Source organism: Subsaximicrobium wynnwilliamsii, assembly GCF_007997225.1.
In the GTDB taxonomy this organism is placed as follows: Bacteria; Bacteroidota; Bacteroidia; order Flavobacteriales; family Flavobacteriaceae; genus Psychroserpens; species Psychroserpens wynnwilliamsii.
In genome coordinates, this window is record NZ_VORM01000031.1 from 1 (window position 1) to 50,773 (window position 50,773).

At 40.1% G+C, this 50,773-nt stretch carries 40 protein-coding genes and 3 pseudogenes; 24 read left to right on the forward strand and 19 right to left on the reverse strand.

Going from position 1 to position 50,773, the window contains the following annotated elements:
* Positions 1 to 270 precede the first annotated feature (270 nt).
* The 4 genes and pseudogenes from ESY88_RS18210 to ESY88_RS18225 all read left to right on the forward strand — a co-directional run bounded on the left by ESY88_RS18210 (position 271) and on the right by ESY88_RS18225 (position 2,552).
* Positions 271 to 594 carry a hypothetical protein gene (locus tag ESY88_RS18210; RefSeq protein ID WP_147088547.1) on the forward strand — a complete coding sequence of 108 codons (324 nt, stop codon included), beginning with the start codon at positions 271 to 273 and terminating at the stop codon, positions 592 to 594.
* A 31-nt stretch (positions 595 to 625) separates the two neighbouring features.
* Positions 626 to 1,087 (forward strand): hypothetical protein, encoded by a 462-nt coding sequence (locus tag ESY88_RS18215; RefSeq protein ID WP_147088548.1) that lies wholly within the window; start codon positions 626 to 628, stop codon positions 1,085 to 1,087.
* A gap of 12 nt (positions 1,088 to 1,099) precedes the next feature.
* A pseudogene (locus ESY88_RS18220) lies at positions 1,100 to 1,450 on the forward strand (GLPGLI family protein); the annotation flags it as partial.
* Positions 1,428 to 2,552 carry a TonB-dependent receptor gene (locus ESY88_RS18225; protein WP_147089886.1) on the forward strand — a complete coding sequence of 375 codons (1,125 nt, stop codon included), beginning with the start codon at positions 1,428 to 1,430 and terminating at the stop codon, positions 2,550 to 2,552. The pseudogene ESY88_RS18220 and the gene ESY88_RS18225, both read left to right, overlap by 23 nt.
* On the opposite strand, the pseudogene ESY88_RS18230 reads toward ESY88_RS18225, so the two are convergent.
* Positions 2,517 to 3,284 (reverse strand): annotated as a pseudogene (locus tag ESY88_RS18230) (IS1595 family transposase); the annotation flags it as partial. The gene ESY88_RS18225 and the pseudogene ESY88_RS18230 sit on opposite strands and share 36 nt — an antisense overlap.
* Before the next feature lie 181 nt (positions 3,285 to 3,465).
* Here ESY88_RS18230 and istA point away from each other — a divergent pair.
* A complete protein-coding gene (gene istA, locus ESY88_RS18235) occupies positions 3,466 to 5,019 on the forward strand; it encodes an IS21 family transposase (protein WP_147088172.1) in 1,554 nt (517 codons plus the stop codon).
* A gap of 24 nt (positions 5,020 to 5,043) precedes the next feature.
* Entirely contained in the window at positions 5,044 to 5,781 is a 738-nt protein-coding gene (gene istB / locus ESY88_RS18240) for an IS21-like element helper ATPase IstB (RefSeq protein WP_147088171.1), read from the forward strand.
* A gap of 78 nt (positions 5,782 to 5,859) precedes the next feature.
* Here istB and ESY88_RS18245 read toward each other — a convergent pair.
* A pseudogene (locus ESY88_RS18245) lies at positions 5,860 to 6,024 on the reverse strand (transposase); the annotation flags it as partial.
* A gap of 94 nt (positions 6,025 to 6,118) precedes the next feature.
* Here ESY88_RS18245 and ESY88_RS18250 point away from each other — a divergent pair.
* Entirely contained in the window at positions 6,119 to 7,741 is a 1,623-nt protein-coding gene (locus ESY88_RS18250; protein WP_147088170.1) for a TonB-dependent receptor, read from the forward strand.
* A gap of 8 nt (positions 7,742 to 7,749) precedes the next feature.
* Here the strand turns inward: ESY88_RS18250 and ESY88_RS18255 are convergent, their stop codons facing one another.
* The 3 genes from ESY88_RS18255 to ESY88_RS18265 form a co-directional block, all read right to left on the reverse strand.
* Positions 7,750 to 9,024, reverse strand: a complete 1,275-nt coding sequence (locus ESY88_RS18255; protein ID WP_147088169.1) for an MFS transporter — start codon at positions 9,022 to 9,024, stop codon at positions 7,750 to 7,752.
* A 241-nt stretch (positions 9,025 to 9,265) separates the two neighbouring features.
* Positions 9,266 to 10,951, reverse strand: coding sequence for a single-stranded-DNA-specific exonuclease RecJ (gene recJ / locus ESY88_RS18260; protein ID WP_147088176.1), 1,686 nt, complete (start codon positions 10,949 to 10,951; stop codon positions 9,266 to 9,268).
* A 96-nt stretch (positions 10,952 to 11,047) separates the two neighbouring features.
* Positions 11,048 to 11,470 carry an OsmC family protein gene (locus ESY88_RS18265; protein ID WP_147088168.1) on the reverse strand — a complete coding sequence of 141 codons (423 nt, stop codon included), beginning with the start codon at positions 11,468 to 11,470 and terminating at the stop codon, positions 11,048 to 11,050.
* 126 nt (positions 11,471 to 11,596) lie between these two features.
* Between ESY88_RS18265 and ESY88_RS18270 the strand changes: the two genes are divergently transcribed.
* Positions 11,597 to 12,187, forward strand: coding sequence for a carboxymuconolactone decarboxylase family protein (locus ESY88_RS18270; RefSeq protein ID WP_147088167.1), 591 nt, complete (start codon positions 11,597 to 11,599; stop codon positions 12,185 to 12,187).
* A gap of 179 nt (positions 12,188 to 12,366) precedes the next feature.
* Here the strand turns inward: ESY88_RS18270 and ESY88_RS18275 are convergent, their stop codons facing one another.
* The 4 genes from ESY88_RS18275 to ESY88_RS18290 all read right to left on the reverse strand — a co-directional run bounded on the left by ESY88_RS18275 (position 12,367) and on the right by ESY88_RS18290 (position 16,157).
* Positions 12,367 to 12,939, reverse strand: a complete 573-nt coding sequence (locus ESY88_RS18275; RefSeq protein ID WP_147088166.1) for a uracil-DNA glycosylase family protein — start codon at positions 12,937 to 12,939, stop codon at positions 12,367 to 12,369.
* A gap of 5 nt (positions 12,940 to 12,944) precedes the next feature.
* Positions 12,945 to 14,306, reverse strand: coding sequence for a dihydrolipoyl dehydrogenase family protein (locus ESY88_RS18280; protein WP_147088165.1), 1,362 nt, complete (start codon positions 14,304 to 14,306; stop codon positions 12,945 to 12,947).
* 78 nt (positions 14,307 to 14,384) lie between these two features.
* Positions 14,385 to 15,056, reverse strand: coding sequence for a 16S rRNA (cytidine(1402)-2'-O)-methyltransferase (gene rsmI / locus ESY88_RS18285; protein ID WP_147088164.1), 672 nt, complete (start codon positions 15,054 to 15,056; stop codon positions 14,385 to 14,387).
* Between the two features lie 360 nt (positions 15,057 to 15,416).
* Entirely contained in the window at positions 15,417 to 16,157 is a 741-nt protein-coding gene (locus ESY88_RS18290) for a hypothetical protein (protein WP_147088163.1), read from the reverse strand.
* Between the two features lie 212 nt (positions 16,158 to 16,369).
* Here ESY88_RS18290 and ESY88_RS18295 point away from each other — a divergent pair, with 212 nt between their 5' ends.
* From ESY88_RS18295 to ESY88_RS18320, 6 genes are all read left to right on the forward strand, one after another.
* A complete protein-coding gene (locus tag ESY88_RS18295) occupies positions 16,370 to 17,017 on the forward strand; it encodes a thymidine kinase (protein ID WP_147088162.1) in 648 nt (215 codons plus the stop codon).
* The gene (alr, locus tag ESY88_RS18300) at positions 17,010 to 18,116 is read left to right on the forward strand and encodes an alanine racemase (protein ID WP_147088161.1); all 1,107 of its coding nucleotides are present in this window, start codon (positions 17,010 to 17,012) and stop codon (positions 18,114 to 18,116) included. The genes ESY88_RS18295 and alr overlap by 8 nt, the downstream gene beginning before the upstream one ends.
* A 74-nt stretch (positions 18,117 to 18,190) precedes the next feature.
* The gene (gene mscL / locus ESY88_RS18305) at positions 18,191 to 18,595 is read left to right on the forward strand and encodes a large conductance mechanosensitive channel protein MscL (RefSeq protein WP_147088160.1); all 405 of its coding nucleotides are present in this window, start codon (positions 18,191 to 18,193) and stop codon (positions 18,593 to 18,595) included.
* A 137-nt stretch (positions 18,596 to 18,732) separates the two neighbouring features.
* A complete protein-coding gene (locus ESY88_RS18310) occupies positions 18,733 to 19,722 on the forward strand; it encodes an aspartate-semialdehyde dehydrogenase (protein ID WP_147088159.1) in 990 nt (329 codons plus the stop codon).
* Positions 19,723 to 19,808: 86 nt separating this feature from the next.
* The gene (locus ESY88_RS18315; RefSeq protein WP_147088158.1) at positions 19,809 to 20,045 is read left to right on the forward strand and encodes a hypothetical protein; all 237 of its coding nucleotides are present in this window, start codon (positions 19,809 to 19,811) and stop codon (positions 20,043 to 20,045) included.
* Between the two features lie 402 nt (positions 20,046 to 20,447).
* Positions 20,448 to 22,601 (forward strand): prolyl oligopeptidase family serine peptidase, encoded by a 2,154-nt coding sequence (locus ESY88_RS18320; protein WP_147088157.1) that lies wholly within the window; start codon positions 20,448 to 20,450, stop codon positions 22,599 to 22,601.
* 324 nt (positions 22,602 to 22,925) lie between these two features.
* Here the strand turns inward: ESY88_RS18320 and ESY88_RS18325 are convergent, their stop codons facing one another.
* From ESY88_RS18325 to ESY88_RS18350, 6 genes are all read right to left on the reverse strand, one after another.
* Positions 22,926 to 23,363, reverse strand: coding sequence for a hypothetical protein (locus tag ESY88_RS18325; protein WP_147088156.1), 438 nt, complete (start codon positions 23,361 to 23,363; stop codon positions 22,926 to 22,928).
* A gap of 208 nt (positions 23,364 to 23,571) precedes the next feature.
* Complete coding sequence (pbpC, locus tag ESY88_RS18330; RefSeq protein ID WP_147088155.1) at positions 23,572 to 25,920, reverse strand: penicillin-binding protein 1C; 2,349 nt, start codon at positions 25,918 to 25,920, stop codon at positions 23,572 to 23,574.
* A gap of 295 nt (positions 25,921 to 26,215) precedes the next feature.
* Entirely contained in the window at positions 26,216 to 26,575 is a 360-nt protein-coding gene (locus tag ESY88_RS18335) for an endonuclease domain-containing protein (RefSeq protein WP_147088154.1), read from the reverse strand.
* A 252-nt stretch (positions 26,576 to 26,827) separates the two neighbouring features.
* Positions 26,828 to 32,413, reverse strand: coding sequence for an alpha-2-macroglobulin family protein (locus ESY88_RS18340; RefSeq protein WP_147088153.1), 5,586 nt, complete (start codon positions 32,411 to 32,413; stop codon positions 26,828 to 26,830).
* A 151-nt stretch (positions 32,414 to 32,564) separates the two neighbouring features.
* On the reverse strand, positions 32,565 to 33,692 hold the full coding sequence (locus ESY88_RS18345) for an ATP-binding protein (protein WP_147088152.1): 1,128 nt from the start codon (positions 33,690 to 33,692) through the stop codon (positions 32,565 to 32,567).
* A gap of 119 nt (positions 33,693 to 33,811) precedes the next feature.
* Positions 33,812 to 34,888 carry an isoaspartyl peptidase/L-asparaginase family protein gene (locus ESY88_RS18350; RefSeq protein ID WP_147088151.1) on the reverse strand — a complete coding sequence of 359 codons (1,077 nt, stop codon included), beginning with the start codon at positions 34,886 to 34,888 and terminating at the stop codon, positions 33,812 to 33,814.
* Between the two features lie 120 nt (positions 34,889 to 35,008).
* Here ESY88_RS18350 and amaB point away from each other — a divergent pair, with 120 nt between their 5' ends.
* The 5 genes from amaB (at position 35,009) to ESY88_RS18375 (ending at position 40,914) form a co-directional block, all read left to right on the forward strand.
* Positions 35,009 to 36,562, forward strand: coding sequence for an L-piperidine-6-carboxylate dehydrogenase (gene amaB, locus ESY88_RS18355; protein ID WP_147088150.1), 1,554 nt, complete (start codon positions 35,009 to 35,011; stop codon positions 36,560 to 36,562).
* A gap of 307 nt (positions 36,563 to 36,869) precedes the next feature.
* Complete coding sequence (locus ESY88_RS18360) at positions 36,870 to 37,580, forward strand: hypothetical protein (RefSeq protein ID WP_147088149.1); 711 nt, start codon at positions 36,870 to 36,872, stop codon at positions 37,578 to 37,580.
* On the forward strand, positions 37,558 to 38,238 hold the full coding sequence (locus ESY88_RS18365; protein ID WP_147088148.1) for a hypothetical protein: 681 nt from the start codon (positions 37,558 to 37,560) through the stop codon (positions 38,236 to 38,238). Before ESY88_RS18360 ends, ESY88_RS18365 begins: the two co-directional genes overlap by 23 nt.
* 112 nt (positions 38,239 to 38,350) lie before the next feature.
* Positions 38,351 to 39,721, forward strand: coding sequence for a DUF1800 domain-containing protein (locus ESY88_RS18370; protein WP_147088147.1), 1,371 nt, complete (start codon positions 38,351 to 38,353; stop codon positions 39,719 to 39,721).
* 2 nt (positions 39,722 to 39,723) lie between these two features.
* A complete protein-coding gene (locus ESY88_RS18375) occupies positions 39,724 to 40,914 on the forward strand; it encodes a DUF1501 domain-containing protein (protein ID WP_147088146.1) in 1,191 nt (396 codons plus the stop codon).
* 377 nt (positions 40,915 to 41,291) lie between these two features.
* On the opposite strand, the gene ESY88_RS18380 is transcribed toward ESY88_RS18375, so the two are convergent.
* The 4 genes from ESY88_RS18380 to ESY88_RS18395 all read right to left on the reverse strand — a co-directional run bounded on the left by ESY88_RS18380 (position 41,292) and on the right by ESY88_RS18395 (position 45,034).
* On the reverse strand, positions 41,292 to 42,425 hold the full coding sequence (locus ESY88_RS18380; RefSeq protein WP_147088145.1) for an ATP-binding protein: 1,134 nt from the start codon (positions 42,423 to 42,425) through the stop codon (positions 41,292 to 41,294).
* Positions 42,426 to 42,598: 173 nt separating this feature from the next.
* Complete coding sequence (locus tag ESY88_RS18385) at positions 42,599 to 43,225, reverse strand: HD domain-containing protein (protein ID WP_223270886.1); 627 nt, start codon at positions 43,223 to 43,225, stop codon at positions 42,599 to 42,601.
* Complete coding sequence (locus ESY88_RS18390) at positions 43,225 to 43,974, reverse strand: SDR family NAD(P)-dependent oxidoreductase (protein WP_147088144.1); 750 nt, start codon at positions 43,972 to 43,974, stop codon at positions 43,225 to 43,227. Before ESY88_RS18390 ends, ESY88_RS18385 begins: the two co-directional genes overlap by 1 nt.
* 187 nt (positions 43,975 to 44,161) lie before the next feature.
* Positions 44,162 to 45,034, reverse strand: a complete 873-nt coding sequence (locus ESY88_RS18395; RefSeq protein ID WP_223270887.1) for an aldo/keto reductase — start codon at positions 45,032 to 45,034, stop codon at positions 44,162 to 44,164.
* Between the two features lie 98 nt (positions 45,035 to 45,132).
* Between ESY88_RS18395 and ESY88_RS18400 the strand changes: the two genes are divergently transcribed.
* The 5 genes from ESY88_RS18400 to ESY88_RS18420 all read left to right on the forward strand — a co-directional run bounded on the left by ESY88_RS18400 (position 45,133) and on the right by ESY88_RS18420 (position 50,644).
* The gene (locus tag ESY88_RS18400; RefSeq protein ID WP_189702650.1) at positions 45,133 to 45,696 is read left to right on the forward strand and encodes a DUF4382 domain-containing protein; all 564 of its coding nucleotides are present in this window, start codon (positions 45,133 to 45,135) and stop codon (positions 45,694 to 45,696) included.
* 255 nt (positions 45,697 to 45,951) lie between these two features.
* Positions 45,952 to 46,953 carry an AAA family ATPase gene (locus tag ESY88_RS18405; RefSeq protein ID WP_147088142.1) on the forward strand — a complete coding sequence of 334 codons (1,002 nt, stop codon included), beginning with the start codon at positions 45,952 to 45,954 and terminating at the stop codon, positions 46,951 to 46,953.
* Between the two features lie 140 nt (positions 46,954 to 47,093).
* Positions 47,094 to 47,960: a DUF58 domain-containing protein gene (locus tag ESY88_RS18410; RefSeq protein WP_147088141.1), complete on the forward strand. Its 867-nt coding sequence runs from the start codon at positions 47,094 to 47,096 to the stop codon at positions 47,958 to 47,960.
* Positions 47,961 to 48,023: 63 nt separating this feature from the next.
* Positions 48,024 to 49,640 (forward strand): hypothetical protein, encoded by a 1,617-nt coding sequence (locus tag ESY88_RS18415; protein ID WP_147088173.1) that lies wholly within the window; start codon positions 48,024 to 48,026, stop codon positions 49,638 to 49,640.
* Positions 49,640 to 50,644 carry a vWA domain-containing protein gene (locus ESY88_RS18420; RefSeq protein WP_147088140.1) on the forward strand — a complete coding sequence of 335 codons (1,005 nt, stop codon included), beginning with the start codon at positions 49,640 to 49,642 and terminating at the stop codon, positions 50,642 to 50,644. Before ESY88_RS18415 ends, ESY88_RS18420 begins: the two co-directional genes overlap by 1 nt.
* Positions 50,645 to 50,773 lie beyond the last annotated feature (129 nt).

Below are 50,773 nucleotides of genomic sequence, written 5' to 3' on the forward strand. Positions count from 1 at the left end.
CTCGTTCCTCTTTAAAATGTGTACGACAGCTCTTTTCGTCTGTGAAATGAACTCCAAAATCAAATATATTCATAATCAACTGTTTTAATATCAAGTGAATATACGATAATTATTTCATTTTAGGGCTGTTTGCGGATATACAATTTTTTTTCTATAAGTAATGATTTAATCTGAATAGTTATAGGTTTGTCACATTTGTAAACCAAGCTTTACAGTGTTAAAATTTTGCAAAATTTAATCAATAAATGTTTAACTTTAAAATTTAAAATTATGAAAAGAATTGTATTTTTATTTATGATGTCTTTGACATTTTCAGCTTTCTCAAGTAATTCTATTTCTGAAATTAAAGTAGATTGTAATTCTATTACAAATAAAATAGATTATAATTTCACTGAGATAGATAACAACAGTTATACTTTTAATGAAGATTTTGGGTGGGGAGTTACTTGTTATGTAATCATTCAGAATCAAGTTACAGGTGAAGAAAGAAAAGTTTCCGGTTCTGGAACTGGAGCTACACCTGGTTTAGCTCTCCAAGATTGCGGAAAAAACGCTAGAAAGAATGCTAAAGAATTGTATAATATAGTTCCGTAATAACAACTACTTGTTAGTAAACTTATAAATTATGGAAAAAATTATTTTATCCTTCATGTTCATTTTTTGTGTTTATTTTGGAAATTCACAAAATAAAGATGTGAACACCTATGAAATTAAATATTTAAAGACTTTTAATTTTGAATCTGGAGGAACCTTTTCTGCCGATCATACTTACACTAAATTTATTGAATTAAACAAATCTATATTTGATGTCACAACTAATTTAGAAAGTCAAAACACATTAGTTGAAGGTCAAAACAAATTGGTTGAAAGTGAAGACGATGATACCGTTTTTTATTTTTCACCTACAGGAAAAAATATTAGCCTAGTCTATAAAGATTATCTAAAGCAAGAATTATTCTCTAAGAACGAAGTATCATTTAAGTATTTTGTCGTGCAAGACTCTTTAAATATATTTAATTGGGAAACTTTTGAAAATCAAAAAAATATATTAGGATATAGTTGCCAATTAGCAAAAATGAATTTTTGAGGCAGACAGTACGAAGCTTGGTTTACTACAGAACTTCCTACGGGAGGCCCATGGAAATATGACGGGTTACCTGGGATGATCTTAGAGATTAAATCTATTGATAACTTTATAGCTTTTAAAGCCACAAGTATTAAGAATGGTAATTTTGTATTGGACCAACTCGAAAATCCGTTTTCAATAGAAAAAATACTGACTTGGCAAGAATTTATACAGTTATACAAGACTAAAGCCATTGAATTAATGAGTTATAGACCTACAGAATCTTCTCGTGGTGTTGAGACCTCAAGAGGAGGTATTGAAACTTATATAGCTGATGATGATATCGATTATAATAAGGCACTTGAAAAAATGCACAAGCAATAGCTCAACTGTTTTGGCAAAAAATCGATCTCTAAAGTTTCTTACAATTTTTAGTTTTTTTGTTCTTTACTTTAACTCGGGTTTCTCGCAAACAGTAGAAGGCACAGTATCAGATAATTTGGGAATGCTTTTGACTGCCAAAATAGTATTTATAGCGTCTAATAAAAAAAATGTAGTGAGTGAATATTGCTTAGCTTTAAATGGTAAATTTTCTTATAATTTAAAAAAAATGTATTCTGAAGGTCTTATTTTAAAGGCAACTGCAACAGGTTATTCTGCCTTTGAGACAACGATTACTTCTACAAATAAAAAAGATACTCTTGTTTATAAAATTACTTTAATAAAAGAAAAAATTGAATTACTCAAAGAAGTAATTGTTAAAGGCAAAAAAAAGCCATTCTTGGTTAAAAAAGATACTACTGTTTTTAGGGTAGATTCTTATAAAGACGGTACAGAGCGAAAAGTAGAAGATTTGCTAAAAAATATTCCTGGAATAGACGTGAATGAAACCAATGGTACAATAAAATATAGAGGAAAATTAATAGAAACAGTAACTATAGAAGGTGACAATCTTTTTGATTACAATTATACTATTGGCACTAAAAATATAAATATAGATTTAGTAGATGAAATTGAAGCAATTGAGAATTACTCTGAAAATAAGCTTCTAAAGGGAATAGAATATAGCGATAAGATCGCACTAAATCTAAAGCTTAAAAAAAACATAACAGACATTACTGGCAGCATCGATTTAGGAATAGGCGATAAACCTGACGCAAAGGAAACGCCCATCAATACTTCTGTTAATCTTTTGGCTATAAATACATCACTTAAATCTTTCGCTGTAAGTAGTTATAACAATGTAGGTGCCAATTTATCTCCTTTTGACTATTACGGAAATCAAATTAATTTAGAACAACTTAAAGAAGAAGATTTATACGCTCAAAAAGTAATTCCAGAACTATCTCTTCCTCAAGTCACAAACAAAAATTTGTCTAATATCAACCATCAATTTTTTAACAATTTTAATGGTATTTTCAATCTAAATAAAAAATTATTGTATATCCGTTTAGTGTCCATTAGCTGTAATGCTTGCTATTACTAGTCTATCAAAGATTCGCTCACCAAAATATCTTCGATTTAACTTGTAAACAAACTCGTTTAGATAAAGTTGCAGATATTTTTTCTTGATTTTATGGTACGTTCCTGTAAAATTCCGTTTAGCATTACTAATGGCAATATGTACCCATTTCAAAGTTTCTTTGGTGGTCTGCTCGTTTGATTTTTCAGTCACATGTATCTCCACATAATCAGCAATGTTGACATATGAAGTGCACTTGTCCGTGAAGACAATGGTTCGCTCACCATCAATGGCATCCACAAAGGTCTGGTCTGTTCCTTCTGCCTTGTGGTCATCAAGGACTTTTGCTTTGAAATAACGACATTGCCGCTCTACTTTTCCTGTGTCGATATCTTCAAGTACGGTACTTTCAGCCATGACCATAACGTTGGACTTGGTCTTGCTACCTCGCCCAGCTTTTTGAGTTTCATGTGCCTGCTGTGAAGCCTCTATTGTAAAGTAGCCTTCATCCATTTCTATCATGCCCTCCAATGTATATCTGTCATCTCGTTGCCCCATTGCTTTACGTAATTTATGAACCATTGCCCATACAGGCTCGTAGCGTTTTAACCCTAGTTGACGTTGTATTTCCTTTGACGAAAAACCTTTCTTGGTAGTGCTCAAAAGAAAAATTGTCTTGTACCAGACCAAGAATGATAGTTTAGAGCCCTGCATTATAGTGCCGCTGCGCAAAGATTGCCTTGAACTACAGGATTGGATAATTCGGTTCGATTTGTGCCAGTGATTTCGGTTCAAACCGTGCCAATATGATCGGTTCGTTTTGTGCCAGTTTTTTTTGTGTAGGCACTAAAACGGTTCGTTTTGTGCCACCCTTGGTATTAGTTTACTAGCCACTTTGAGAGATTAAGCAATTACCTTATCGCACTAAAACAGCGATATGGCAAACACACTTGATCCAATGGACTTAAAACAGATTATCACCTTACATTTAGACGGTTACAGCAACCGTAAAATAGGAACTTCCCTGAGTATCTCCCGCAACACGGTAAACACGTACATACGTTTGTTTAAAGGAAGCGATTATACCTTTAAAGAGTTATTATCCCTTGATACTGCTGGCCTAGAAACACTTTTTTCTTCTCATACCACCATTACAAATGAGCGGTATGATGCACTGATGCGCTATTTTGAAGGAATGAACAAAGCTAGGGATCACCCTGGTTTCACCTTTCTGTATCATTATGATGAATATGCACGGAGCGCAAAACAAGCCTATGGATACACGCAGTTTATGGAGCATTACCGTCGTAAATATGCAAAGATCAAGGGCTCGATGAAGCTCGAACACGACCCTGGAAAAGAACTATTCATTGATTATGCAGGTAAGAAACTGCATATCGTAGATAAGCAGACAGGAGAGGTCGTTCCCGTCGAGGTATTCGTAGCGATTCTTCCCAATAGCCAATACACCTATGTAGAGGCCTGTAAGAGCCAAAAACGTGAAGATTTGATTGGCTCTTGTGAAAATGCCTTGCGTTTTTATGGGGGTGTTCCCAAAGCTATTGTATCGGATAACCTTAAAGCCGCGGTCACTAGATCCAGTAAATATGAAGCACAGATCAACCGTAGTTTTAAAGACTTTGCACGTCATCATAACTGCGTGATTAATCCTGCCAGAGGGTATTCTCCACAGGATAAAGCTTTGGTAGAGAATGCCGTTCATCTGGCTTACCAACGTATTTACTATCCCTTACGAGAGATGACCTTCTTCTCTTTAGAAGACTTAAACCTAGAGATGAAACGCTTATTAAAACATTATAATAATCTACTGTTCAAACGAAAAGAAGCCAGTCGTCTGGAGCTCTTCCAGTCTGTAGAACGTGAATACCTAAAACCCTTACCCACGACACGCTATGAGCTCAAGGAATACCGAAGGGCTAAAGTACAGAAAATAGGGTATGTGTATTTCTCTCCAGATAAAAACTACTACAGCGTTCCCTATCGGTATATAGGCAAGGAAACCGGTATTCATTACACTAAGAGTTCGGTAGAGGTCTATTACAACCACCAGCGCATTGCTTTGCATCCTCGCAACCCTTCAAAAGGAGCTTATACTACCAATAAAGAACATTTGAGCAGCACTCATAAGTTCTATAGTGACTGGAGTCCTGAGTTCTTTAAAAACAAAGCAATCCCTCACGGTAGTCATGTTGCCGCCTGTGTAGGGCAGATCATTGCCGGTGTGGATTATCCAGAAATAGGGTACAAAAGGGCCATGGGCGTCATACAATTACATAGATCGTATGGCTCACAGCGACTGGACAATGCTTGTAAAAGAGCCTTGCAAGCCGATGCTGTCAGCTATAAACGTATCCAGAATATCTTAAAAAACAATCTAGATCAAAGCTCCCTATTTTTTCAAGACCTGGAAGAAGACGAGCCTCATATACCAGAACACCAGAATATAAGGGGTGCTTCTAACTACAAGTAAAATGTATAACTTAAAATTAGTATTATGAATAACAATCAGACCGTTGAAAAACTCAAACAAATGCGCTTGGGAGCCATGGCCGAGTTACACCTTCAACAATTAAAAGACAACCGTATAGGCAGTAGCACTGCGGATGAATACTTGGCCCTACTAACAGATCATCAATGGGAAGACCGACAAAATAAGAGAATCCAGCGGCTTTTAAAGCAGGCTGAATTTAAACAACAAGCCAACCTTGCCGACATTGATTACGTCCAAAACAGAAATCTGGATAAAAACATGTTTGAGCGCCTGGCAACACTAGATTTTATAACCCGCAAAGAAAACATCATCATTACTGGGGCTTCTGGAGTAGGTAAAAGTTACTTAGGACAAGCCCTAGGGCATCAGTCTTGTATGATGCAGTACAAAACCATATACTCAAATACCGCTAGACTGCTCAAAAAACTAAAGCTCAGTAAAGTGGACGGAACGTACCTCAAAGAACTGGGCAAACTCCTAAAGGCAGACTTGTTGATACTGGACGATTTTGGCTTGCAAAGCTTTGATAACCATGCACGAGAAGCATTAATGGATATTATTGATGATCGCCATAACAAGACTTCTACCATTATATCATCACAAATACCCGTATCTGCATGGTACGATATTATTGGCGAAGGAACCATTGCTGATGCTATATTAGATCGCATCGTAAACTCTTCTCATAGGATCGACCTAAAAGGAGAATCATTAAGAAAAGGAATTTTAAAGAATGAATAAATGTAAATTTTAACTATAATTGTAAGATCTTTCAAAGTGGCACTGTTTGACCGAAACAGCTGGCACCATCACTCCGAAATAGCCACAGGATTTACACTCATAACTCCATTTATTCTTCAACCAATAGTGCTGCGTGCCTTGACATCGATTGCAGATGACCCCTATTTTATCTCGTTCCTCTTTAAAATGTGTACGGCAGCTCTTTTCGTCTGTGAAATGAACTCCAAATTCAAATATATTCATAATCAACTGTTTTAATATCAAGTGAATATATGATAATTATTTCATTTTAGGGCTGTTTGCGGATATACAAAAAAAATTAAAAGCAAAAGTTAATTTGTTTTATGTAAATGATAAAATTGATAGTAATCAATTTTCACAAAGCGATATTGAAATAGTTAACGAGCGTTTTACAATTTTTGATGATGTTTTTATTACGAAAAATCCAGTGCAATATCGAGGTGATTTAGAATTAAAGTTAAATTCATCTAAGACATCCTTACTTGAATATAATATAAGTTTTAGAGATGAAGTCATCAAAACAGACAGAAATATTTCTTCTAATCAAGCCAATAATTTTGACTCATTTCTAGAGTCGGAAAGTGTATTCATCAATCAAAACTTAGAATTCACTAAAAGGTTATCAAATAAAAAAGCATTACAATTTAATTTAGACTACGCTACCAATGACTTAGGTCAAAATTTCAGTATTGAACCCTCTATATTCAATAATATTGAATTTGATAACGATACCCAATACGCAGATTCTAAAAAACATAATTTGTCTTTTAAAGCCCTTATTTTGGGCAGGCACAAAAAGAGTAACTATAGTTTTGTAGTTGGTGGAACGCTTGATACTGAATTGTTTAGTTCGGCTTTATTGAGCCAAAACAATTTGCAAACAATTTCTATTGGCAGTAATTTGAATAATCTGGAGTATAAATTTAACGAAATATATACACAAGGAACCTATAATTGGATCCTAGGCAAGTTTACTGTCTCTCCAAAATATTCTTTTAGAACACTCAATCAATCATTAGGTATTACACAAGACGACATTTCTTTAAACTCAAACATTCTGCTATTTGAACCTTCATTGAGTTTACTGTATGCAATAGATCAAACATCTCATATAAACTTCACTTCAAGAATTTATCGAGGAACAAATTCAATTCAAAATTTTTATACAGATGGAATCCTTTTAGATAATAGAATACTGCGAAACAATATTCCTGATTTAAGATTAAATAGAAATCAAAATTATAGTTTAACGTATCAAAAAAATGACCTTTTTAATCAGTTGGAATTATCCTTAGGAGGAAATTATATAAAACAAAGAGGAAATTTTTTTACAGATACACAAATTGATGAATTTTCGACACTAATAACAACGTTCTTTTTGCCAGAAAGTAACGAAAATTTAGATTTTTTCTTTAATGTCTCCAAGTTACTCCCATGGATTAATACAACAATTAAAGCGACTTCAAATTATTCAATAGTTAACTTCAAGAATATTTTAAATAATTCAGAACTAAGAAACAACAAAAGCAATTTTTTTGTTAATTCTATTTTCTTCAAATCGGCTTTTAATTCATCCATAAATTTCCAAAACAAAACCACACATACATACCAAGAACACAGAAGTGAAAATTTATTTACAAATCAATCGATAGAAAATGAACTCAAAGTTATTTTTAAACCTACAAAACAGCTTGTGCTAAGTCTAAATTATAATTATGTAGTTCCCAGCTTTGATAGGAACTCTAATAATTTTTCATTTTTAGAATCTACTATCACTTATAAACCTAAAGATAAAAATTGGCAATTAAATTTCACTGGTGTAAATTTATTAAACGAGAAAATTTTTGAACAAATTAATACTAGTGATGCCTCTATAAATAGACAACGTGTTGATTTACTTAATAGGTACATTTTATTAAATTTTGGCTATAATTTTTAACTAATAGATTACGATTCCTCCCTCTCATGCTCCTCCATATCCTTGGTTAAATCCAGTTTCCTGAATGCCGGTGATAAAAAGCCAGTGGTCGCAACTGTAATCAAGGTCATGGTTCCTCCAAAAACCACAGCTGTCACTGTGCCCATGAGTTTGGCTGTGACACCACTTTCAAAAGCACCCAACTCATTTGACGAGCCCACAAACATCGAATTTACTGAAGCCACGCGACCACGCATGTGATCAGGCGTTTTTAGCTGAAGAATGGTTTGCCTGATGACCATAGACACCCCATCGGTCACTCCACTCAAAAACAAGGCTATGACCGAAACCCAAAAGATGGTAGACACTCCAAAAACAATAATACAGATACCGAAGCAAAACACCGCTATTAATAATTTCATACCGGCATTTTTACTGATTGGGATGTAGGCCGTAATCAACATCGTAATAAAGGCTCCAACCGCAGGCGCAGCTCGTAACACGCCAAAGCCCTCTGGCCCGACTTTCAAAATATCTTGGGCAAAAATGGGTAGTAAGGCTACCGCACCACCAAAAAGCACTGCAATCATATCTAAGGTAAGTGCACCTAATATGGCTTTGTTGCTAAAGACAAACTTGAGACCTTCCCTCAAACTTTTCATTACGGGTTCTCCAATTTTCGGATTGAGGATTGGCTTTTTCTTAACCCGAAGCAGCACTAAGAAGGCCAAGACCACTAAGCCAAAAATGATGCATAGGGACCAATGCACGCCAATCCAATTAATAGAAAATCCAGCAAAAGCGGGTCCTAAAACCGAAGCCATTTGCCAAGTGGAACTGCTCCAAGTCGCAGCGTTAGGATAAATTTTCTTCGGAACAATAAGCGCAATCAATGAAAAAATCGTAGGACCAAAAAAGGACCGCACAAATCCGCCAAAAAAGACCAAGGCATAGATAGAATATAAAATAGTATTGGTCTCCCAATCGCCAACCACCTCAGGCCACGTCAATAAAAATAGACCCAAACTTATGAGCGAGAAAGCTGCAATGGTCAATAACAATAAATTCCGCTTTTCCTTTTGATCCACAATATGCCCTGCAAACAAAGCCATGGTTAAGGCTGGAATAATCTCCATGAGTCCAATCAAACCTAGCGATAAGGGATCTTTGGTTATAGAATAAACTTCCCATTCAATCACGATAAACTGCATGGACCAACCAAAAACCAAAAAGAAACGCACCAATAAAAAAGTGTTGAATTCTTTAAATCGAAGCGCTGCGTATGGGTCTTTTTTTTTTTGCATATCAACTTCCTGCGGAGGCAGGACTCATTTTCGGAGTAAAGACTTGAAAAGTTTTGTAAACCTTGCAGGCCTCATCAGATTATAAGATGCAAATGTAAAACAAGCCATGATCTTATTTTTAAAAATGGAAGTTGAATTTTTATGAAATCACAGAATGCTTCCAAGAGTTTATTTTTTCAGAAAAATATGGAGTTTGCTATGACATCTTTCCACTGAGGTCAGGATTCTTGCAAAACAGTAATTATCGAATATCTCGCAATTTCAATTGAAGCGAAACGTTCCCCTGCCAATGATTCTCATCAATGGAATATACTGCATTAAACGGTTTTTTATCAGTTATCAAATCGCACTTATCGCCTAAGTTGAAGCCAATACAAACGATTTTTTCACGACCTTGGGTTGCGGTAAGACGCAAATGCTTGTCATCTTCGCCCACACATTTTCCGTATCCTGAATCTTTTAAATCTTCGCTCATAAAAATGGGGGTCATATTGCTTGGACCAAAAGGTGCAAATTGCTTGAGAATACGGTGGAATTTAGGCGTGATATCCTTCAGCTTCATTTGAAAATCGACCTTGATTTCTGGGATTAAGAGATTTCGGTCAATGGTTTTGGTCACTTCGTCTTCAAAAGCCTGCTTAAACGCTTCGTAGTTTTCTTGCTTTAAGGTCAAGCCTGCCGCGTATTTATGTCCGCCAAATTGCTCAATATGCACACTGCAGGCTTCCAAGGCATTATACACATCAAACCCAGAGACCGAGCGTGCAGAGGCCGCCAACTTATCTCCACTTTTGGTAAAGACCAAAGTTGGCCGGTAATAGGTTTCGGTCAATCGGGAAGCGACAATGCCAATAACGCCTTTATGCCAAGATTCGTGGTAAACTACAGATGTCAAGCGATCTTGTTCCTTGTTTTCTATGATTTGAACTAGCGCTTCTTCGGTGATTCGCCGATCGGCTTCTCGACGGTCGAGGTTGAATTCATTGATTTCCGAAGCGTAGATTTTAGCTTGTTTCTCATCGGTTTCGGTGAGTAAGGTTACTGCGTAATTGCCGTGCTTCATACGTCCCGCAGCATTGATTCTTGGTGCGACGATAAAAACCACATCGGTAATGGTTAGCTCCTTTTTCTTGGTTTCTTCGATGATTGCTTTTATGCCTGGCCTCGGTTGGGCATTGATCACTTGGAGCCCAAAATAAGCCAAAGCCCGATTTTCATCTACAATAGGCACAATATCTGCACCAATGGCTGTCGCCACCAAATCGAGATATTCCGTTAAATCTTCAACCGTTTTTCCATCTTTCGATGCCAAGGCTTGAATGAGTTTAAAGCCAACGCCGCACCCACAAAGTTCTTTAAAAGGGTACTCGCAATCATCACGTTTAGGATCTAAAACCGCCACTGCTTTGGGGAGTTCAGCGCCTGGTCTATGGTGGTCACAGATGATGAAATCGATGCCTTTTTCCGCAGCATAATTGACCTTGTCTATGGCTTTTATACCACAATCCAAGGCAATGATTAGTGAAAATCCATTATCGTGCGCAAAATCAATGCCTTGGTAAGACACGCCATAACCTTCGCCGTAGCGATCTGGGATATAGGTTGCTATTTGGTTAGACTTGGTTTTTAAATACGAAGACATCAAAGCTACGGAAGTTGTCCCATCCACATCATAATCACCATAAACCATGATGTTTTCATTGTTGAACAGCGCTTTCTCAATGCGCTCCACCGCCCTGTCCATATCTTTCATCAAGAATGGGTCGTGCAAATCCTTGAGACTAGGTCTAAAAAACTTTTTGGCAGCTTCGTAAGTTTCAATACCGCGCTGCGCCAATAAAATGGCAACCGTGGCATCGACCTGAAGCGTTTCTTGAAGCGATGCAATCGTTTCTGGTTTTGGTTTTGGTTTTAGCGTCCAACGCATGGCGGTTGAGGGTTTGAAAAGTTTAAGGTTCAAGATTCAAGTTTAGGCCTAGAAAACCTCTCAGGCTTTAAAACCCTGAGAGTTTCGGTAAAAAACTTAAGAATTATGATAATGAATCGATGTTTTTACCTCAGCAAATTGTCGAAACATTTCCATGACACCACAGTATTTTTCTACGGAAAGGTTAACTGCCTTCTCAATTTTTTTCTCATCCAATTGGTCGCCGTAGATATGGTATTCTACTGAAACTTTATGGTAATATTTAGGATCCTCATTGGTCAATTCACCATAAGTATCAATCCTGAAATCGGAAAAAGGCACTTTCATCTTCTTGAGAATGGCCACCACATCTAGCCCCGAGCAACCTGCCAAGGATGATAGCATCATGGCTTTTGGTCGCAATCCAGAATTATAACCGCCAGCTTCTGAGGAGGCATCCATGCTTAGGAGCTTTCCGCTGGGATTATCTGATTCAAATTGTAGGGCACCTTTCCAATGGGTAACGACTTTATCTGACATATTTGCTAATTTTTTTGTTTCTTGTGTAGGGTTAATTTTAATCTGAAGCCCTTAAAATATACCAATGCGCATTTTCGAGCTTGGTTATTTTACGTACTATCAAAAATACTATAAAAACAAAACACTATGGCATTAGTTACTCCTTTATCTGCAGAACACGACCTCGAAACCAAAGCGCTGGCCGAATTTTTCAACGAAACACTTGGCTTCTGTCCAAATTCAGTATTGACCATGCAACGCAGACCCGCAATTTCAAAAGCCTTTATCAATTTGAACAAAGCGGTCATGGCAAATGAAGGCCGAGTGACTTCCGCCTTAAAACGGATGATTGCTTGGGTAAGCAGCAATGCCACCGGATGTCGTTATTGTCAAGCACATGCGATTAGAGCTGCAGAACGCTATGCTGCGGAACAGGAACAACTAGATAATATTTGGGAGTACCGCACACACTCAGCCTTTTCAGAAGCCGAACGTGTCGCACTTGATTTCAGCTTGGCAGCATCACAGGTTCCAAACGCGGTCAATGCCGATATCAAAGCGCGATTGTACAAACATTGGGACGAGGGCGAAATCGTTGAAATGCTTGGCGTCATTTCACTTTTTGGCTACCTTAACCGTTGGAACGACTCTATGGGCACTAGCTTAGAAGAAGCCGCTGTTGAAAGTGCCCATCAGTATTTAGGCAAGCATGGCTGGGAGCGTGGAAAGCATGGTTAATCAATTCTAGAGGCAGGAATCTATTAGCTGTAATTGAAAGGCTCTGCTTTCAACCCAAGTACTTACAAATACATTGTTTTTACAGCTTAATGTGCAGCTTGAAGTAGTTTAAGACTAGTGATATCAGCTTCGAAATTTCTTAGTGATGTATTGACCTACAAGGTTTAAAAAACCTTCAATTAAACAACCAACCCCTTAACCCTAGCTCTCAAAACGGCCAGCACTTCTTCCTCAAACCAAGGATTCTTGCTCAGCCAAAATCGGTTTCTTGGGCTTGGATGTGGTAATGGAAAGTATCTGGGCAGATACTCCTCATAAGTGGCTACTGTTTCGGTTAAAGTGCGCTTGGCCTGTTTTTTCAAATAGGCTTTCTGGGCGTACATGCCTATGAGAATTACCAATTCAACCTGCTTGAATTCCTTCCAAAGTAAATCGTGCCACTGCGGCGCACATTCTGGTCTTGGCGGTAAATCGCCACTTTTGCCTTTGCCAGGATAGCAAAAGCCCATGGGCATAATACCAAAATTTTTGGTGTTGTAAAACTGCTCCTCACTAACATTTAGCCATTCCCGAAGTCGCTTTCCTCCTGCATCATCCCATGGAATTCCCGATTGATGTGCCACGCGTCCTGGCGCCTGACTGAGCAATATGATTTTTGAGTTTTTTTCTGCCTCCAAGATCGGTTTTGGGCCTAAAGGTAAATGCGCTTTGCAAATTCTACATTGTCTAATCTCTTGAATTAGTGATTCCATAACTATCAATCGGCATCTTTCATCATGCTCTTCAAGTCGGAACTATAGGAAGGATACGTAAAAATCATCTTCTTGAAGGCATCAACTGTCATCCCGTTATTGATTGCTGTTGCCAAAACGTTGATCGTCTCATTGGCTCGGGAACTCAGTAAATGGGCACCAACAATTTCGCCAGTACGTTCATTGGTAACTATTTTGTAGGCATAAGCTTCCGCATTTTCCTTTTTGGCATTGTACCAATCTGTGGCATCGCCATGGTAGACTTTTACATTTTTATATCTTGCCTTTGCCTCTTCTTCGGAATACCCCACACTTGCCAAATTAGGATGCGTAAATACTACGGAAGGCACCAAGGGATCTTCAAATTTCTTTTTATTTCCGTTAATGATATTATAGCCAACGATGTAGCCTTGTAACCCAGAAAGCGGGGTTAACGGCAGGGATTTACTGGACACATCGCCACAGGCGTAGGCATTGTCATGACTCACACTTTGCAGAAAATCATTCACTAAAACGCCAGAACCATCGGCTTTGATATTGGCTTTTTCTAAATCTAATAGGGCGGTGGCAGGAACACGACCCGAGGTGTTAAAAGCGACTCTACTCTTTATTTTTTGAACCTTACCATTGTGTTTATACTTGATTTTAAGGTTCTTTTTGCCTTTTTCTACAGAAATCGTTTCCGCATTGAACACGAATTCAACACCGCCTTTCTTAAGTCGGTCAACAACTTTATTTACCAAGAAGGGATCAAATTGTGAAAGCGCGCTGTCACTTACTTCCAAAACGGTAACCTTACAACCCATAGCAGAGAGCATGTAACAAAACTCCATTCCCACGTATCCAGAGCCTATAAACGTTGCCGATTTTGGAATTTTTTTCAAGTTGAGAATGTCATCACTGCTGCCTAACAAATTTGCACCATCAAATTGCAACTCTCGTGGCACGTAGCCGGTGGCAATCACAAAGGTCTCTGCAGAAACTTTTTTGCCTTCAACCATGATTTCGGTTTCACTGATGAACTTTGGCGATTGATGGTATAAATCAATGCCTAAGCCTGAAAGGTTTTTCTCTGTGTTTTTAGGCACAGCCTTGGTAAAGCTGGACTTGAACTTTTGTACGGTTTTCCATTTTATTTTTGGTAATTTTTTAATGCCAGAAGCTTCGAGTTGTTTGGCGTGCTGCATTAAATCGGCAAACTGAATCAGCACTTTTTTGGGATCGCAGCCTCTAATGGCGCAAGTGCCACCAAATTCCCTTACATCGGCAATGGCAACGCTTAGGCCTTTTTCGGCACAAGCCTTTGCAGCGGTTTGGCCCGCGATACCGCTACCAATGACGAACACGTCGTAATGTTTTGTTTTCATTTGTAGAAGTTAGCTAAAATTGGTCAAAACGAATAATTTTTAATAAAAAATTGTTTTTTACTAAAAAACATTTTCAAATCACTTCTTCCCCGAAACAACGATTACAATTTCGCCTTTGGGAGGCTTATTGGTATAATGCTCAAGTACTACTTTGGCAGTGCCTCGTATGGTTTCTTCGTAAAGTTTAGTCAATTCTCGAGATACCGAAAGCGCTCGATCCTCTCCAAAATATTCGCAAAAATGGGAAAGTGTCTTAATCAATTTATGCGGACTCTCATAAAAAATCATGGTACGTGGTTCATCGGCGAGGAGCAACAAACGGGTCTGGCGTCCTTTTTTAACGGGTAAAAAGCCTTCAAAAACAAACTTATCGTTGGGTAGACCCGAGTTTACCAAGGCTGGCACAAAGGCGGTTGCTCCTGGTAGGCAATCCACTTCGATGTTGTTTTCCACACAAGCCCGAGTCAATAAAAATCCAGGATCAGAAATCGCTGGTGTGCCTGCATCGCTAATGAGCGCAATGCGCATTCCGTTTTTAATTTTCTGCACCAAATTATCAACCATTTGATGCTCGTTGTGCATGTGATGGCTTTGCATTTGCGTCCCAATTTCGTAATGTTTTAGCAGTTTGCCAGAGGTGCGGGTGTCTTCCGCTAAAATCAAATCCACCTCTTTCAAGACCTCCACCGCACGGTAGGTCATGTCTTTCAGGTTTCCGATTGGTGTGGGTACGATGTAGAGTTTACTCATTAGGCTTGTTGGCTTTATTCAGAAAAAAACCCACGTAAGCAACACTTCAAATCAGTGCCACTCGTGAGAAACTATATTGAGAAATTAGTGTTGTCTGGTAATGAACCAAGCCTGCTTACTTCAACTATACTCAGCAACAGGCACTAATGGATTCAATCCCGAGACGTCTAAACACGTGTTTATAAGTATCTTAAAGTCAAATGTAATTTGAAAAGGAAATTAGTATGCTCTATTTCCATAAAATTATTTCGAAAACCTAAGCCGTCATTTCAAAAAACTCCTAAAATAGGTTATCCTAAATGGGATTAGAAAATTGAAAATCGTATTAATTCACCATCACTGTTGAGAAATACTATCCAATTATTGGAATTTACGCTCAATGATACCTAAAAATCGCTCTTCAAACTCTTCCTTTCCAGCCCAATGGTTGTAGTCTGGTTTTACCATATCTTTAATAAGACGCTGCGCTTCTTGGTAGGAATTTGTGGTATTCAATTGAGACAGAACGCGCTCATAATCTTGGATCTTTCCGTTAAAGAGATGCTTGATAAACGCTAATTTATCGTTGAGCCCAATATTGAGTCCGCCATTTTTGAGCTTATCGTTAAGCGATTTCCTAAAATTCTCATTGGTCTTTGCATCTGCCACTGGCTCAAAAATTGGTGTTTCCTCAAAACCAGAGGTGATATCTTCCAAAGTGTGATGCGTTTCTTTTTCTTGAACTTTTTCTTGGCTAAGCAATTCATCAGCTTCCTCAGTTTCTTGAGGCATGTGGGCGAACATATCCTTAATTTTTGCCATGACCGGTTCGTAAATGCCATCGTCTTCCTTTTCATCCATATTGACGTAAATTCGATCTTCTACCTCAATATTGTCACTTACCTTATTATTGAATGCCTCATCCAACATGCCAAAAAAGGAGGAATCGTTCCCAATGGTTGGCAAATGGCCTTCAAAATTCTCATTGGCAAACTTTAAAACGCTCAATGTTTCGTAGAGTGCTGCCACTTCAGCGTGCATCTTTATCACTTCCTCTTTTCCCTCAAGTCTTAAAATTCTATGGGCAATACTTATAAGATCTGCTTCCAGTTTCTTTTTCATGTCTCTATGTTTATTGTTTTTTAATTGTCACACTTGCCTTTCGGCAGGCAAGTGCTGTTCACTATTAATCATTCCACTAGGAAATAACGATTTCAACATGCTAGTTTCATAATTTTTATATTTTAAACCGTTTTAGGTTTTTGATATTTGGTAAATTTACGCCACCTTTATCAAAACGAAAATACACTTGATTTTAGTGTTAAAATTACGAAATGTTTCTCGAAAATACAGGAAATCATAAAGAACAATTTGGTTGGATTGAAGTGATTTGTGGCTCAATGTTCTCTGGTAAAACCGAAGAATTGATACGCAGGCTTAAGCGCGCGCAATTTGCAAGGCAAAAAGTAGAGATTTTTAAACCTACAGTAGACATTCGTTATGACCAAGATATGGTGATCTCGCACGATGCGAACCAAATTCGCTCCACCCCCGTTCCCGCTGCTGCCAACATCCCCATTTTGGCCGATGGTTGCGATGTGGTGGGTATTGATGAAGCACAATTTTTTGATGACGAGATCGTTCGAGTCTGTAATGACCTTGCCAATAAAGGTGTAAGGGTAGTGGTTGCTGGCTTGGATATGGATTTCAAAGGCAATCCCTTTGGCCCCATGCCCAATCTAATGGCCACTGCGGAGTATGTGACCAAAGTACACGCCATTTGCACCAGAACAGGAAATCTTGCGCAATACAGCTACAGAAAAGCGGCTAGCGAAGCCTTGGTATTATTGGGCGAAGTCGATGAGTATGAACCCTTAAGTCGCGCAGCATTCTACAAAGCTATGACTCGTGATAAAGTACGCCAAATGAAAGTGAACGATGCTGAAACCATTTCTTCAAAAGATAAAAAAACTAATGCCTAAAGCCCAAGAAACCTTACTAGAGATTGACCTAAACGCATTAAAACACAACTACAATTACATTACATCGAAATTAAAAAAAGACACTAAGCTTTTAGCGGTAGTCAAGGCTTTTGCATACGGCAGTGATGCCAATGAAGTGGCGATAATGCTTGAAGAACTTAAGGTCGATTATTTTGCAGTGGCTTATATCCAGGAAGGTGTTGCCTTACGCGATGCCGGAATTAGAACTCCTATTTTGGTGCTGCACCCACAACCGGTCAACTTCAAACTGATGATAGACCGGTGCTTGGAACCCAATTTATATAGCTTTAGGGTTTTGGAACAATTTATCGCCATAGCTTCCGAAGCAAAACAAACTAATTATCCGGTGCACCTTAAATTTAATACGGGCTTGAATCGCTTAGGGTTTACTATGGATGATGTGGATTCCCTCACTTCAAAATTAAAGCAGACCTCCGTCATAAAAACCAAATCCCTTTTCTCACATTTGGCGGCTAGTGAGGACATGGATGAGAGACCATTTACACTGAAGCAAATTAGTCTCTTCAAAACTATAGCTGAAGCTTTTGCTGATAAAATCGGCTATATGCCGCTTTTGCACATTTCAAATACTTCTGGAGTTCTCAATTATCCTGAAGCCCAATTTGATATGGTTAGAACCGGCATTGGCTTATATGGTTTTGGTAATGCTGAAGCCGTAGACAAAGAGCTCAAACCTGTGGCGAGTCTAAAATCTGTCATTTCTCAAATACATCAAGTGAACACTGGCGAATCGGTTGGATATAACCGCGGTTTTATTGCCAAATCGCCGCAAAAAAGTGCCACCATCCCTATTGGTCATGCCGATGGCATAGGCAGGTTTTATGGCCATGGTAAAGGTTTTGTAAGCATCAATGGTAAACAAGCGCCCATTATTGGCAATGTGTGTATGGATATGATTATGGTAAATGTCACAGATATTGATTGTGACGAAGGTGACGAGGTCATCATCTTCGGAAAGGATCTAGACGCAAACCGCTTGGCAAAACAAGCCAATACGATTACCTACGAATTGCTAACCGCTATTTCGCAACGTGTCAAACGTGTGTTTTTAAAATAATCGCAACTATTTCCGAAGTCACTTTTGTTTTTTTTATATTGGATCCTTAATTGACCAACCAAGAATCATTAATTATGTTTAAAGAATTCAAGAATTTCATCATGACGGGCAATGTCATTGATTTGGCGGTAGCGGTTATTCTCGCAAGCGCTGTGAGTATGGTTGTCAATGGTTTTGTATCCGACATCATGATGCCAATTGTTGGGAACTTTGCAGGAAATGTGGATTTTGCCGATTTAAAATACGTTCTATCACCAGCTAATGTTGGAGCCGATGGTGACATCACAAAGCCTGAAAATGCGATTATGTACGGGAAATGGGTCAATTCCATAATCAACCTTATCATTGTTGGCTTGGTACTGTTTACTATTGTTAAAGCTTACAACAAGACGAAAAAGCCAGCTGCGCCTGCCGCACCAGCAGGCCCAACAGAACTGGATATCCTAAAAGAAATTAGGGACGAATTGAAGAAACCATAAATTTTTCGATTAACTGAAATCATTTTAACCGCTTCCTGAAAAAAGAAGCGGTTTTTTTATGGTATTTCTACAGCCTTAAAATGAATTTATAAGTACATTTATGCCTTAAGTTTTTTCCAAATTAAAACCAGTATCCCATGAAAATCGCAGTTGTTGGTGCCACAGGTCTAGTTGGCCAAGTCATGCTCAAAGTTCTTGAAGAACGTAATTTTCCGCTTACCGATTTGATTCCGGTGGCCTCAGAGCGTTCCGTAGGAAAAATAATTCAGTTCAAAGGCAAAGACTACAAGGTGGTTTCGCTTCAAACCGCCATTGACCTCAAACCTAACGTCGCCTTATTTTCAGCTGGTGGAGACACGTCCTTGGAATGGGCCCCAAAATTTGCAGCAGCAGGCATTACCGTAATCGATAATTCTTCAGCATGGCGTATGGACCACAATAAAAAATTGGTAGTGCCAGAAATCAATGCTTCACAACTCACAAAAAACGACAAGATTATCGCCAACCCCAATTGTTCAACCATACAAATGGTATTGGCTTTGGCGCCACTTCACAAGGCCTATAAAATTAAGCGTGTGGTAGTCTCTACCTACCAATCCATCACTGGTACAGGAGTAAAAGCAGTAAAACAATTGGAAAACGAAATGGCTGGGATCAAAGGCGAAATGGCCTACCATTATCCCATCCATCAAAATGCGATTCCACATTGTGATGTGTTTGAGGAAAACGGTTACACCAAGGAAGAAATGAAACTGGTGCGCGAAACACAAAAAATTCTGGACGATAAAACCATTGCAGTAACTGCAACCGCAGTGCGCATACCAACCGCAGGAGGTCATAGCGAATCTGTGAATGTGGAGTTTGAAAAGGATTTCGATTTGAATACCGTTAGAAAGTTGCTAAACGATTCACCAGGCATTGTGCTGCAAGACAATATTGATGTGAACATGTACCCCATGCCAATTTATGCCAATGGCAAAGATGATGTGTTTGTGGGGAGAATACGTCGTGATGGGTCGCAACCCAACACCTTAAATATGTGGATTGTGAGCGACAACCTTAGAAAAGGTGCCGCTACCAACACCGTGCAAATCGCGGAGTATCTTTTGGAGAAGGGGCTGATTTAATCAAGATTTATGCTACATAGAATGGCTTTTCATAAAGAATTTGTAAATTTCTACAAACATTTAGAGATTCTATTAAAACTGAAGTTATGGATTTACGAGCAGATTTAGATTGGATTCACAATGAGTTAGAAAAGGTTGACGACCCGCAAGTTGTTTGTAAAATACAAAAACTATTAAAATCCAAATACCTGCCAGAAGGAAATCGCGAAAGCATCCAACAATACAACGACGAGTTAGACGCATCTATTGCTCAGATAACGAATAAGAAAACCTTTTCCCATCATGAAATGGGAGAACGCATCAAGAGATGGGCCGAACAATAATATGGACGCATCAAGCCGACGCTGAACTCAATTTTGCATTTTGAAAACTTTTAGAACAATCCAAATCTATTGAAATAACTCTAAGGATTATTACAGAAATTTACGAATCAGTTTCCATGTTGGTTTTGAGTCCGGAAATTTATAAACTGGATGCGCTTAGAAAGAATAATCCCGGAAACATACGCGCTTTTGAAAAACATTCACATAGGATTTCTTAGCTGATTGAAGATGAAGCCATTTATATTATCCGTGTGCGATACGCGAGAAAGAAACCTCTAAACTATAAATAATTTTCAATACTACTTTATTTAGGCATTCTATTTTCAGAGACTTGTTTGAAACAAAAAAAAACCTAACCAGCTTTTTTCCTTATTTTTGAAACTCAACTAGCAATTAAATCTTATGAAAAAACTCGCGTTCCTTTCCGTTTCCATCCTATTGATGGTTTCCTGTGAAGACAACTCCAAAGACACTAAAAAAGACATGGCCATCACTTATCCTGAAACCAAAAAAGTGGATACTGTTAACAACTACTTCGGTGTGGAAGTCAAAGATCCTTACCGTTGGCTCGAAGACGACCGAAGTGCCGAAACCGAAGCTTGGGTTAAGGCAGAAAATGAAACCACTTTCGAGTATCTCAATAAAATCCCATACCGTGACGCCTTGAAAGAGCGACTATCTAAGTTATGGAACTACGAAAAAATTGGAGCGCCCTACAAAGAAGGTGATTACACCTATTATTCCAAAAACGACGGTCTCCAAAACCAATACGTCATTTACAGATACAAAACTGGCGAAGACCCAAGCACCGCATCCCTATTTTTGGATCCGAATACCTTTAAGGAAGATGGCACCATTTCATTGGGAGGCATGAGCTTTTCTAAAGATGGTAAGACTTTGGCTTATGCCATTTCTGAAGGCGGCAGCGACTGGCGAAAAATTCTTGTCATGAATGCAGAGACCAAGGAAATCGTTGAAGACACGCTAAGAGACATCAAATTTAGTGGCATGTCTTGGTATAAAAACGAAGGCTTCTACTATTCAAGTTATGATAAACCTGAGGGCAGTGAACTTTCAGCTAAAACCGACCAACACAAAGTGTTTTATCATAAACTGGGTACGCCGCAAAAAGAAGATCAACTTATTTACGGAGGTTCAGCCGATGAAAAACACCGCTATATTTACGGAAATGTCACTGAAGACAACCATTACCTCATCCTTTCACCACGGGAATCTACAAGTGGCAACAAACTCTTGATCAAAGATTTAACGACACCAAATAGTGACTTCCAAACCATTTTAGACAATACAGAAAGCGATTCCTACATCATTGAAAACGAAGGCAGTAAACTGTTTTTGGTTACCAATCGCAACGCGCCCAACCAAAAAATAGTGACGGTTGATGCAGCTAATCCAGCACCAGAAAATTGGGTGGATTTTATCCCAGAAACCGAAAATGTATTGAGCCCATCCTCTGCCGGTGGTTACTTTTTTGCCAATTATATGGTTGATGCGGTTTCCAAAGTATTGCAATACGATTATGACGGCAAACTCGTGCGTGAGGTAGAATTGCCTGGCATTGGTTCGGCTGGTGGTTTTGGTGCTAAAAAGGAGGAAAAGGAATTGTATTATTCCTTTACCAACTACGTAACTCCGGGCAGCATCTACAAATATGATATCGCGTATGGCACTTCGGAATTGTTCAACAAGCCAGCCATCGATTTCAACCCTGAAGATTATGAAAGCAAGCAAGTGTTTTATAAATCTAAGGATGGCACTGAAATCCCGATGATCATTACCCACAAAAAAGGCTTGGAACTCAACGGCAACAATCCAACCATCCTTTACGGTTATGGCGGCTTCAACATCTCTTTAACCCCTAGTTTCAGTATTGCCAATGCCATTTGGATGGAACAGGGCGGTATTTATGCCGTACCAAATTTGCGAGGTGGTGGTGAGTATGGCAAGGCTTGGCACGATGCTGGCACCAAAATGAAAAAGCAGAATGTCTTTGATGATTTTATCGCTGCTGCGGAATATTTGATAGATAATAAATTTACTTCGTCCAAATATTTAGCAATTCGCGGCGGCTCCAATGGCGGACTCTTAGTTGGCGCAACCATGACACAACGCCCAGATTTGATGCAAGTCGCCTTACCAGCAGTTGGCGTTCTGGACATGTTGCGTTACCACACTTTTACATCTGGTGCAGGATGGGCTTATGATTATGGCACTTCCGAAGACAATAAGGCCATGTTCGAATATCTCAAAGGCTATTCTCCTGTTCATAATGTGAAGGAAGATGTGCAATATCCAGCGACCTTAATCACCACTGGCGATCATGACGACCGCGTCGTACCAGCGCACAGCTTCAAATTTGCTGCGGAATTGCAGGCCAAACAAACCGGAACTAACCCTGTACTCATTAGAATTGAAACCGATGCAGGCCATGGCGCAGGCACACCAGTTAGCAAAACCATAGAGCAATATGCCGATATTTTTGGCTTTACGCTCTATAATATGGGCTTTGAGAAGTTGCCGAATGAGACCAAATAAAGAATTAAGGCCTACTCTAAATAACTATTAAAAGTAAAATGAGCGACAATTTGATAGAAGAAATTCTACCATTTTGTCGCTCATTTTTTATAACACAACGCCGCTTTCAGTTTTAGCGCTCGAAACCAAAAATTAGCTATTCGTGCACCTTTCTGCGGATAAGTAAATTCGTATCCACTTTTCAGCAGCCCAAAACCAAGTAAAATCGAAAATTGGGGTTATAAATAATTTAAATGGAATTTGCTTAAAATGACTCTACACTAAGAATATTCGTGTACCTGCCGGTAGGTGGGTAGATTCGTGGCAACTTTCCGTTTTAAATTCCTAAAACCAAACCTTCCAAGGAATCTTAGCCAATACCAAAATCAAAGCCAGCGTATAAAAAATCGCCAACATCTTAAATTTCGGGGTAGAAGTCAATTTCTTTTTGTGCTTGGAGTAGCCAATGGTAATAAGCACCACAGCGATAATCATGGTTAAGGGATGTTCGATTATATTGCTTCTTAAAGTATCGTTCTTCATCAGGCCTCCCATTCCTAAATTGCTGATGACCGAAATATAATCTGCAGCAAAAAAGAGCACAATTCCTATGAGTAATTGAATATGCGTCACGATTAAGGTAAATAAGGCTATCCTGAAATCCTGTGGCTGAAATTCCTTTTTTCCGAAGTATTTGATAAGTGCATTAAAAGTAGCAACCACCAGCATGAGCAACACCAAATAGGCCCAATACGAGTGAATAAAGTTAACCGTCGTGTACATAAATTCTTTTAATTAGTTAGTACTGCAAAAGTAGGTATTTTTATCAAGGGATTATAGATTTTGGATGAGGTTGTGGGGAGTGGGTTGTGGGGAGTGGGTAGTAGGTAATAGGTATTGGGGATTAGGGATTAGGGATTAGGGATTAGTAAAAAAAATAGGACTACTACAACTAACGATACAAATTGAAAACTGAGACTGCGACTGAAAACTATTCAGAAATAGTAACATACCGTTTCCGCTCATTGCCTAAATCGTCCACAACGGTTATTAAATGCTTTCCTGGCTTCGGAAGGATGGCAAACTCATGTATCGCAGTCGTACTGCCCATATATTCATCGTCCACGTACCAATAAACTGTTGTTTCTGGTTTGGAATGTGCTATTTTCAAGACCAATTCGTTGGTACGGCCGTCAAAATCCTTCGGAAGAAAAATGGTATTGCTATTCTTAGGATAAATAAAATCCATGACCACGGAAGTTTCTCCCATACAATCCATTCTCAATTTAGGCAAGGCTTTGTAAAACGGATTCTTGGTCTTGTAATAATACGCCATCAACGGTGGCAATACAAACCAAGCTTCATGTTTGATATCGCCCAGATTCTCGCAAGAGGAATTCACTTGGAAACTCAGGGTTTTATCAACATGCACCAAAATGTGATACGGACAAGCCTGGGTTTTCAAACCGCTCAATTGAACATGTTTTGTCACGATTTCATCACAAATTGGCGATGCTCGGTAACCACTTTTGGTACAAATGGCCACCTCCTGCATCTCGTCATAAGGTTTTGAAAACCAATCGCTGTTGGGCAACAAATCAAATACATCAAATAAAATAGGCGCTGCAGCTTGCACTCCCACCAAACCCGGCCGCCCCTCGCCATCGGCATTTCCAACCCAAACCCCAACCACATAATCTTTGGTAGTCCCAATGGCCCAGGCATCACGAAAGCCAAAACTGGTGCCGGTTTTCCAGGCGATTTGTTTAGAATCGTCAAAAAACTCCCAACTTTCGTTTCCATTGGGTCGGTTCACTTCCTTAAGACTTTCGAATGTTAGATAAATAGACGCTGCATCGAATAAGGTCTTGTCGGCAGATTTCTTTCCGAAGTCAATTTTTTCCGAAGCAAGAAAGCTTGGTTCAACGAATTCATTCGAATAATATTCACTTGAATTTTCAGAATAATGGTTCAAAGTGGAAGACAGGGCGCCATAACTTTTACATAAGTCCCAGAGATTGCTTTCCGCACCACCAAGAATGAGGGATAATCCGTAATGGTTGGCGTTATAATTCAAATCCTTCAACTTGAGCGCCTTGAGATAATGGTAAAAGCGGTCGAGCCCAAACTGCTGTAACATGCGCACCGCTGGCACATTAAGCGAACGTGATAAGGCATGACTCGCTGGTACTGCGCCATCAAATTCCTTATTATAGTTCTCCGGACTGTAACTTCCAAATTGCGAGGGCACATCGGCCACCAACATGTTTGGCAACAATTCCCCTTGGTCCAGCATGGCAGCATACAAGAAAGGCTTGAGAATACTACCTGTGCTTCTGGGTTTATCGATAACGTCTACGTCTTTTTGATGGGCATTATCGGTAGGCGTATTGCCAATATAAGCCAGAACTTTCCTAGTACGCACATCCATAACCATGACCGCGGCATTGTGGATCTCGTTCTGCTTTAACAGATTATAGTGATTTTCCACAACACGATTGGCCTGTTCTTGAAGTCGCTTATCAATGGTGGTTTGTACGCGTTCCCCACGCTGGTTCAGCGCCACTTTTTGCAATAAATGAGGCGCAATTTGAGGCAAGGGATAGGGCTTTTGTGGCAATTCCTCAGCAAGGGATAAATCGTAGGTTAGCGAATCTATAATGTCATTATCGAGCAACTTTTCAAGCAGTCGGTTGCGTTTATTGAGCAAGCGCTCTTGATTCTTTCCGGGATAAATCAAGCTTGGCGCATTGGGCAAGACTGCTAAAGTAGCACTTTCGGCCCAGGACAATTGGCTCGCATCCCGATTAAAATAACGCCATGCCGCAGCATCCAAACCCACAACATTGCCACCAAAAGGCGCATTGCTCGCATAATAGGTCAAAATAGCTTCCTTAGAATCGCGCAACTCCAATCGCGTTGCCAAAATAATTTCCTTGATTTTTTCGAAATAAGTTCGTGATTTGCCTTTTCGAGATAGGCGAATCACTTGCTGGGTCAAAGTGCTTCCGCCGCGTTTGACTTCGCCAGAACTAAGATTTCCCTTGAGTGCTTTAAATATCGAAATGGGATTAAAACCAGGATGCTTGTAAAAATAGGCATCCTCAAACTGAACAATGCAAGTACTAAATTTCTGCGGAATACTGTCATTATGCGGAAAACGCCATTGTCCGTCCGAAGCTATCTGTGCACCCAAAAGCTGATTGTTCTTGCTGGTAATTACCGTGGCGGTTGGGTCTTTAAAAAGCTGTTTTGGCAAGCAAAACCCATAGGCTATTAACAGCACAGCAAGAACTGCTAACTTGATTTTGTGTTTTTTTATGTGGTTTATTAGTTTCATCGCAGTTCCCGCGCAGACGGTCTCGATAATTATCGGGATTTGGTTTTTAGTTGAAATTTTTAATTCGGTTTTATCTTTAAAATTTTCTATGCATCATGTTTTTTGCCCTTCCGATTTCAAGCCCTTTCCGGGGCTTGAAACCACCTTCCCTTGAAAAAAAGGCTAGGTGTTCTTGCATCTTGGTTTTGTTCTGATTTTAAACTTAAATTTGATAATACCACCTCTTAAAATCTCCTCCTTTTTTTCAAGGAGGAGATTTTAAGAGGTGGTCCAAAGAGCGTGAATGCGAGGTGGTTCAATCCTTGAAATGCTTACAAATTTCCTCCAAGACACCTTTCAAATCCTCAAAAACCAACTTATTCTCAAACCTTATGACTTTAAAACCCAAAGCTTCCAAAGCTTTCGTACGCTCGTTGTCATAGTTAGCTTGTGCAAAATCTAAATGATATCCACCATCGAGTTCTAAAATTAACCGTTCCGCAGGACAATAAAAGTCAACTATATAATTTGTGATGCTATGCTGACGTCTGAACTTCCTTCCTTTCAATTGTTGTCTTTGCAGCGATTTCCAAAGCGTAACTTCCGCAGAAGTTGAATTGTTTCTTAAGCTTTTCCGTCGTTCTTCTAAATACTTTCGATTGTGGATATTTGTCATGATACTTGCTTTTTGATTCTCCTCCTTTTTTCAAGGAAGAGTGAATTCACGCTCAGTAAAGAGCGTGAATGGGAGGTGGTCCATTTTCTTTTGTTTTTACATCGAAAATTATTCTTTGAACATAATCCTCATAACTCCACTCAGACCTCACAGGTTTTGAAAACCTGTGAGGTCTTAATTCCAAAGTTTGAATCCTTCAATGGCCTTAAATTCATCGCGTTTTCGACTTACAGATTCCTGCCTTCGCAGGTATTATTGAGTGACCTTAATCCATTCCCCTTTGGTTCTCACAAAATAATCATGGTCGTACATGGCTTCTACTTGGGTGCCCGGCAAATAATAAGTTCCTAAATAGGAAGCGTTGAGCATTACAGTAAAGGTTTTGCTGCCGTATTTGCCTTTGCGTGGCAAATCAAAATAGAAATTCACACGGTCGTCACGAATATCGGTATAACGGGCTTGACTTACGGTGGTGTCGCCAAAATCGGTAAATCTGGTGTTTACGATTTCCCAGCCGGATGGGAAGATTTGGGTTAGCGCCACGTCATTGACTTGCTCACTGGTCAAATTGCTCACGCTAACGGTCGCTACGAAATCTTCGCCTTGCTTCAGATTGGAAATGTTCATGGTATTTCCTTTCAAATCCTTATAATTTACAGAAATACTCAACCCACGCTGTTCTGCCAATTCTTCTCCCAGTTGTAATTTCCCCGAATTGAGGACGCGCACATACACCAAGTTTCCGATATTGTTCATGACTTTTAGGCTGTTACTGCCTTCTTTAATATCTAAACTACGTTCCGCAATGGCATTTTTGGTATCAATGTTTTCAGATTTTCCGTTGAAGCTGTAGCTCAAATTCATGTTCTTACCGCCATTTGCTTCCACCATTTTGGCCATCGCCAATAAACTAAAAGCAGTGGTTTGGGTGCTCATCCAATCCTTACTTGAGAGTTGTTTGGCAATGGTTTCAGAAAGTGCTCGCGCTTTCGGATTCTTGGTAATAATCATGGTTTCTAAAGCCATCGCCCTATTTCTGTCCAGCGAACCATAGGTATAATAATTATATTTTGGCGCTTGAAAATCGATATTGGCACCTTTTGAAAGCTGCTCACTCGCTTCCTTTTGACCTGCAAGCGCATAGGCTGCTGCCAATCGCCATTTGGCTTCGTTTGAAATTTCGCTAAACTCCCGCAATCTATTCATACTTGCCAAATCGGCACTTCCTGCCAAGGCCAAAGTATATAATCGGTACGCCTGGGCCAGGTCGGAATTATAATTGCTATAACTTGGCCTCCAATCTCTGGCAGCTTGCTTCTGGTAATTCAACCAATTACTCTTAAAACCCAATGGCAAGACAAAACCTTTCTTCTCGGCCTCTATCATGAAATGACCTGCGTAGCTGGTGCTCCAATCGTTTACCGAATTTTCGCCCATCCAATAGCTCATCCCGCCATTTGGTCTTTGGAAATTACCCAAACGTTTGATGCCATTTTCGATATTGGATTGGATATTCTGCCGCTTCTCGTAAGTCAAATCAAAAATATCGTTCAAGAATAACTGCGGAAACACACTTGATGTGGTCTGCTCCAAACAGCCATGCGGGTATTGAATCAAATATTGCAAACGACGCGTAAAATCCATAGGTGGCAAGGTGGAAAATTCTACGGAAGCCGAATTGCTACCCACAACACCAAAAGTTGAAAATTCTAGCGTTTCGGAAGCATTAGCCTCTAATTTTGTGTTTTCGTATCGCGAACTTATCGGATTCGGATTCACGACATCCAACTCTACTTTATAGATAGATTTTTCGCCATTTCCTGTGGCAATTACCTCAACGGTATTGATGCCATTGGCTTTGCTCACATCAAGCTCAAAGTAAGCCATTTGCTCGTCGGGTTTGGCGAAAGTCATGGTTGCTGAACTTTTCCCGACCACGGAAATGCCATCGCTAAGTTTCAGACTGATATTCACATTTTTCACTTTCGGTTCCATCGCAAATACGGTTACCGGCAGGGTCACTTTTTCTCCAGGGCTCAATTTCCGTGGAAGCGTGGCCAATACCATCAATGGTTTTTTCACTTGTACCGATTTATCCGTGTTGCCATAAGCTTCATCTTCAGCGTTACTCGCCACCACCATGGTTCTTACCGCACCAATATAATTTGGCATTTTCAGTTTATGGGTTTTGCTGCCGCCTGCTTTCAGCTCAAAAGGCCCTAAATAGGTAACCACTGGCTTAAACCGATTGGCTTTTTTGTTCTTGCCCTTCATGGCGCTGCCATCGCCACCAATGGCAAACACTTGGTCAATACTGCCAGAATAGGCACCAATCACATCATCAAAAATATCCCAGGTTTTTACACCCAGCGCTTCGCGAGCGTAAAATTCATCCCAAGCATTTGGGGTCATGAAGCGGGTTAAATCCAACAAGCCTTCTTCAACCATGGCAATGGTATAGGTCATGGCTTTGTTATTTTTTTCTGAAACCTTGACCTCAAATTCCTGCTCAGGTCGCAAGACGTCTGGCATGTTCAATTTAGGTCTTAAAATGGTCTTAGGGTCTTCTACCATAATCGGAATCACGCCATACAAGCGAATTGGTAAATCATTGCTGGTCATCGCATGTGGTTGCAACAAAGAAATGTTTACGAAAACATTGGGCGCCATTTCCGAAGAAACAGGAATGTTGACCGTGGATTCCCCTTGTGTGGTTTTTACCCATTTGTAGTCCAAAACGTCCGACCCGTTTTCGATACTAACCAGGGCGCGCCCCTCACTACTGGACGGAAACGTGATTTTTGCGGTTTCGCCCACATTGTAATGTTCTTTATCGGCGGCAAAGACCAACATTTTGGCAGCTTCCTTATCGTTGCCTGGCGATATATTAGACCAGTTTTTATAAAAATAAGCCGTTCTTCCTGTGGCGTGACCGCTAACCGGGTCGGTAACTCTAATGAGGTAACGCCCGCGTTCGTCTTCAGGAATCTTGATATCAAATGTGGCTTTTCCGTTGGCATCTGTTGCAACTATTTGGTCCATTACCGGCCTGTGGTAAGTACTGGAGACGTAACTGGAGAGGTTGTCGTAAGAGGAATTCCACCACCAACGCCATTCAATTTTATAGATTTTGACCTCGAGGTTATCGCGTTTTACAGGTTTGCCTGCCTTATCAACCACCGCCAAATCAAAGCTTTGTTTGGTGTCTGTGAAATAAGCCCCATAGGCATTACCTTCTGGCGAGCGAAGCCCCACATAAGACGCGTAAGGCGAATAGGTTTTGGTAAAGGCATCCAAGGAAAAATCGCCTCCATTTTCAAAAGCCCTTACCAAAAATTGTACGTTGAGCATGCCTGGTGCGTTTTTACCAACCTCCAATTGCTTGTTGATATTGGCTTTGCCTTCCGCATTAACGTTCCCTTCAAAAACGATTAGTTCTTCAGTATCGAAGGTTCGGGTGGGGTCTGTAAAAATGTAATCTTTATAATTTTTGAAACCGGTATAGGAGCTGCTGAATTTCGCCTTAATTTCCGCCTTTATATTTTTGGCAGGCGCACCGTGCAGCCAAGCCACATCCAAAGTGCCGTCGAGCGGAGTTTTGCTGGTCAAGACCTCTTCTTCAAAATCGACCTTGATTTTGAGTCGGTTTGGTTTAACGGTTTCCACTTTTAAGGCCTTGTAAAATTGTGCGCCACCAACAGAAACCTTGGCGCTGTAATTTCCTGTTTTCCCTTCGGAAGTTGTTGCGACTGGGAAGCTAAACACGTTATTGAGATTATCACTAGTTACCGCTTTGTAAATGAGCTTTCCTGCAGGGTCGGTCACTTCCATTTTTACCGGATGGCCTACTGGCAATTTATTCGCCTTATCGTTAAGCATAAAGGTCAAGAATAAGGTGTCGCCTGGTCTCCAAACACCGCGCTCGCCGTAGATGTACCCTTTGAGGCCGCGTTGCAATTGGTTTCCAGACACGTCGAATTTACTGAGCGATAGCGAATTTCCATCGGCCAATTTCAAATAACTGGAGTTCTTGCCCTTTTCAACAATCGCAAAATAGGCGTACTTGTTGGATTTATATTGCGCCAAACCATCGCCATCGGTTGAAACTGACCCAATTTCCTGTTGCTGAAAATTATAAAGTGTAATCTTTGCGCCAGCTTCCGGATTGGTATTTAAAATATTGGTAACCGCAAAATAATAGTTGTTATTGGCGCCCTGTTTAACAATCACACCCAAATTGGAAGCCAATACATTTTGGGCTACAATTCTGTTTTGATTGTAGTAAGCCTCATGACAAGGGTTATCGCGTTCCCGATAGTTGTAGCGGTAGTTTTTGTAATCGTAGCTGCGGTTGTCCCAATACTCTTCTTCCCTTAATTCTTCATCTTCAGTGTAGGTTTCAGCATAATCACTGCCATAATAATCTTCCTCGTGGTAGTAATCATCATAATCGTCGTCTTGATTTTCTACGGATGTAGTCGCATTTGCTTCACAATCATACAAGGAATACATTTTTTTGAAACTCAGCTCTACACGGTAAATCGCGCCCGCATCAGCCTTGAATAATTTAGATAAATCGATGCTATACGCCTTCCATTTGCCTGAATTTTCGGCAGCCGTTTGCAACTGAATCGTTTGTTTGGCAATGCGACGCCCAACACGTCTAATCTCATTGCCATTATCGCTATTCATAGTATTGTCCTGAAGAAATTGCAGAATATTATCTTCAAATATTTTGATGATACGCACATCAACTGCACTCAAATTGATCGCTTCAAAATTGAATTTTAGATCTTCAGAATTTGGTAAAATCGTACCATTGCTAATCAGGCGTACCATAGGTTTTTCCTCCTCAAAGGAAATGGCTTCGGAAAAAGGTTTTTTCAGTTTAAACCCATCGCTATTGTTGATGCCTTGAAATACATCTACCTGAATATTCCCAACCAATTTGCCATCCGGATAGACCTTCAGCACATTACCATTAACAATAAATTTCGGACTTTTTACTCCCTGAATGGTTACCAATCCGTCGAAATTCTGTTGCTTTTTTAAAGGGTCGGAAAAGTTTATGGATACTATTTGCTCTGGACTTTTAAAGGCCTCCACACTAACAATCGTGAAATTATTGATGCCAGGAATAGTCAGTTTATTTTCGCCCGTAGTATTAGATTTTATAGGTTTTCCATTCCATTTAACGAGGATTTCGCTGTCTTCGATTTTTCGGTTGATGCTGTCAATCTTGAATTCGAAATATTTAGAATTATCGTTGATTTCATTCCATTGCAATTTTAGCGCTTCTCCATTTTGAGTGGCTTGCACCAATTGTTTGGCTTGACTCAATGACATCACATCTGCCGATTTGATGACCGCTTCCAAATACTGCCATTTTTTAGAATACGACTGCAAATTATTGGTGCTCAAACTGAAATTTGGTGTGATGGTCTTAAAATGAAAGCTGTAATTTTCAAACTCACTTGGAAGGTCTTTATAAATAGCGCCCAACTTAAGGGTTACCGCATATTCTGTGGCCGGTTCTAAATTTTCATCAGGTTTGAAGAGCAACGTATGCGCGTTGGCGACCGTAATTTTTCCTTCAACATGAGGTGTGATGCTCATGATTTCATCAGAAATCTCCTGCCCCATTTCCCAACCCTGCACATCTGTGGAAAGAGTTATGGCAATGGGGTCCGCGACCGACTGCAAACCCGAAGACGTATAGCTAATATAATCCCTGAATTTGAAGAGATTATCAGTTTCAGATGCTGCCGAATCCTTTTCTTTACAGGAGAAGAGCATGGTTAGGCACACAAGGCACGTAAAGATATATTTGGAATTCATGTTCTGGAATGGTTTGAGAATCAAGGATTTTAACTAGACCAAATTTAAACATTCATTTCAGTTTATAATGTGTCTTTTAGGATTCGTTGGGTTTAAGTGAGGAAGTGTGTAGGGCGTTTTAGAATTCGTTTTTTGCCGCCTAAAGTCGATTCTATATGGGCTTTTGCACAAAATCTAAGAAATTAGTTTTGTTGACCACCGAAAGTTCGTGGTTTGGATACCCATCTTTAAAAGCTTTGCTGAATTTGGCTTTACGTTTGGGATTCCATTTGAATTCGTAGGCATGGAGAACACCTCCAGATTCTTCAATAAAATCAATTTCCTGTTGAGCATGGGTGCGCCAAAAATAGTCGTTTGAGAACAGCTGGTTGTAAGACTTATGTTTGAGGCGTTCAACAATCAGGAAATTTTCCCAAAGCGCCCCAACATCCTGACGCATGGCCACAGGATTCCAGTTTTTAATTACAGAATTGCGGATACCCACATCGTAAAAATAAATCTTGCGACTCTTTTTTAATTCGTTGCGTAAATTTCGGCTCAACGAAGGCAATCTAAAAATGATAAAGGCTTTTTCGAGTAAATTTATATAACGCTCTACAGTTTCATTATTGAGCCCTACAATTTGTCCCAATTCGTGATAAGACACTTGCTGCCCAATCTGAAACGCCAAAGCCTGAACCAAGGCCTCCAATTTTTGCGGTTTTTTAATATCTTCCCAAGTCAGAATATCTTTATAAAGATAACTGTCTGAAAGTGCATTCAAGATTAATTTCTCAGAGCCAGGATTGTTGATAACTTCTGGATACCAACCGTAAACCAAGCGATGCTCCAGAAGGCGCTCTTCTTCTAAAAGAGAGTGATGATTTGCCATTTCCTCAAAGCTTATTGGCCAAAGATGAAACTCCCATTTTCGGCCTGTAAGTGGCTCATTAATTTGATTGGCCAACTCAAAAGCAGAGGAGCCTGTAGCCAATACTTTAACTTCGGGAAGTTGGTCATGGAGTATTTTTAAGGTCAATCCAATATTTTCTATACGCTGCGCCTCATCAATAATGAGTCTATCGTGAGTACCCACCAACTGCTTGAGATAGGTGCTGGATGTATTCGAGAGTTTCGACCTCACATCGGCATCGTCGCCATTCAACCACAGCGTAGCTTCGGTTTTAAACATGGTTTTTAGGAGTGTAGTCTTCCCAACCTGTCGTGGGCCAACAAGGATAATTATTTTAGAATCCTTGATTTTTTGTTCTAATAGTTTTGATATTTCACGTAAAATCATAAATTTTGCGGATTGAATAGCAAATTTAATATAAATCTTGCTACTTGAACCGCAAAATTCATAGTTTTTAATTTTAAAGGAATTTACGTCTGCATATTATTATTTTAGAACAACCACATTCACTCCCCATAAATCCCAATCTCCAACTCGCCTTTATCATTCATTGTGGCGCGATACATGCCAGCAGTGTTGAATTCAGCGACCATGGCACCGTTTTTATCGACTGCGATAATGCCACCATCGCCACCCAAATCTGGCACTTTTTTCTGGATGACCTCGCGGGCAGCTTCCGCCAAACTCATGCCTTTGTATTGCATCAAGGCCGAAATATCGTGCGCTACCATCGCCCTGATAAAATACTCGCCCCAACCTGTACTTGAAACGGCGCAGGAATTATTGTTCGCATAGGTGCCTGCACCAATAATCGGTGCATCGCCTACACGGCCGTAGCGCTTGTTGGTCATGCCTCCCGTTGAGGTGCCCGCTGCCAAGTTTCCATCTTTGTCGAGTGCGGCACAGCCCACAGTGCCAAATTTGGAGTCTTTGATCGTTGGGTCGTAAAAGGCTTGATTATTGTCGTGGTCGCCTTCAGTTTTTTCCGAAGCTTTGATACGCTGAAGGGATTTGAAACGGTTTTCAGTATAAAAATAACTGGGCGAAACGATGTCTAAACCTTGTTCCTTTGCAAAGGTTTCCGCGCCAGTGCCAGCCATCATCACGTGAGGCGAATTATCCATAATGGCTCTGGCCAAATTTATGGGATTTCTAACGGTGGTTGTCCCTGCGGAAGCACCAGCATTCAAGGTTTTGCCATCCATAATGGAAGCATCCAATTCATTGGTTTCGGCATTGGTAAAAACCGCGCCTTTCCCGGCATTGAAGAGTGGCGAATCTTCCATCACATTGATGGTTTTTTGAACGGCATCAAGACTGCTTCCGCCATTTTTGAGAATCTCGTAACCTACGCGAATCGCTTCTTCCAATTTTGCTTTATAAGCTGCTTCATCTTCCGAAGTCATGTTTTTTTTCAGAATATTACCAGCACCACCATGGATGATAATGGCAAACTCTGCTTTTTGGGTTACTTCGGAAGGCTTATCATCTGAAGCTTTAGCAGTAGTATTGGCATTGGAATCCATCTCGCCGCAAGACAAACACAGCGAAAATAAAGCCAGAAAAAAGATAGGATTTCTCATGATATAAAGTTTTTTAAACGCTTTAAAGTTACATTTTTAGCCCTTAAGCTTACAAGGGAAATCGACATTTTATTAGTAACTTCGCCTAAAAATCTAATAATCCTTAAAAAACAAGTACAAATGGAAGCAGTAGCTACCGATTTCGGAATAAAAGAAGCCTTGAAACAATTAGGCGTTAAAGATATCAATAATGGCACTTCAACAGGTTCAAACCATTTTGCCAATGGCGAAGTGATTGAATCGCGTTCCCCCGTGGATGCACAACTTATTGCCAAGGTCAAAACGACCTCAAAAGAAGATTATGAAAAAGTGATGGCCTCTGCAACCGATGCCTTCAAGACCTGGCGAACCATGCCTGCCCCACAGCGTGGCGAAATTGTGCGCCAGTTTGGCGATAAGCTGAGAGAGAAAAAAGAGCCTTTGGGCAAATTGGTCTCTTATGAAATGGGCAAATCCTATCAAGAAGGTCTTGGCGAAGTGCAGGAAATGATTGACATCTGTGATTTTGCAGTGGGTCTTTCACGTCAACTTCACGGCCTAACGATGCACTCTGAGCGTCCAGGACACAGAATGTACGAGCAATACCACCCAATGGGGGTTGTCGGGATTATCTCGGCATTTAACTTTCCTGTTGCTGTTTGGGCTTGGAATACGGCTTTAGCATGGGTTTGTGGCGATGTTTGTGTTTGGAAACCTAGTGAAAAAACACCTTTATGTGGTATCGCCTGTCAAAATATCGCTGCGGAAGTCTTTGCGAAAAATGACTTGCCAGAAGGAATTTCCTGCCTTATCAACGGCGATTATCAAGTCGGCGAATTTATGACGAAAGACAAACGTGTCGCTTTAATTTCTGCAACCGGCTCCATTAAAATGGGTAAAACCGTGGCTCAAGAAGTGGCAGCGCGCCTTGGTAAATCCTTATTGGAATTGGGCGGAAACAACGCCATCATCGTCACACCAGATGCCGACATCAAAATGACCGTTATCGGTGCTGTATTTGGCGCTGTAGGTACTGCGGGACAACGTTGCACCTCAACCCGACGCATCATTATTCATGAAAGCATGTATGACAAAGTCAAAAATGCCATCGTTGATGCTTATAAGCAATTGCGCATTGGGAACCCATTGGATGAGAACAACCATGTGGGCCCGTTGATTGACAAAGATGCTGTTGAAAATTACAAGCATGCCTTAAAAAGAGTGGTTGAAGAAGGTGGAAAAATCATCGTTGAAGGTGGCGTTTTAGAAGGCAAAGGCTACGAAAGCGGTTGCTACGTAAAGCCAGCGATTGCCGAAGCCCAACCCGATTATGAAATCGTACAGCACGAAACCTTTGCACCTGTTTTATATTTATTGAAATATTCTGGAGACGTTCACAATGCTTTGGAAATTCAAAATGGCGTGGTTCAAGGGTTGAGTTCTGCCATTATGACCAACAACCTTCGTGAGGCGGAAGCATTCCTTTCGGTTCAAGGGTCTGATTGTGGTATTGCCAACGTAAACATAGGTACTTCTGGTGCCGAGATTGGCGGTGCATTTGGTGGCGAGAAAGAAACCGGTGGTGGGCGCGAGTCTGGCTCCGATGCCTGGAAAGTCTATATGAGACGTCAAACCAACACCATTAATTATACTACCGAGTTGCCTTTGGCGCAAGGTATCAAGTTTGATTTGTAATTACAATGTTGTGCCGTTAAGACGTGAGACCGCTGCGCTTTCATAACAAAGAACAAAGACTCAATCGTAACTAACTGACAGACAATAGAACTGAGCAGTTAGTTTTGATTGTTGAGTTTTGAGTTTTGAAAAACAAAAGTTTAAATCTAGGCAAAACAGTTACTTGCAACATGTTTACTAATAGTCCTGAGAAAAATATCAGACTAAATAACAAGCCCACATTTCAAAAGAAATGTGGGTTTTTTATTACATATTGACGCAACCTTTTGTTAAATCCATCATCTTTTAAGAAATCAAGGTTTTCAGTATGAAAAAAAATTACAGGATAATTTTTGCGCTCCTACTCGCAGGTTTAGTATTTAGTTGCGAAACGCGCTTTGAGGATGATATTAGGGTGCTGGCAAGAGGCAGTGTTGTAAATGAATCTGGCGCAGCAGTGGCCGATGCTGAGATCGCCGTTTTTACGAGACGAGGTACTAGTTCCATTTTTTCGGGATCTTCAAGCAGTGATGAATTTTTGTTGGGCAGAAATCAAAGTCAATCTGATGGCACTTTTGAAGTCATTTCATTATTTGATCGAGATTTGGATTTTTCAATCCAAATCACTTTAGACGAAGATCATACCAATTACGCCTATCTTACTTCTACCGTTGAATATCTCCCAGATGATTTGGTCTTCGATTTAGAAACCGTAACGCTTAAAACTATTGGCACGGTACTTTTCAATATAAGCCGAATTAGCGAGGAAGGAACCTCTATGGCCTATAGTTTTAATTATAAAGATACGCGTTGCGTAGCATACTTTGTTGATGGCGAATTGGACCCCGACCAAAGTTACTGCCTCGAACCAATCACCATAAATAGGGTTTTAAATGATAACAGACCAGATATTGAAAATTCGTTTAGAACACCCTTTGGCACTGAGGTGGAATTCACCTATTCCATAAATGATGCTGCCCCAATTACCGAAACTTTCATCGTCAACCAAAGCACTTATGAGTTCAACTTTACCTATTAAGCGACTGGCTTTCGTCTTGGCCTGCCTTTGCGGTTCATTTGTGTTTTCGCAAGATTTAACCGAAACGACCATTCCAGAACCCCAAGATGCTCCTCAAGCACAATCTGCAAGAGAGCGTAAGGTTGCACTGAGTTTTGACCTGTATAGGCCTTCCCCCTCAGGCAATAATTTTTTTGCTGAAAGCGCCAGTGGCAGCCTCGGCTTTAATTTTGATTTGCAACTGTTCGTTTATAAACAGTTCTTTCTCGGTGGCGGGATTGGCGATAGCTATTTTGATAATAAAGACATCTCAAAAACTGGTAATTACGAAAAAACCACCTTGAGCAGTCATGATTTTTACGTGGGCTATGAATTTTTACCACTGGAGGATTTCAGATTGGGTGTTGCAGTTACCATTGTAGGCAATTCCCGCTATAAAAATAACCAATCGAATACCCGCAAAGTCTATCAAGTGGACCACGGGAATTTAAGAAATTACCAAACCTATTTCGCTTATGAGGTTGACCGCACACTTTCGGTTTTTATCAAATACACTTACAGAAGCGATAGAACCAAAATCCAAGTACCTTCAGCCTTAAATTCCTATTTTGAGAAAACCGCAGTGCATCAAATAGGTTTTGGACTGAAACTCTATTTTGGAGAAAAATCGGTTTTCTAAAGATACTTCGTGAACATCTTTCAATAAAAGAAACTTCAATCCGTTTCGTAAATAAGACAGGTATTTTTGCATTCAGCATTAAACCTTAAGTTGGTTATTGGGTCTTAAGCTTATGGAACGACGAGACATTCAGCATTTATACGCGAGAGCCGGCTTTGGAGCTTCCAAACCGCTTTTGGATGCTTCAGTTTCGATGAAAAAAAAGGCCATTGTTGACCACCTTTTTGAAACTTCCGAAGCTATTATTCCTCTGGAGATTGACCTCTCCGCATTTACCAATTTAAGCAATCAGGACCTCAAGAACAAAGCCTTAATTCGCGAACTGCGCAAAAAGAGCCGAGGCGAATTGCAGACGTTCAACCACCGTTGGATGGAACGATTACATACTTCCGAAGGTGTTTTCAGGGAGAAAATGACTTTGTTCTGGGCCAACCATTTTGTGTGCCAAGACAATAATATCGTTTATGCCCAAGCTTATAACAACACCTTGAGAACGCATGCTCTGGGTAATTTCCGTGAGTTTGTCAAGGCCATTTCCAAAGAAGCAGCGATGCTGCGCTATCTCAACACCAAACAAAACCGGAAAGCCAAACCCAACGAGAATTTTGCAAGGGAATTGATGGAGTTGTTCACTCTAGGCGTTGGTCAATACAGCGAAAAAGACATTAAGGAAAGCGCCCGAGCGTTTACCGGTTACAACCATGATTTGAAAGGCGATTTTAAGTTTAGGGAGTTTCAGCACGATGCTGGGGAAAAAGTGTTCTTTGGGAAAACGGGCAACTTCAATGGCGATGACATCATCAATATTATTCTCGAACAAAAAGAATGTGCCCATTTTATCTGCGGAAGAATTTACAGGTATTTTGTGAATGACAATGTGAACAACAAGCATGTCGAAGCGCTTACCGAAGTATTTTATAAAGATTACAACATTGAAAATCTCATGCGCCACCTCTTTATGGCTGACTGGTTTTATGAGGAAAACAATATTGGCAGCAAAATCAAATCTCCAGTAGAGTTTTTAGTGGGGTTACAACAGCTCGTACCCTTCACTTTTGATAAAACGAAAGACTTGATTAAAATTCAAAAACTCTTGGGGCAGGTCCTACTTTATCCGCCAAACGTCGCAGGTTGGAAGGGTGGCAAAAATTGGATTGACAGCAACACCTTGATGCTTCGCCTAAAATCACCATCCATCATTTTGGCCAATACACATATTTCGATACAAGAGAAAGGCGAGTTTGAAGACTCTTTTGATAAGTTTTATTCTGAAAGCAAAAAGAAACAGTTCATAAAAGCTACCATCGCTTGGGAAGTCTTTGATAAGACCTTTGATGGGGTTTCCTACGATGAGCTTCAATCCTATATCATTCTGCCAAAAATAAGCGGTGGCACTCAATCGTATTTGACGAGTTTAAACCAAAATTCCCAACGCAATTTTTGTGTGCAGCTCATGTCCCTACCCGAATATCAAATGTGCTAATTATGAACAGACGACACTTTATAAAACAATCCAGTTTAGCAAGTAGCCTCATTTTTGTGCCAAATTTTATGCGGGCTTTTGAGCAGATTTCCCCTCAACACTTGGGCTACAAACGTTTGGTCATGATACAGCTGTCTGGTGGTAATGATGGCCTCAATACCATTGTGCCTTTTAACGATGATGCCTATTATAACAGTCGTCCAAAAATTGCCATCGCTAAAACCGATGTGCTAAAAATGACCGATGATTTAGGCTTTCACTCAAGTCTTTTACCCTTAAAACGCCTCTATGACGACGGGAATTTGAGCGTGATCAACAACGTTGGCTACCCCAATCCCAATCGCTCACACTTTAGGTCCACAGCCATTTGGCAAACCGCAAGCGCTGCCGATGAGTATCTACAAACAGGTTGGATTGGTCGCTATTTGGACGCCTACGGTACTTCGCCCCATAATGCCATCGAAATTGACGATAGTCTGTCTCTCGCTTTAAAAGGGGAAACCAACAATGGCATTGCAACCAAAAACCCGAACGTCTTATTTAGAACTTCAAATGATCCCTATTTCAAAAACATTTTGGCGCATCAAAACGACACGCATTTGAGTGAGCATAATCTTGGCTACCTCTATAAAACCATGATTGACGCCCAGTCATCGGCCAAGTATATTTTTGAAAAGAACAAGACCGCAACCAACGCGGTTGAATATCCGCAAAATGCCTTTGCCAATCAGCTTAAAACCGCTGCAAGACTCATAAATTCTGGCATGGAAACCCGGGTATTCTATACCTCACTCGGCGGTTTTGACACACATGCCAATCAAGTGAATTCCCAAAAACGTTTGTTAAGTATGTATGCCGAAGGCATTGAAGCCATGGTCAAAGACCTCAAATCTCAAGGCAGCTTTAACGATACGCTCATTGTTACTTTCTCTGAATTTGGCCGTCGTGTAAAACAAAATGCCGCTAATGGTACAGATCATGGTGCTGCCAGTAATGTGTTTATTATTGGTAATCAACTGAAACAGCAAGGGTTTTATAATGATTTGGCCAGCCTAAGCGATTTGGATCCTAATGGCGACTTGAAATACACGGTCGATTTTAGAGCGATTTATGCAACCGTGCTGAATAAATGGTTGGAAGTAGGAAAACAAAACATCATCAACCCCTCCTTTGAGAACTTGAATTTTATCTAAAAAAAAACCCAACGTCCTTTTCGATTGCTCGAAAAAAGGAAAAAGGGTTCTTTACAATTGATTAATAGCAGCGTGAAAATCGGTATAATTAAGAAGATACCCAATAACAAGTTTATGGTTGGTTGTAAATAATGTATGGATGGTAAATCTTGAGCGAATTTTCCACCTTTAGACATAAATTTTCATGGGAATTATTTCCGCAATTTTCCAGTTTTAAAACAGAAAACCTTATGTCGCCGTCGAAATATCGATTTTGAAATAAGGTTCTAAGCAATTGATTAATAGCACTTCAAATATGAGTCTTTTTTTGAATTTTCAAAAAAAAATCCTGTGATTAACACATAAATTGGATGAACGGTAAATCGTATTTCAAATGTCTAGCTATACTTCACTTTTCTAAGAATGCGCAAGGCATCTTGGTACGATTCGTATATTTCTGGGTAGTTCAACTTAAGAAATGGTTTTGCTTCATGTAGCTTTTCCAAAGCTTCGTGAAACAAATTTAAATAGCAGATAAGGTAAGATGCTGGTAGGTTTTTGAGATCTTCCAATTCGTTTGGATTTAAGCTGGAACCGTTTTGAAGTTTCTTCAAAATGGCATTATTGGCATTGTAAATATGGTGCAATACCTTCTTGTCAAATTGGGGTGGCTGAAACAGCAACTTGGTTTCAATGCTGTAATGCATATTGTCTTCAAAATGAATGATGGTTTCTTCTAGTTCATAATATGTATAAGCTTTTTGCAAACCTAGATTTACGTATTCCACAATCTTAAATGAATTGTCATCATAGCTAATATCAACCTCATCCAATGTGGAATAAAACAAACGCACCTGCTCATTGATCAATTCAATATCCACCCTTGAGAAAAGCACCTCGGCATTGACGATTTTTTTTTCTCCAGACCAACAAACCACAAAATATTCCTTAAAAACCTTGTATTGCGGATTGTAATCCTTACGCTTTTTCATAAAGTCGAACACGCCATCCAGTGTGTACTCGACGTTGTTTTGCGAATGTGCTTCTATGGCTTGCACCGTTCCAGAATTCACATCCTTTATTAAAACATCAAAAACTTTGGGCATGCTCATACTCCCATCACGAAAAAACACAGAGCCTCCATAATATTTCCAAATATTCTTCCGGAGGGAGGTCAATTCATCCATGGGTCTAATGGTAACCAAACCCACCACCTTATCATCAGGTAAATGCGGAAAAGGAATGTTCTCATACATCACAATGGGCGGATTGCTGAAATAGGCATTGATAAGATTCTGGATTTTGCTGTCATCAAAAAAATCAACCCCCAAAATGATATTGTCACTATCCTCCACCCCAATCACGATATAGGAATTGTTCTTGGGGTTGCTGTTGGAAAGTGCACAAATGTGCTTTAAAAATTTGGCCTTCCCTTCCTTTAGCCCAATGTCAATTTGTCGCTTTTTGTCATAAAAACTGTTCTCATCATTGTGAGCCAAAAGGTTCTTTATAAGTAGGCGTTTGTTAATCATATCTGTTCCCGCGAAAGCGGGACTCTTTTAATATTAAACTCAAATTAATCTCGGCAAGCAGGAAGCCCCTATATCTCCTCATATTCCGCATGAGGGAGACTCTTATTTATCGCCTGCCAAAACAGGAATCTTTTCAAAATCGGTTAAATTTCTCAAATGGCGTCTAAATTCGATTATAACAATAATTCCCTTTCAATATTCAATCGCGCCTGTTTTTCAAAGCGTTCGAAATAATGTTTGGTAATATAGATGCGCTCTTGTTTCAAAAATTGCTGAAGCACTTTTTTTCGTCCGCTTTTATAAATCAAATCAGGATAAATGGCATATTCCTTCCGTATGTTTTGAATGTAGCTTTGATAGCTGCTCCAATCGTTTCCTAAGATAGACAAATCCATATCCAAAAGAAATGCATTATCAGTGTTATCTGGGCAAATTACTTTATGCTTTTGAGTCGATTTGATAAGGTTTTGAACGATTTCCATTCGATTTTTCGAAAAATTGGTTGCTTTTAATTGATTTATGGCAAATTCGGCACTTTTAGTCTCGTTGTTTCCCTTTGTGGCCTTACAAATAATGTCATGGTACCAAATTGCAAATCTCAAGGCGTCATAATCGGAAATGTATTCCTTTATAGCTTCCGCCTGCAAGAGCAAATTATAAATATGGTTAAGGTTGTGGTAATGCCTGCCTTCCGCAGTATAAAACAGCTCGATAGTAGTCCAATAATTGAAAACGAGCACATTGTTATCGGTATGAGCCGAAATCAATTGCGTCCACTCCTTTTTCAACCAGGCTTCCATCAATTCTTATTCAAGGTCGTGCTATTGGCCTGTGCAGTGCAAAATACAAGCACATCGGCAATATTAACGTGTGGCGGGCGCGAAATGGCAAAATAAATCACTTCCGCAACATCTTCGGGCTGTAGTGCTTTGTAGCCTTTGTAAACCTCATTTGCTTTTTTGTCGCCTTTAAACCTTACTTCGGAAAATTCCGTTTCCACCAACCCTGGATTGATGGCTGCGACTTTAATGCCGAAGGGATTCAAATCAATACGCATGCCTTCTGTTATCGCCAAAACAGCATGTTTGCTCCCGCAATACACATTCCCTTTGGGATAGACTTCCTTACCTGCGGAAGACCCAATGTTGATGATATGTCCCGATTTTCGCTGCGTCATCTGCGGAATCACAGCCTTACTCACGTAGAGCAAACCCTTCACATTAATGTCTATCATGGCATCCCAATCGTCCAAATCACCATCTTGAATTGGGTCGAGCCCGTGGGCGTTACCTGCGTTATTGATTAAGATATCTATGGTTTTGAAATCTTCTGGAAGCGAGGCAATGGCCTCCAAAGTTGCTTTTTTATCTCGCACATCAAAGTTAAGTGTGTGCACCTTGACTTGCGAACCCAGTTCTTTTTGGATAGCAACTAAGCGTTCCTGTCGCCGTCCGCAGAGGATCAAATTAATATTGTGCTTGGCAAGTTCATAAGCGGTTGCTCGACCAATACCGCTGGTGGCTCCTGTAATTAGGGCTATTTTTTTCATGGTTTGTTATATGTTGTTCAATTGAGAAATTAAATTTTTATTCAAAATAAAAACACTGAAAATAAAATTGTGAATGCGACTTTAACCGTTGAAAGCTTAAGGGGTGGTAAGACTGAATACTGTGACTGCGACTGTGACTGCGACTGTGACTGCGACTGTGACTGCGACAGTGACTGTCCAATCCCTTTCAAGGTACTTTATGCCCTTGACTCGCGACCAATAGTTTAAACCAATCTTCCAATTCCAAATTAATGTCCAAAGCATTTACGGCATTTTCAATGCGTTTCTTATTGGTGGTGCCAATAACAGGGTTGATTTTGGCCGGATGTTTTAAAATCCACGCGAGAAGCAATTGGTCTTTGGTTGCACTATATTTTTCCTGCAATACCTCCAGTTGCTCGTGGATGCGTTTTGATTGGGCATTGTCTTCCTTGAAAACCGTGCCTAAGGGCGACCAGGCCATGGGTTGAATTTTATTGACCATCATGTGATCTAAACTTCCGTCATGCATTGCAGAATGCTGACTTAAGGAACATTCAATTTGATTGGTATCTATGTCCGTATTTTGCGCCAAAAGCTCGGTTTGGGAAGGCGTAAAATTAGAAACCCCAAAAGCCTTTATCTTTCCTTGTGCTTTGAGATGCGTGATGGCTTCTGCAATCTCAGCTGGCTGCATCAAAGGGCTTGGCCGGTGCAATAAGAACACATCAAGATAATCGGTTTTGAGATGTTTCAGAGATTTTTCCGCCGACCAAATCACATGGTCTTTACTATAATCATAATGCTTTACGGTATTATCGCGGTTTTCACTGATTTCTTGAATTCCGCATTTACTTATGAGTTGGATTTGCTCACGCTTGAGGCCACTTTCCGCGAAAGCGCTACCAAAATCTTCCTCTGTGGTATAGCCACCATAAATATCGGCATGGTCAAATGTATTGATGCCATGTTCCAAATAGTACTGCATAAGTGCAATCATTTCGGTTTTTTTGAGCTGCTTCCCCCAAGTGCCCCATGTCATTGTGCCTGCAATTAATCGAGAATATATGTTTGTTTTCACGGTTGATACTGATTTTTATGCTTTTGATGTATAAAAATACTCAAAACCTTTAGGATGCGATAATTTTGATGATATATAATGATAAAAGCCCCCAAATCATGAATTTCAAAACAAGCTTAAAATTCCTTTTCACTGCTGCTTGCATTTTACTAATGTTCACGAGTTGTTCAAAAGATGAATTGGATAATTATGGCAATGAAACCGCCATTACCGTAAAGCTAAAAGGCGCAGAGAATAATCTCCAAAACCTGATGATTGACATCAAGGACGTCCAACTATTAATTGGCGCAGATGCGAACACGCCCGGTGCTTGGATGAGTCTGGATTTGTTGAGCAGTGGTGTTTACAATGTGACACAATTAAATAACGATAACGAATTGATATTGGTAGACGGGATGTTGATCCCTTCTGGTGAGGTGCAACAAATAAAACTGCTGCTTGGCAATGACAATGCCATCATTGTCCACAACCAATCAAGACCGCTAGGAAGTGATGCTGAAGAATTGGCTTCTTCAAATATTGTGGCTAAAAGATTAGCATCCAATAAAAACTACGAATTCACATTGGAGTTTGAAAGTGATAATTCCATTATCGTGACCGCTGATGATAGTATCAACTTCGTGCCGAAGATGAATACCCTAATTAGACACTTACAATATTAAGCCAATTTTAAGGATGCATATCCGTCTTGAATTCTTCCGAAGTTAAAAAATTAACAAGAGCAATACCTCAATGGTGTTGCTCTTTGATTTTTAACCAATTATTAACAGCAAAACATGAAAAATTTCAACAATTTGCAAGTCCTAATGAACACAGCGCCAATAGCGCGTTTTTATACTAACATATTTTTGTATTTGTGCCGACGCAAATCACTTGACTTGAGTTCGCCCAACACCAAAAATGAAAACTAAATTTCAATGGAAGAACATGCTACAATTGACATTAATGCGATCAATCAAAAAATAGAAAAGGAAAGTGCTTTTGTCGATTTGTTGATGATGGAGATGAACAAGGTCATCGTTGGTCAAAAACACATGGTGGAGCGCTTGCTCATAGGTCTCTTGGGACGTGGCCATATTTTATTGGAAGGTGTTCCCGGCCTCGCAAAAACACTGGCAATCAACACGCTTTCACAAGCCGTCGATGCAAGTTTTAGCAGGATACAGTTCACACCAGATTTATTGCCCGCCGATGTGGTGGGAACGATGATCTATAATATGAAGCTGAACGACTTCTCCATCAAAAAAGGACCCATCTTCGCCAACTTCGTTTTGGCAGATGAGATCAATAGGGCGCCTGCAAAAGTACAGTCGGCATTATTGGAAGCCATGCAGGAAAAACAAGTGACCATTGGCGATGAAACTTTTATCTTGGATAAGCCTTTTTTGGTCATGGCTACCCAAAACCCGGTGGAGCAAGAAGGCACCTACCCGCTGCCTGAAGCCCAAGTGGATCGTTTTATGCTTAAAACCGTCATCGATTATCCTAAATTGGCCGAAGAACAACTCATCATGAGAGCCAATCTCAAAGGCGCTTGGGAGAAAGTTAATCCTGTAATCTCAGTATCCCAGATTTTACGAGCCCAAGAAGTGGTGCGTGAGGTTTATATGGATGAAAAAATAGAAAAATACATTCTCGATATTGTTTTTGCAACACGCTACCCAGAGCAATACAAATTGAGCGCACTCAAGCCTCTTATCTCATTTGGCGCCTCGCCACGTGGAAGTATCAACTTGGCCACTGCCGCCAAATGTTACGCTTTCATCAAGCGAAGAGGTTATGTGATTCCTGAAGACGTGCGTGCTATAGTCTATGATGTGCTGCGCCACAGAATTGGACTCACTTACGAAGCTGAAGCCGAAAATGTAACTTCGGAAGACATCATTAGTAAAATCATCAATGAGATTGAAGTACCTTAAAAAAAGAGGTTGCAGTTTGCAGTCGCATTATGCAGTTGCTTACTCGTATGGATTAGCTTCAATAAGTAAGTTTTTACTAAAATTTACAACAATCAAAAATCAGAGCAAAATATAAAAGTCCCCTTTGGGGATTTAGGGGAATGGACACAAAAGAACTTCTTAAAAAAGTACGAAAAATAGAGATCAAGACACGCCGCTTGTCTGATCATATATTTGGGGGCGAATACCACTCGACCTTTAAGGGGCGTGGTATGACTTTTTCTGAAGTGCGGCAATACCAATTTGGCGATGATGTGCGAAATATAGACTGGAACGTTACCGCGCGCTACAGTGAGCCTTTCATCAAGGTTTTTGAAGAAGAACGGGAATTGACCATGATGTTGGTAGTGGATATTTCTGGATCGAAACTCTTCGGTACAAAAGAACAGTTCAAGGATGAGATTATTACTGAAATAGCTGCGACCTTAGCCTTTTCTGCCACACAGAATAATGATAAAATTGGTTTAATATTGTTTTCCGACGAAATAGAACTTTATATTCCGCCCAAGAAAGGACGTTCTCACGTGTTGCGGATTATTAGGGAACTGTTGGAATTTAAACCAAAAAGCAAGAAGACAGATTTGGCCATGGCACTCAAGTTTTTGTCTAACGTGATGAAAAAGAAAGCCATCGTTTTTGTGTTGTCCGATTTTATTGCCGACGATTACCAACACACCTTGAAAATCGCTGCCAAACGTCACGATATCACAGGCATTCGTGTATATGATAGACATGAGGAAAGCATCCCGAGTTTGGGCATGGTACAAATGGAAGACGAGGAAACCGGTGAATTGGTACTCGTCAATACCTCATCAAAAACAGTGAGGAATAACTACAGCAAGTTTTATAACGAAAAGGTATCTTATTTTAAGGAGTCCTTTAACAAATCTGGAGCAGGCAGCATCGACTGTCGCGTAGATGAAAGTTATGTGAGAAAATTATTGGGCTATTTTAAACGTAGAGGCTAAACCGAATTAGGATTTATGATTTATGATTTTAGATTTTTGAAGTTGAGGACGCCTTGTTTTGGCATGGGTTCGGTTGCCATTTGGTCGCTGTTCTTTTCTCTATTTTCTTTATTCTCCTTTGCGCAAGTAAGCTCCTCTATTGATAGTACCACCATAAAGATTGGCGAGCAGATTACCTACAAGATTCAGGTGGAAGCCGATAGCAGCGATTTCGTACTCTTCCCCGACGGGCAAACATTTATGCCACTCGAAATGATTGAGGCTTACAAGACCGATACCACTAAGACCAACGCCAAATTTAAGCTCATTAAAAAATATGGGTTGACGCAGTTTGATTCGGGTGCCTATACAATTCCGAGACAAAAAATTACAATTGGCGAAACCGTTTTCTATACCGATTCGCTCAAGGTCAGGGTAAATGCCATTGAAGTAGATACCACCAAGCAACAACTCTACGATATCAAACCCATGATCAAGGTAGAAAAAGCCACGAGTTATTTTTGGCTGTACGTGCTGCTTTCGGTCTTGATAATTGCTTTAGTGGCTTTCGCTTTATATTGGTTTATTTGGCGTAGAAAACCATTGACCGAAGCCGAAGAAATTGCCTTGCTTCCGCCTTACGACAGGGCAAAACTAGCGCTCCAAAAACTCGATGAGACCGATTACCTGCAACGCTCAGAGCTGAAAGGTTATTATTCCGAACTGACCTTTATCATTCGTAAATACCTCGATGAAAAAGTGTATGACCGTGCCTTAGAAAGCACTACCGACGAACTGATAAGTAGATTGCACCTACTCAAAGACGCCAATAAAATCATATTAAGCAAGGAAGACATTCGCAATATAGAGCTCATCTTAAAACGTGCCGATTTAGTGAAATTTGCAAAATCTGCACCAGATTTAGAACTCGCCAAATTAGATAGAACCACAGTCGATATGGAAATCGACATCGTCAAGGACGCGCTGCCCCAGCCTACCGAAGAGGAAAAATTACTGGATCAACGTTATAAAGCCGATGAAGACCGCAAGAAAAAGCGCGAGAAAATCTGGCTTACCGTTGCTGCAAGTGTGCTCATTTTAGCCGCCACTTTTATTGGCTTCGGTTTAAAATATGGGTTTCCATATGTGGTGGACAGCATTGTAGGCGAAGACACCAAAGAACTGCTGGAAGGTACCTGGGTAAGTAGCGAGTATGGTATTCCGCCTGTGACCATAGCAACGCCAGCGGTTTTAGAACGCGTAGAGATGCAAGCCATCGATAGTACGCAGGCCACGAGGCGCAGCGCTTTTTCCTACGGAAGTTTGGAGCAAACCCTTGATATTGAAGTAAGCACCACACAATATGATCCTCAAAAAGAGCAAAAAATTGATGTCAATGCCGAAGCTGAACAGGCCATAAGGGGATTTGAAAATAATGGTGCCAAAAACCTCCTTGTAAAACGCGAAAAATTTGAAACGCCAAATGCTGCGCAAGGTTTAAAGGTTTTTGGAAGCTTAGAACTTCCAGTGGAAGGTTCATCTAACTTTAAAACAGGTGAATATACCATCCTGATTTTTGTTTCCGAAGATAAATCAGTGCTTCAAAAAATCGTCTTGGCTTGGGACAATCAAAATCCTTATGCCAATGACATTATGGAACGGGTTATCAATTCCATAGAACTTAAAAAAGCAGAAGACTAATGTTGGAAGGTGTTGAATTTGTAAACAAAGGATTTTTTTGGCTGCTATTACTGCTGCCAATCGCCATGCTTTGGTACGCTCTCAAACGAAAAAGACAAACCGCAGAGCTTAAGGTGTCCAGCATCAAGGGTTTTAAAGTGGGCAGCTCGGTATTGCCAAAATTGAGACCCATCTTATTTATTTTGAGATTATTAGCCTTAGCCTTCATCATTGTAGCCTTGGCACGCCCACGAACTTCAGATGAGTCCACCAAAATCAAAACCACCAAAGGGATTGATATCGTGATGGCGATTGACGTTTCAGCAAGTATGTTGGCAAAGGATTTATTGCCCAACCGCCTGGAAGCCTTAAAAAATGTGGCTTCAGAATTTATAAAAGGCAGACCAAATGACCGCATCGGGCTTGTGGAATATGCGGGCGAAAGCTATACCAAAACACCAATTACCAGCGATAAGGCCATTGTGCTGCGCTCGCTAAGGGATATTAAATACAACGAAATCATTGAGGGAGGTACTGCCATTGGTATGGGCTTAGCCACCTCAGTAAACCGATTGAAGGATAGTAAGGCCAAGAGCAAGGTCATTATCTTGTTAACCGATGGTGTTAACAATTCTGGTTTCATAGACCCAAAAATCGCTAGTGAGCTTGCTTTAGAATACGGCATTAAAGTTTACACTATTGGCTTGGGCACCAACGGGATGGCCCTCTCACCTTATTCTATTTTGCCCAATGGCAATTTCCAGTACCGAAGAATGCAGGTCGAAATTGATGAAGATTTATTGAAATCAATTGCCGACATGACTGAAGGCAAGTATTTTAGAGCGACCGACAATGAAAAATTAAAGGAAATCTATTCTGAGATCAATAAGCTCGAAAAAACCGAAGTAGATGAACTTAAATTCACGACCTATGATGAAAAATTCAGACCCCTAGTATTGATTGCCTTGGGTTTGTTGATGCTTGAGTTTTTGATGCGCTTTACCTTGTTCAGGAGTTTTGTGTAAAAAGAGGTTAGAGGTTAGAGGTTAGAGGTTAGAGGTTAGAGGTTAGAGGTTAGAGGTTAGAGGTTAGAGGTTAGAGGTTAGAGGTTAGAGGTTAGAGGTTAGAGGTTAGAGGTTAGAGGTTAGAGGTTA

Coding starts and splice junctions, on each gene's coding strand:
- ESY88_RS18280 (WP_147088165.1), bottom strand. CDS start 14,306: ATGAAAACAAAACATTACGACGTGTTCGTCATTGGTAGCGGTATCGCG.
- istB (WP_147088171.1), top strand. CDS start 5,044: ATGAATAACAATCAGACCGTTGAAAAACTCAAACAAATGCGCTTGGGA.
- ESY88_RS18335 (WP_147088154.1), bottom strand. CDS start 26,575: ATGACAAATATCCACAATCGAAAGTATTTAGAAGAACGACGGAAAAGC.
- ESY88_RS18385 (WP_223270886.1), bottom strand. CDS start 43,225: ATGGAAGCCTGGTTGAAAAAGGAGTGGACGCAATTGATTTCGGCTCAT.
- ESY88_RS18370 (WP_147088147.1), top strand. CDS start 38,351: ATGGAACGACGAGACATTCAGCATTTATACGCGAGAGCCGGCTTTGGA.
- ESY88_RS18375 (WP_147088146.1), top strand. CDS start 39,724: ATGAACAGACGACACTTTATAAAACAATCCAGTTTAGCAAGTAGCCTC.
- recJ (WP_147088176.1), bottom strand. CDS start 10,951: ATGCGTTGGACGCTAAAACCAAAACCAAAACCAGAAACGATTGCATCG.
- ESY88_RS18420 (WP_147088140.1), top strand. CDS start 49,640: ATGTTGGAAGGTGTTGAATTTGTAAACAAAGGATTTTTTTGGCTGCTA.
- ESY88_RS18320 (WP_147088157.1), top strand. CDS start 20,448: ATGAAAAAACTCGCGTTCCTTTCCGTTTCCATCCTATTGATGGTTTCC.
- ESY88_RS18295 (WP_147088162.1), top strand. CDS start 16,370: ATGTTTCTCGAAAATACAGGAAATCATAAAGAACAATTTGGTTGGATT.
- ESY88_RS18210 (WP_147088547.1), top strand. CDS start 271: ATGAAAAGAATTGTATTTTTATTTATGATGTCTTTGACATTTTCAGCT.
- ESY88_RS18270 (WP_147088167.1), top strand. CDS start 11,597: ATGGCATTAGTTACTCCTTTATCTGCAGAACACGACCTCGAAACCAAA.
- ESY88_RS18265 (WP_147088168.1), bottom strand. CDS start 11,470: ATGTCAGATAAAGTCGTTACCCATTGGAAAGGTGCCCTACAATTTGAA.
- rsmI (WP_147088164.1), bottom strand. CDS start 15,056: ATGAGTAAACTCTACATCGTACCCACACCAATCGGAAACCTGAAAGAC.
- ESY88_RS18410 (WP_147088141.1), top strand. CDS start 47,094: ATGGACACAAAAGAACTTCTTAAAAAAGTACGAAAAATAGAGATCAAG.
- ESY88_RS18345 (WP_147088152.1), bottom strand. CDS start 33,692: ATGATTTTACGTGAAATATCAAAACTATTAGAACAAAAAATCAAGGAT.
- ESY88_RS18365 (WP_147088148.1), top strand. CDS start 37,558: ATGAGTTCAACTTTACCTATTAAGCGACTGGCTTTCGTCTTGGCCTGC.
- ESY88_RS18325 (WP_147088156.1), bottom strand. CDS start 23,363: ATGTACACGACGGTTAACTTTATTCACTCGTATTGGGCCTATTTGGTG.
- ESY88_RS18275 (WP_147088166.1), bottom strand. CDS start 12,939: ATGGAATCACTAATTCAAGAGATTAGACAATGTAGAATTTGCAAAGCG.
- ESY88_RS18350 (WP_147088151.1), bottom strand. CDS start 34,888: ATGAGAAATCCTATCTTTTTTCTGGCTTTATTTTCGCTGTGTTTGTCT.
- ESY88_RS18255 (WP_147088169.1), bottom strand. CDS start 9,024: ATGCAAAAAAAAAAAGACCCATACGCAGCGCTTCGATTTAAAGAATTC.
- ESY88_RS18340 (WP_147088153.1), bottom strand. CDS start 32,413: ATGAATTCCAAATATATCTTTACGTGCCTTGTGTGCCTAACCATGCTC.
- ESY88_RS18360 (WP_147088149.1), top strand. CDS start 36,870: ATGAAAAAAAATTACAGGATAATTTTTGCGCTCCTACTCGCAGGTTTA.
- ESY88_RS18315 (WP_147088158.1), top strand. CDS start 19,809: ATGGATTTACGAGCAGATTTAGATTGGATTCACAATGAGTTAGAAAAG.
- ESY88_RS18310 (WP_147088159.1), top strand. CDS start 18,733: ATGAAAATCGCAGTTGTTGGTGCCACAGGTCTAGTTGGCCAAGTCATG.
- ESY88_RS18415 (WP_147088173.1), top strand. CDS start 48,024: ATGGGTTCGGTTGCCATTTGGTCGCTGTTCTTTTCTCTATTTTCTTTA.
- mscL (WP_147088160.1), top strand. CDS start 18,191: ATGTTTAAAGAATTCAAGAATTTCATCATGACGGGCAATGTCATTGAT.
- ESY88_RS18405 (WP_147088142.1), top strand. CDS start 45,952: ATGGAAGAACATGCTACAATTGACATTAATGCGATCAATCAAAAAATA.
- ESY88_RS18290 (WP_147088163.1), bottom strand. CDS start 16,157: ATGAAAAAGAAACTGGAAGCAGATCTTATAAGTATTGCCCATAGAATT.
- ESY88_RS18380 (WP_147088145.1), bottom strand. CDS start 42,425: ATGATTAACAAACGCCTACTTATAAAGAACCTTTTGGCTCACAATGAT.
- ESY88_RS18215 (WP_147088548.1), top strand. CDS start 626: ATGGAAAAAATTATTTTATCCTTCATGTTCATTTTTTGTGTTTATTTT.
- alr (WP_147088161.1), top strand. CDS start 17,010: ATGCCTAAAGCCCAAGAAACCTTACTAGAGATTGACCTAAACGCATTA.
- pbpC (WP_147088155.1), bottom strand. CDS start 25,920: ATGAAACTAATAAACCACATAAAAAAACACAAAATCAAGTTAGCAGTT.
- ESY88_RS18400 (WP_189702650.1), top strand. CDS start 45,133: ATGAATTTCAAAACAAGCTTAAAATTCCTTTTCACTGCTGCTTGCATT.
- istA (WP_147088172.1), top strand. CDS start 3,466: ATGGCAAACACACTTGATCCAATGGACTTAAAACAGATTATCACCTTA.
- ESY88_RS18390 (WP_147088144.1), bottom strand. CDS start 43,974: ATGAAAAAAATAGCCCTAATTACAGGAGCCACCAGCGGTATTGGTCGA.
- amaB (WP_147088150.1), top strand. CDS start 35,009: ATGGAAGCAGTAGCTACCGATTTCGGAATAAAAGAAGCCTTGAAACAA.